The sequence below is a fragment of the Moraxella sp. RCAD0137 genome (genome assembly GCF_002894025.1).
Taxonomy (GTDB): domain Bacteria; phylum Pseudomonadota; class Gammaproteobacteria; order Pseudomonadales; family Moraxellaceae; genus Moraxella; species Moraxella porci.
The window spans coordinates 1-55182 of the sequence record NZ_LTCC01000011.1 but is presented as its reverse complement, the minus strand read 5'-3'; the positions used below and the strand labels follow the sequence as shown (position 1 = coordinate 55182).

The 55182-nt window shown below is 46.5% G+C and carries 69 protein-coding genes and 1 tRNA gene (1 of these 70 only partly in view); 50 read left to right on the top strand and 20 right to left on the bottom strand.

What is annotated here, in order from left to right:
* The 3 genes from AZ602_RS07675 to rpsU form a co-directional block, all read left to right on the top strand.
* Positions 1-3380, top strand: the end of a protein-coding gene (locus tag AZ602_RS07675; RefSeq protein WP_103034411.1) for a YadA-like family protein. 5440 nt of this gene lie to the left of the window's left edge; the window shows 3380 of its 8820 coding nt (coding positions 5441-8820); the start codon falls outside the window, past its left edge; its stop codon occupies positions 3378-3380.
* 72 nt (positions 3381-3452) lie between these two features.
* Positions 3453-4385 (top strand): OmpA family protein, encoded by a 933-nt coding sequence (locus AZ602_RS07670; protein WP_103034410.1) that lies wholly within the window; start codon positions 3453-3455, stop codon positions 4383-4385.
* A gap of 222 nt (positions 4386-4607) precedes the next feature.
* Positions 4608-4823 carry a 30S ribosomal protein S21 gene (gene rpsU / locus AZ602_RS07665; protein WP_003657016.1) on the top strand — a complete coding sequence of 72 codons (216 nt, stop codon included), beginning with the start codon at positions 4608-4610 and terminating at the stop codon, positions 4821-4823.
* A 116-nt stretch (positions 4824-4939) separates the two neighbouring features.
* On the opposite strand, the gene minE is transcribed toward rpsU, so the two are convergent.
* The 5 genes from minE to AZ602_RS07640 form a co-directional block, all read right to left on the bottom strand.
* Positions 4940-5215 (bottom strand): cell division topological specificity factor MinE, encoded by a 276-nt coding sequence (gene minE, locus AZ602_RS07660; protein ID WP_078318428.1) that lies wholly within the window; start codon positions 5213-5215, stop codon positions 4940-4942.
* Between the two features lie 2 nt (positions 5216-5217).
* A complete protein-coding gene (minD, locus tag AZ602_RS07655) occupies positions 5218-6033 on the bottom strand; it encodes a septum site-determining protein MinD (protein WP_078318429.1) in 816 nt (271 codons plus the stop codon).
* A gap of 186 nt (positions 6034-6219) precedes the next feature.
* Entirely contained in the window at positions 6220-6993 is a 774-nt protein-coding gene (minC, locus tag AZ602_RS07650) for a septum site-determining protein MinC (protein WP_103034409.1), read from the bottom strand.
* Between the two features lie 78 nt (positions 6994-7071).
* Entirely contained in the window at positions 7072-8178 is a 1107-nt protein-coding gene (locus tag AZ602_RS07645; protein WP_199174107.1) for a hypothetical protein, read from the bottom strand.
* Between the two features lie 112 nt (positions 8179-8290).
* The gene (locus AZ602_RS07640) at positions 8291-9247 is read right to left on the bottom strand and encodes an acyltransferase (RefSeq protein ID WP_103034408.1); all 957 of its coding nucleotides are present in this window, start codon (positions 9245-9247) and stop codon (positions 8291-8293) included.
* A 464-nt stretch (positions 9248-9711) separates the two neighbouring features.
* Between AZ602_RS07640 and AZ602_RS07635 the strand changes: the two genes are divergently transcribed.
* Positions 9712-10365, top strand: coding sequence for an OmpA family protein (locus AZ602_RS07635; protein WP_103034407.1), 654 nt, complete (start codon positions 9712-9714; stop codon positions 10363-10365).
* Positions 10366-10576: 211 nt separating this feature from the next.
* On the opposite strand, the gene AZ602_RS07630 is transcribed toward AZ602_RS07635, so the two are convergent.
* On the bottom strand, positions 10577-10876 hold the full coding sequence (locus tag AZ602_RS07630) for a hypothetical protein (RefSeq protein WP_103034406.1): 300 nt from the start codon (positions 10874-10876) through the stop codon (positions 10577-10579).
* 328 nt (positions 10877-11204) lie between these two features.
* On the opposite strand from AZ602_RS07630, the gene AZ602_RS07625 reads away from it, so the two are divergent.
* Complete coding sequence (locus tag AZ602_RS07625) at positions 11205-11729, top strand: cytochrome c5 family protein (RefSeq protein WP_103034405.1); 525 nt, start codon at positions 11205-11207, stop codon at positions 11727-11729.
* A gap of 211 nt (positions 11730-11940) precedes the next feature.
* Here AZ602_RS07625 and AZ602_RS07620 read toward each other — a convergent pair.
* The 6 genes from AZ602_RS07620 to gatC form a co-directional block, all read right to left on the bottom strand.
* Positions 11941-12017: transfer RNA gene (locus AZ602_RS07620), tRNA-Pro, on the bottom strand.
* Between the two features lie 236 nt (positions 12018-12253).
* Positions 12254-12742, bottom strand: coding sequence for a hypothetical protein (locus AZ602_RS07615; RefSeq protein ID WP_103034404.1), 489 nt, complete (start codon positions 12740-12742; stop codon positions 12254-12256).
* A 65-nt stretch (positions 12743-12807) separates the two neighbouring features.
* Entirely contained in the window at positions 12808-14277 is a 1470-nt protein-coding gene (gene gatB, locus AZ602_RS07610) for an Asp-tRNA(Asn)/Glu-tRNA(Gln) amidotransferase subunit GatB (RefSeq protein WP_103034403.1), read from the bottom strand.
* Positions 14278-14310: 33 nt separating this feature from the next.
* Positions 14311-15252: a class A beta-lactamase BRO-2 gene (locus AZ602_RS07605; protein ID WP_003665544.1), complete on the bottom strand. Its 942-nt coding sequence runs from the start codon at positions 15250-15252 to the stop codon at positions 14311-14313.
* 54 nt (positions 15253-15306) lie between these two features.
* Complete coding sequence (gene gatA / locus AZ602_RS07600) at positions 15307-16794, bottom strand: Asp-tRNA(Asn)/Glu-tRNA(Gln) amidotransferase subunit GatA (RefSeq protein ID WP_103034402.1); 1488 nt, start codon at positions 16792-16794, stop codon at positions 15307-15309.
* Positions 16795-16844: 50 nt separating this feature from the next.
* Positions 16845-17135, bottom strand: a complete 291-nt coding sequence (gatC, locus tag AZ602_RS07595) for an Asp-tRNA(Asn)/Glu-tRNA(Gln) amidotransferase subunit GatC (protein WP_078254917.1) — start codon at positions 17133-17135, stop codon at positions 16845-16847.
* Between the two features lie 170 nt (positions 17136-17305).
* Here gatC and AZ602_RS07590 point away from each other — a divergent pair, with 170 nt between their 5' ends.
* The 30 genes from AZ602_RS07590 to rplQ all read left to right on the top strand — a co-directional run bounded on the left by AZ602_RS07590 (position 17306) and on the right by rplQ (position 33957).
* Positions 17306-17953, top strand: coding sequence for a nucleoside triphosphate pyrophosphatase (locus tag AZ602_RS07590; RefSeq protein WP_103034401.1), 648 nt, complete (start codon positions 17306-17308; stop codon positions 17951-17953).
* Positions 17954-18052: 99 nt separating this feature from the next.
* Positions 18053-19669 carry an Rne/Rng family ribonuclease gene (locus tag AZ602_RS07585; protein ID WP_103034400.1) on the top strand — a complete coding sequence of 539 codons (1617 nt, stop codon included), beginning with the start codon at positions 18053-18055 and terminating at the stop codon, positions 19667-19669.
* Between the two features lie 556 nt (positions 19670-20225).
* Positions 20226-20537 (top strand): 30S ribosomal protein S10, encoded by a 312-nt coding sequence (gene rpsJ, locus AZ602_RS07580; RefSeq protein ID WP_003656991.1) that lies wholly within the window; start codon positions 20226-20228, stop codon positions 20535-20537.
* A 52-nt stretch (positions 20538-20589) separates the two neighbouring features.
* Complete coding sequence (gene rplC, locus AZ602_RS07575; RefSeq protein WP_078254914.1) at positions 20590-21228, top strand: 50S ribosomal protein L3; 639 nt, start codon at positions 20590-20592, stop codon at positions 21226-21228.
* An 11-nt stretch (positions 21229-21239) separates the two neighbouring features.
* The gene (gene rplD, locus AZ602_RS07570) at positions 21240-21842 is read left to right on the top strand and encodes a 50S ribosomal protein L4 (protein WP_103034399.1); all 603 of its coding nucleotides are present in this window, start codon (positions 21240-21242) and stop codon (positions 21840-21842) included.
* Positions 21839-22168, top strand: coding sequence for a 50S ribosomal protein L23 (rplW, locus tag AZ602_RS07565; RefSeq protein WP_078254912.1), 330 nt, complete (start codon positions 21839-21841; stop codon positions 22166-22168). Before rplD ends, rplW begins: the two co-directional genes overlap by 4 nt.
* An 11-nt stretch (positions 22169-22179) precedes the next feature.
* Entirely contained in the window at positions 22180-23007 is an 828-nt protein-coding gene (rplB, locus tag AZ602_RS07560; RefSeq protein WP_078254911.1) for a 50S ribosomal protein L2, read from the top strand.
* Between the two features lie 12 nt (positions 23008-23019).
* Complete coding sequence (gene rpsS / locus AZ602_RS07555) at positions 23020-23295, top strand: 30S ribosomal protein S19 (RefSeq protein WP_036364316.1); 276 nt, start codon at positions 23020-23022, stop codon at positions 23293-23295.
* A gap of 9 nt (positions 23296-23304) precedes the next feature.
* A complete protein-coding gene (gene rplV / locus AZ602_RS07550) occupies positions 23305-23634 on the top strand; it encodes a 50S ribosomal protein L22 (RefSeq protein ID WP_078318444.1) in 330 nt (109 codons plus the stop codon).
* Positions 23635-23636: 2 nt separating this feature from the next.
* Positions 23637-24359 (top strand): 30S ribosomal protein S3, encoded by a 723-nt coding sequence (rpsC, locus tag AZ602_RS07545; protein WP_078318445.1) that lies wholly within the window; start codon positions 23637-23639, stop codon positions 24357-24359.
* A 3-nt stretch (positions 24360-24362) separates the two neighbouring features.
* The gene (gene rplP, locus AZ602_RS07540; protein ID WP_064603324.1) at positions 24363-24776 is read left to right on the top strand and encodes a 50S ribosomal protein L16; all 414 of its coding nucleotides are present in this window, start codon (positions 24363-24365) and stop codon (positions 24774-24776) included.
* Positions 24776-24973 carry a 50S ribosomal protein L29 gene (rpmC, locus tag AZ602_RS07535; protein ID WP_078318446.1) on the top strand — a complete coding sequence of 66 codons (198 nt, stop codon included), beginning with the start codon at positions 24776-24778 and terminating at the stop codon, positions 24971-24973. Before rplP ends, rpmC begins: the two co-directional genes overlap by 1 nt.
* Positions 24970-25239 (top strand): 30S ribosomal protein S17, encoded by a 270-nt coding sequence (rpsQ, locus tag AZ602_RS07530; protein WP_078318447.1) that lies wholly within the window; start codon positions 24970-24972, stop codon positions 25237-25239. Before rpmC ends, rpsQ begins: the two co-directional genes overlap by 4 nt.
* Before the next feature lie 112 nt (positions 25240-25351).
* Positions 25352-25720, top strand: a complete 369-nt coding sequence (gene rplN, locus AZ602_RS07525; protein ID WP_049236821.1) for a 50S ribosomal protein L14 — start codon at positions 25352-25354, stop codon at positions 25718-25720.
* Positions 25721-25738: 18 nt separating this feature from the next.
* Positions 25739-26056, top strand: a complete 318-nt coding sequence (rplX, locus tag AZ602_RS07520; RefSeq protein ID WP_103034398.1) for a 50S ribosomal protein L24 — start codon at positions 25739-25741, stop codon at positions 26054-26056.
* A 20-nt stretch (positions 26057-26076) separates the two neighbouring features.
* Complete coding sequence (gene rplE / locus AZ602_RS07515; protein WP_078318449.1) at positions 26077-26613, top strand: 50S ribosomal protein L5; 537 nt, start codon at positions 26077-26079, stop codon at positions 26611-26613.
* Positions 26614-26624: 11 nt separating this feature from the next.
* Entirely contained in the window at positions 26625-26930 is a 306-nt protein-coding gene (rpsN, locus tag AZ602_RS07510; RefSeq protein ID WP_078318450.1) for a 30S ribosomal protein S14, read from the top strand.
* Between the two features lie 14 nt (positions 26931-26944).
* Positions 26945-27343, top strand: a complete 399-nt coding sequence (rpsH, locus tag AZ602_RS07505; RefSeq protein ID WP_103034397.1) for a 30S ribosomal protein S8 — start codon at positions 26945-26947, stop codon at positions 27341-27343.
* A 151-nt stretch (positions 27344-27494) separates the two neighbouring features.
* On the top strand, positions 27495-28028 hold the full coding sequence (gene rplF, locus AZ602_RS07500) for a 50S ribosomal protein L6 (RefSeq protein WP_078318452.1): 534 nt from the start codon (positions 27495-27497) through the stop codon (positions 28026-28028).
* An 11-nt stretch (positions 28029-28039) separates the two neighbouring features.
* The gene (rplR, locus tag AZ602_RS07495) at positions 28040-28390 is read left to right on the top strand and encodes a 50S ribosomal protein L18 (RefSeq protein WP_078318453.1); all 351 of its coding nucleotides are present in this window, start codon (positions 28040-28042) and stop codon (positions 28388-28390) included.
* A gap of 2 nt (positions 28391-28392) precedes the next feature.
* Entirely contained in the window at positions 28393-28890 is a 498-nt protein-coding gene (rpsE, locus tag AZ602_RS07490) for a 30S ribosomal protein S5 (RefSeq protein WP_078318454.1), read from the top strand.
* Between the two features lie 16 nt (positions 28891-28906).
* Positions 28907-29086, top strand: a complete 180-nt coding sequence (gene rpmD / locus AZ602_RS07485; protein WP_078318455.1) for a 50S ribosomal protein L30 — start codon at positions 28907-28909, stop codon at positions 29084-29086.
* Positions 29086-29526, top strand: coding sequence for a 50S ribosomal protein L15 (gene rplO / locus AZ602_RS07480; protein ID WP_078318456.1), 441 nt, complete (start codon positions 29086-29088; stop codon positions 29524-29526). Before rpmD ends, rplO begins: the two co-directional genes overlap by 1 nt.
* Before the next feature lie 3 nt (positions 29527-29529).
* Positions 29530-30861 carry a preprotein translocase subunit SecY gene (gene secY / locus AZ602_RS07475; protein ID WP_103034396.1) on the top strand — a complete coding sequence of 444 codons (1332 nt, stop codon included), beginning with the start codon at positions 29530-29532 and terminating at the stop codon, positions 30859-30861.
* A gap of 19 nt (positions 30862-30880) precedes the next feature.
* Entirely contained in the window at positions 30881-30997 is a 117-nt protein-coding gene (rpmJ, locus tag AZ602_RS07470; protein ID WP_049236838.1) for a 50S ribosomal protein L36, read from the top strand.
* Positions 30998-31126: 129 nt separating this feature from the next.
* Positions 31127-31483 carry a 30S ribosomal protein S13 gene (gene rpsM / locus AZ602_RS07465; RefSeq protein ID WP_078318458.1) on the top strand — a complete coding sequence of 119 codons (357 nt, stop codon included), beginning with the start codon at positions 31127-31129 and terminating at the stop codon, positions 31481-31483.
* 20 nt (positions 31484-31503) lie between these two features.
* On the top strand, positions 31504-31896 hold the full coding sequence (gene rpsK / locus AZ602_RS07460; protein ID WP_036364258.1) for a 30S ribosomal protein S11: 393 nt from the start codon (positions 31504-31506) through the stop codon (positions 31894-31896).
* A gap of 12 nt (positions 31897-31908) precedes the next feature.
* Positions 31909-32550: a 30S ribosomal protein S4 gene (gene rpsD, locus AZ602_RS07455; RefSeq protein ID WP_078318460.1), complete on the top strand. Its 642-nt coding sequence runs from the start codon at positions 31909-31911 to the stop codon at positions 32548-32550.
* A gap of 24 nt (positions 32551-32574) precedes the next feature.
* Positions 32575-33579 carry a DNA-directed RNA polymerase subunit alpha gene (gene rpoA / locus AZ602_RS07450; RefSeq protein ID WP_103034395.1) on the top strand — a complete coding sequence of 335 codons (1005 nt, stop codon included), beginning with the start codon at positions 32575-32577 and terminating at the stop codon, positions 33577-33579.
* An 18-nt stretch (positions 33580-33597) separates the two neighbouring features.
* On the top strand, positions 33598-33957 hold the full coding sequence (rplQ, locus tag AZ602_RS07445) for a 50S ribosomal protein L17 (protein ID WP_078254892.1): 360 nt from the start codon (positions 33598-33600) through the stop codon (positions 33955-33957).
* Positions 33958-34017: 60 nt separating this feature from the next.
* On the opposite strand, the gene AZ602_RS07440 is transcribed toward rplQ, so the two are convergent.
* Both AZ602_RS07440 and AZ602_RS07435 read right to left on the bottom strand, forming a co-directional pair.
* A complete protein-coding gene (locus AZ602_RS07440) occupies positions 34018-34629 on the bottom strand; it encodes a Sua5/YciO/YrdC/YwlC family protein (protein WP_103034394.1) in 612 nt (203 codons plus the stop codon).
* A 6-nt stretch (positions 34630-34635) separates the two neighbouring features.
* Positions 34636-35382, bottom strand: coding sequence for an elongation factor P hydroxylase (locus AZ602_RS07435; protein WP_103034393.1), 747 nt, complete (start codon positions 35380-35382; stop codon positions 34636-34638).
* A gap of 119 nt (positions 35383-35501) precedes the next feature.
* Between AZ602_RS07435 and AZ602_RS07430 the strand changes: the two genes are divergently transcribed.
* The 6 genes from AZ602_RS07430 to lysM all read left to right on the top strand — a co-directional run bounded on the left by AZ602_RS07430 (position 35502) and on the right by lysM (position 39653).
* Positions 35502-36044, top strand: coding sequence for a DUF177 domain-containing protein (locus tag AZ602_RS07430; RefSeq protein WP_227525199.1), 543 nt, complete (start codon positions 35502-35504; stop codon positions 36042-36044).
* A gap of 241 nt (positions 36045-36285) precedes the next feature.
* On the top strand, positions 36286-36468 hold the full coding sequence (gene rpmF, locus AZ602_RS07425; RefSeq protein ID WP_003656952.1) for a 50S ribosomal protein L32: 183 nt from the start codon (positions 36286-36288) through the stop codon (positions 36466-36468).
* 212 nt (positions 36469-36680) lie between these two features.
* Entirely contained in the window at positions 36681-37640 is a 960-nt protein-coding gene (fabD, locus tag AZ602_RS07420) for an ACP S-malonyltransferase (RefSeq protein WP_103034392.1), read from the top strand.
* Positions 37637-38365, top strand: a complete 729-nt coding sequence (gene fabG / locus AZ602_RS07415; protein ID WP_103034391.1) for a 3-oxoacyl-ACP reductase FabG — start codon at positions 37637-37639, stop codon at positions 38363-38365. Before fabD ends, fabG begins: the two co-directional genes overlap by 4 nt.
* A gap of 339 nt (positions 38366-38704) precedes the next feature.
* A complete protein-coding gene (gene acpP / locus AZ602_RS07410; protein ID WP_078318466.1) occupies positions 38705-38941 on the top strand; it encodes an acyl carrier protein in 237 nt (78 codons plus the stop codon).
* Positions 38942-39158: 217 nt separating this feature from the next.
* Complete coding sequence (gene lysM, locus AZ602_RS07405; protein WP_078318467.1) at positions 39159-39653, top strand: peptidoglycan-binding protein LysM; 495 nt, start codon at positions 39159-39161, stop codon at positions 39651-39653.
* 50 nt (positions 39654-39703) lie between these two features.
* Here lysM and queG read toward each other — a convergent pair whose 3' ends face one another.
* Together queG and AZ602_RS07395 are read right to left on the bottom strand one after the other, a co-directional pair.
* Complete coding sequence (queG, locus tag AZ602_RS07400; RefSeq protein ID WP_199174106.1) at positions 39704-40864, bottom strand: tRNA epoxyqueuosine(34) reductase QueG; 1161 nt, start codon at positions 40862-40864, stop codon at positions 39704-39706.
* Positions 40857-41225 (bottom strand): hypothetical protein, encoded by a 369-nt coding sequence (locus AZ602_RS07395; RefSeq protein WP_146025229.1) that lies wholly within the window; start codon positions 41223-41225, stop codon positions 40857-40859. Before AZ602_RS07395 ends, queG begins: the two co-directional genes overlap by 8 nt.
* A 558-nt stretch (positions 41226-41783) precedes the next feature.
* Here AZ602_RS07395 and AZ602_RS07390 point away from each other — a divergent pair.
* From AZ602_RS07390 to AZ602_RS07360, 7 genes are all read left to right on the top strand, one after another.
* Positions 41784-43622 (top strand): acetolactate synthase 3 large subunit, encoded by a 1839-nt coding sequence (locus AZ602_RS07390; protein WP_103034388.1) that lies wholly within the window; start codon positions 41784-41786, stop codon positions 43620-43622.
* Entirely contained in the window at positions 43622-44137 is a 516-nt protein-coding gene (ilvN, locus tag AZ602_RS07385; RefSeq protein WP_078254880.1) for an acetolactate synthase small subunit, read from the top strand. Before AZ602_RS07390 ends, ilvN begins: the two co-directional genes overlap by 1 nt.
* Before the next feature lie 148 nt (positions 44138-44285).
* A complete protein-coding gene (gene ilvC / locus AZ602_RS07380) occupies positions 44286-45308 on the top strand; it encodes a ketol-acid reductoisomerase (protein WP_078254878.1) in 1023 nt (340 codons plus the stop codon).
* A gap of 146 nt (positions 45309-45454) precedes the next feature.
* Positions 45455-45883 carry a hypothetical protein gene (locus tag AZ602_RS07375; protein WP_103034413.1) on the top strand — a complete coding sequence of 143 codons (429 nt, stop codon included), beginning with the start codon at positions 45455-45457 and terminating at the stop codon, positions 45881-45883.
* Positions 45884-46253: 370 nt separating this feature from the next.
* Positions 46254-46466, top strand: a complete 213-nt coding sequence (locus AZ602_RS07370; RefSeq protein ID WP_078318471.1) for a cold-shock protein — start codon at positions 46254-46256, stop codon at positions 46464-46466.
* A gap of 146 nt (positions 46467-46612) precedes the next feature.
* Positions 46613-48385, top strand: coding sequence for a DUF2157 domain-containing protein (locus AZ602_RS07365; RefSeq protein WP_103034387.1), 1773 nt, complete (start codon positions 46613-46615; stop codon positions 48383-48385).
* Positions 48382-48906, top strand: coding sequence for a GDYXXLXY domain-containing protein (locus AZ602_RS07360; protein ID WP_103034386.1), 525 nt, complete (start codon positions 48382-48384; stop codon positions 48904-48906). Before AZ602_RS07365 ends, AZ602_RS07360 begins: the two co-directional genes overlap by 4 nt.
* 11 nt (positions 48907-48917) lie before the next feature.
* Here AZ602_RS07360 and ruvC read toward each other — a convergent pair whose 3' ends face one another.
* Positions 48918-49508, bottom strand: a complete 591-nt coding sequence (gene ruvC, locus AZ602_RS07355) for a crossover junction endodeoxyribonuclease RuvC (RefSeq protein WP_078318474.1) — start codon at positions 49506-49508, stop codon at positions 48918-48920.
* Positions 49509-49634: 126 nt separating this feature from the next.
* On the opposite strand from ruvC, the gene AZ602_RS07350 reads away from it, so the two are divergent.
* A complete protein-coding gene (locus AZ602_RS07350) occupies positions 49635-50204 on the top strand; it encodes an FxsA family protein (RefSeq protein ID WP_103034385.1) in 570 nt (189 codons plus the stop codon).
* Between the two features lie 57 nt (positions 50205-50261).
* Here AZ602_RS07350 and AZ602_RS07345 read toward each other — a convergent pair whose 3' ends face one another.
* The 3 genes from AZ602_RS07345 to murD form a co-directional block, all read right to left on the bottom strand.
* Positions 50262-51656 (bottom strand): MATE family efflux transporter, encoded by a 1395-nt coding sequence (locus AZ602_RS07345; protein ID WP_103034384.1) that lies wholly within the window; start codon positions 51654-51656, stop codon positions 50262-50264.
* A 3-nt stretch (positions 51657-51659) separates the two neighbouring features.
* Positions 51660-52835 carry a putative peptidoglycan glycosyltransferase FtsW gene (locus tag AZ602_RS07340; RefSeq protein ID WP_103034412.1) on the bottom strand — a complete coding sequence of 392 codons (1176 nt, stop codon included), beginning with the start codon at positions 52833-52835 and terminating at the stop codon, positions 51660-51662.
* 175 nt (positions 52836-53010) lie between these two features.
* Positions 53011-54387 carry a UDP-N-acetylmuramoyl-L-alanine--D-glutamate ligase gene (gene murD, locus AZ602_RS07335; protein ID WP_103034383.1) on the bottom strand — a complete coding sequence of 459 codons (1377 nt, stop codon included), beginning with the start codon at positions 54385-54387 and terminating at the stop codon, positions 53011-53013.
* 239 nt (positions 54388-54626) lie between these two features.
* Between murD and glnK the strand changes: the two genes are divergently transcribed.
* Positions 54627-54965: a P-II family nitrogen regulator gene (gene glnK / locus AZ602_RS07330; RefSeq protein WP_078318478.1), complete on the top strand. Its 339-nt coding sequence runs from the start codon at positions 54627-54629 to the stop codon at positions 54963-54965.
* The last annotated feature ends 217 nt before the right edge of the window (positions 54966-55182 follow it).

Here is a 55182-nt window from a genome sequence, read left to right as displayed (position 1 = left end):
ATACGACTGTAGTTGACAATAAAGTGATCAACACCATCAGCAACCTAACGACGACACTACCAGAGCCAAGCGAGGTTGATGGCGGTAAGTCAGGTACCTTACCTGAAAATATTGTCAAAACCAATGCGGCGACAATGGGTGATGTACTAAATGCTGGCTGGAACCTAAAAAATAACGGCGCAGCTCGTGATCTAGTCACACCTTATGATACAGTAGACTTCGTTAATGGTACTGGCACGACGGCTGTTGTAGAAAATACAGATGGCAAGACAAGCACTGTTAAATACAATGTCAATGTCGATGACACGACCGTTGAGGTAGATGACAATGGCAACATTGCAGCAGTCACCAGCGACATCACTACCGATACCAACGGTGTAGCGACAGCAACAACGCCATCATCTCTAGCAACAGCAGGCGATGTGGCAGAAGCAATTAACGCTTCAGGCTTTAACATCATCGGTGCAGGTAATAATGCTGGTGGTGCGTTTGCTAACGAGCTAATCAACCCAGGCGATACTGTAACTCTAGAAGCAGGTAAAAACCTAACTGTCGCTCAAACCAACGGCAAGTTTGTGTTTGCAACTGCAGATGATGTTGAGTTTAACAATGTCACCGTAAATGATACATTGACAGTAGGTCCTGTTACCATCAACCAAGATGGTATTGATGCAGGCGATACCAAGATCACTAATGTTGCAGCAGGTACTGACGCTACAGACGCAGTGAATGTTAGCCAGTTGGAAAAAGCTCAAGCAGCGGCGACGACTAAAGTTGCAGGCGACCAAGGCGTATCAGTCACACCGACCACCAATACCGATGGCAGTACCACTTACACCGTTGCAGCCAAAACTGATGGCACGACTGTAAAAGTGGAAAATGGCAATATCACAGCAGTCACCAGCGATATTACTACTAACACTGATGGTAAGGTAAATACACCAGCAGCGCCAAATGCACTAGCAACAGCAGGTGATATCGCTAATGCGATTAATAACTCTGGTTGGAACTTGCAAGCTGAAGGCACTGCAGGCCAAGAGCTAATCAACCCAAGTGATACCGTAACCTTCAAAAAAGGTAGCGAGAACCTAACTGTTGCTCGTACGGGTAGCGACATCACTTATGATTTAGCAAAAGACATCAATATCAATAGCGTACAGTTCAATGATGGCCCGAAAATCACTAACGATGGCGACAACATCAGAGTTGGCGACAAGCTTGGTAATCCGACCAAAATCACGAATGTTGCAGCTGGCACAAACCCTAATGACGCAGTAAATGTCAGCCAGCTAAAAGCTGCTCAAACTGTCGTAGAAGGTGATCAAGGTGTTACAGTGACTGCTGGCAAACCTGATCCAGATACTGGCGCAACCACTTACACTGTGGCAGCCAAAACTGATGGCACAACTACCACGGTTGATAAGAATGGCAATATTGCAGCGATAACCAGTGATATCACCACTAACACTAGCGGTGTAGCGACGGCAACGACGCCAGCGTCACTAGTAACTGCAGGCGATGTGGCAAAAGCGATTAATGCGTCAGGCTTTACGCTTAAAACTTCTGAAATTGCTGGTGGTAAGAAAGTTGCTGGTGGTGATGAGCTGATCAACCCAGGCGACACTGTGGAAATGATTGCTGGCAAAAATATGCAAGTCACTCAGGAAATCAATGGTAAAGTCACCTACGCAACCAAAGATGAAGTTGAGTTTAATAAAGTTACTGTAGGACCAGTTACGATTAACAATGCTACAGGTATCGATGCTGGTAATACAGCCATCACCAATGTGAAAGCAGGTGTAGCAGGTACAGATGCCGTGAATGTCAGCCAGCTAAAAGCTGCTCAAACTGTCGTTGAAGGTGATCAAGGTGTTACAGTGACTGCTGGCAAACCTGATCCAGATACTGGCGCAACCACTTACACTGTAGCAGCCAAAACTGACGGTACGACTGTTAAAGTAGATGGCAATGGCAATATTGCAGCAGTGACCAGCGATATTACTATTGACTCAAATGGTAGCGTTGGACCTGTGACTGGTACCAGCTTGGTAACTGCAGGTACAGTAGCAAATGCGATTAACAACTCTGGTTGGAATTTGTTAAATAATGGTGCGCATAAAGATCTGGTTCGCCCGTCTGATAAGGTGAACTTCATCAATGGCGCAGGCACAACTGCTACCGTAACTACAGATGGTACATCTAGCACGGTTAAATATGATGTTAATGTGGACAATGACACCATCCAAATCAAAGATGGCAAGTTAACCGCAACCGTTAAGGATACCAACACGGTCACAACTGTAACTGCAGGTGATAACATCGAAGTTAAGCCAGAAACTGATCCTAATGGTAACACTACTTACACAGTAGCTACTAAGAAAGATGTGAACTTTGATAGTGTGACTGTAGGTCCAGTTGTTATCAATAAAGACGGCATCAATGCTGGTGATAAGAAAATCACCAATGTGGCAGCTGGTGATATCTCTGCTACCAGCAAAGATGCGGTCAACGGTAGCCAGTTGTACTCTGCGATTAACAATATCAATTCAAGTATCTCTGCTTCGAAAGAAGAAGTGACTTCGAATGATAAGTCGGTGACTGTGACCACTACGCAAAATGCAAAAGGTGCCAATGTCTATGTTGTATCGGTCAATGTGGATGGCACGACCATCACCAAAGATGCGACCACAGGTGCTATCAAGGCGAACACCACACCATTAACTAACACTGATGGTAAGGTAAATACACCAGCACCACCAAATGCACTAGCAACAGCAGGTGATATCGCTAATGCGATTAATAACTCTGGTTGGAAACTAGCTGCTGATGGTACAACAGGTACTGAGCTAATCAACCCAAGTGATACAGTAACCTTCAAAGCTGGCAGCAAGAACCTAACTGTTGCTCGTGATGGTGCGAACATCACTTATGATTTGGCTCGTAATATCAATGTAGATAGCGTTCAAATCGGTGCTGACGGTCCAAAAATCACGAACGATGACGACAACATCAGAGTTGGTGATAAAGACGGTAATGCCACCAAGATCACCAATGTCGCCCAAGGCGTCGATGCGACTGATGCTGTGAATGTCAGCCAGCTACAAGGCATGGCACAGCACATCAACAACCGCATCGATGGCGTGGCTGATGATGCCAACTCAGGTGTCTCATCAGCGATGGCGATGGCTGCTTTGCCACAGGCGTACATCCCAGGTAAGTCTATGCTGACCGGTGGTATCGCCAGCTACAATGGCGAAGGCGCGGTGGCAGTGGGCTTCTCGAAGCTGTCTGACAACGGCCGCTGGGTGCTAAAAGTGTCTGGCTCTGCCGACACCCAAGGCAACGCAGGCGGTGCAGTGGGTGCAGGCTTCCACTTCTAAGCCATCATCAGGATGCTTGTGCTAACGGGTGCAAGCATCCCCCGATTTATTATAGATTTTTAAGGGTATATTATGAAAAAGTTACAAGGTCTAAGCATCTTGGCAGTCTCGGTACTGGCCATCACAGGCTGTATGGGCACTAAGCAAGTTAGCCAAAATATCTCAAGCCAAGGCACCATCGCGGCCGAAGACATCTATTTTCCAGAGCTCAATAAAGCCTGGCAAAAAGACGGTCAATTCCCAAACCGTGAAAACCTATCTAAGATCCGCCCGGGCGTCGCCAAAGATGAGCTGTATCAGCTGATTGGTCGTCCGCATTTTAATGAGTCGAACCGCGCGCGTGAATGGGACTATATCTTAAAGTTCTATCAAGCCGATGACAGCGTCAAAGTGTGCCAATATAAAGTCATCTTTGATGAAAACTTCCGCGGTCAAGAATTCTACTGGCTGCCAGCTGACTGTGCGCAGTACGCCAAGCCGCCAGCGGCAGGTCAGACTATCATCGTCAATCAACCAGCGCCAGCACCATTGGCACCGATCGCCCAAGAGCGCATCAACTTGGCTGCCGATGCACTGTTCAAGTTTGACAAGTGGAAAACCGAAGACATGCTACCAGCAGGCCGTGCTAGCCTAGATGAGCTGGCCATCAAGCTACTTGAGTGGGAAAAACGCGGTGACAGCCGTGTCAGCCTAGTAGGTCACACCGATCGCCTAGGTTCGGATGAGTATAACATGGGTCTATCACAGCGCCGTGCTGAGACTGTCCGTACTTATCTGATCAGTCGTGGTGTCAATGCAGCGACCTTGACCGCAGCTGGTGCAGGTGAGCTACAGCCACTACCTGAAGTGGTCTGCTCAGATGCGATGCCGCGCGATCAGCTGATCAAGTGCCTACAGCCGAACCGCCGTGTGACTGTCGATGTGGCTGTCTATGCTCGTACCGCTGAGGGCATGCAAGAGATCCAACAAGGCCGTGATTATCAAAACTTCAATCAAGGTCAATGATCTGATCTTTTGATTGATAAACAAGACCCAAACACTGATTTGGGTCTTGTTTTTTTATTTAAGAACGCGTATAATATCCGCTGTTTTGTCTATCTGGATAAGACAGCCTGATAAGGGCGATTTTATTTCCGATCTGAGCTGATGCCTGCACCAAGACAGCAGTGCTATATACTTAATAATACAGCCAGATTGATGCCACCCGTCTTGATTATGGAGTATCCCATGCCTTCAGTTAAGGTAAAAGAAAACGAACCAGTTGATATCGCGATCCGTCGCTTTAAGCGTGCTTGCGAAAAAGCAGGCGTCCTAGCCGATGTTCGCAAAAAAGAATTCTTCGAAAAGCCAACCCAAGAGCGTAAGCGCAAAAAAGCTGCCGCCGTGAAGCGCTACAAGAAAAAAGTATATCGTGAGCAAGTGCGTCATCAACGCAAATACTGATCTGTCAGTCACTCAGTTATCCGAAGCCCCAAATCTCATTTGGGGCTTTTTATTTTAGCATTGACCATAAAAAAGCGCAAAAGCCATCGGCCTTTGCGCAGTGTATCACTGACCGATTATTTACGATCAGGCAAGCTGATATTCATCTCAAGCACATCCAGATTGTCTTCATGACGATGATTGATATTTAAATCATCGATGCTGACACCATTGACATACTTATTCACCACCGCCAAGATCTCGCGCTTCATCTGCTCGATGCGATCAGCGGTCAGGCGGGTGTTTAGGCGATCGTGACTGGCGACGATGACTTTTAGGCGATCTTTGGCGATGTCGGCACTGTTCGAGCCTGTGTTACTGCCAAATAGGGTACTCCAAAATCCTTTTTTCATTATTAACCCCCGAACAATCTTTCAAAGAAGCCTTTTTTCTTCACTTCCAGATGGCGCAGTGGCACTTCTTCGCCCAAGAATCGTGCGACGATGTCATCATAGCATTGACCAGCAGCCGAGTCGGTGAAATGAATGACAGGCTGGCCTTGGTTAGAGGCTTCTAGTACAGCATTACTTTCTGGGATGATGCCGATCAAAGGCACGCGCAAGATCTCATCGGCGATGGTATGATAGTCCATCATCTCACCTTCAGAGGCTCGCTGTGGGTTGTATCGAGTGATGACCAGATGCTCGCGCACGCTGCCGCCTTCCTCGACTTTTTTGGTGCGGCTTTGGAGGATGCCGATGATGCGATCTGAATCGCGTACTGAAGATACTTCAGGGTTGGTGACGATCAGTGCTTCGTCAGCATGATACATCGCCAGCTGCGCACCGCGCTCGATGCCTGCTGGGCTATCACAGATAATATAATCAAAGCCCATGTCTTCAGACAGCTCTTTCATCACTTGAGCCACGCCTTCATCAGTCAGCGCATCTTTATCGCGAGTCTGAGAGGCAGGCAGAATGAATAGGTTGTCATATTGTTTGTCTTTGACCAGTGCTTGTGCCAGTTTGGCATTGCCGCTGATGACATCGACGAAATCATAGACGATGCGGTTTTCGCAGCCCATGATCAGATCTAGGTTGCGCAGGCCCACATCGAAATCGATGATGACAGTTTTAAAGCCGCGCTTGGCCAGACCTGCACCGAATGATGCGCTGGTAGTGGTTTTGCCGACACCACCTTTACCTGAGGTTACTACTACGATTTTTGCCACAATGGCACTCCTTAAATAAACATGCAATTAAGCGGCCACATAGGCTGATGACCGCGTAAAATTTGCCCAAATATAGCATATCAATAGCATAGCATATTTGGGGGTTTTCATCAATTCATCTGTCAGTTTTCTGATGAGTTTGAGTGGGGCAGCATTGGGCTGATTTTTGGCCATCACCGCATTGGTCTATAGCTGAGTGAGTAGGGTAAACACCAGTCCGCGCTCTTCATCATAAGTCACCTGCACCGCTTGATCGATCATCTCGGTGGGGATGGCGTCTCTTAGACAGTAAGTGCCTGCTACAGATACCAACGAGGGATTGAATTTTTGACAAAAAATGCGCGCATCTTTATCGCCAGTTGCGCCTGCCACCAAGCGACCCAGACCGCGACCATAGATGTGCAGGCTGTTATCGGTGATGGCTTCGGCACCATCATTGACGCCGCCGATAATGGTTAGATCGCCACCCAGATGCTGTAAGCTCTGACCCGATCGCAGCATCTGTGTGTGGATGCCGCTTTTTAGATCGCGGCTGTGATCTTGGGCGGTGGTCAAGGTGGTGCCTTGTTGGGTGTTGGCGGCAGCGGCGGAGATGGCGGTATCTTTATCACTGGCATCGGTGCTTGGCGCAACGGTCACAGGTTTGCTGTCGGTGTTTGGCAGGCGTTCGATGCGCTTGCCATCGGCAGGCAAAATCGCCATGCGCAGATCGCGGGCTTGTGCATCGAGTACGCCGCTGACCACGCCGATGGGCTGCACATCCATCATCCACAGCATGTCAATCAGTGCATCCAACTCAAGCTCGACGCTGCTGTCGATGACGATGGGCAAGCCACTGGCGATGGGATTGTCGGTCAGCACTTGTTGCAATTCGCGGCGGATCAGCTGTAGATCGTCGGTTTGGAGTTTCAGGCGGCTAAAAGTGAGCATTTTGCCAAATAAAGTCACGGCTTGAGTCATGGAAGTTGCCTTGATTAATCAGTTGTTATTGCCATTTATTGTAGCATTTTTTGGCGAATGAAAAAAGCGCTAAAGCCATCACAGCGGCAGTTGCTGAGCGTGTTTCCATTGCTGAATTTTCACCTGCGCCTCAAAAGATGTCAGCACATCTTCGATCACCTCGTTGATCAGTGCCTGCACCTCAGGCGTGGTGGTGTCGATCTGTGAGACACCTTGGGCGATTGAGATCATCAGACCATCAAGGGTGTTGTCATCAAACAGATGCTGGTTGATTGCGGTGGTGACATTCTCACCGATGCTGCGCCCGATGGTGTGGATTTCAGATTCGATCAGCGTGCCTGCGATGGGAATCAGCTTTAGGTATTTGCGCAGTTGTGGCGTGTCAGTCAGTGCCTTTTCGACCGCGTGGCCGATGTCGGTAGCCAGTTTTTCACCTTGATGCGCCAGTAGCGCTGCCTGCAGTCGCGGCACCAGTTCACTGCGCAAGAGGCTTAACACAGCGCTTTGGATGTGCGCACGGTTGTTATGGATCGTCTGATGCACCAGTTTGCTGCTGTCGGCATTGGGACGATTCATCTGTGCCCGAAAATTATCGATGGCTGTTAAGATCACGCGGTCAGACAGCTCTTCTAATAGGATGTGATAATAAAATTTGCCAGAATCAACCCAGCGCTTGGGAATGACCTGAATGCCCATGCGATGCAGTCGGCGGATGATCACTGCAGCTCTGAGCAGTCTGAGCGCTCGCAGCGCAGGAAACGTGCCCAGCACCTCGTACCAATGCACAAAAGGAAAGAAAAACCAGCGATAATAAGTGCGGCGATGGATCGCCAAAGCCCAGCGCACCAAGATATCCATCACCCAAAACAGCGTAAAAAATCCACCGATGGTCGCAATGCTCAAATGATGTACCTGCTGATATGCCGCCAAGCTTGATGACAGTCCAAGCCACTCGGCGACGCGCACCGCAAAGCCGCTCATCAAGACATTATCGATCGCGATCAGCGCCAGATCGACCAATAGCAACACCAGCATGCTGATGTCATAGCCAAGCTTCGCGCGGTTCGGTGGACGGTCTGGCTCTTTATCATGACCATAAAATGGGATCACATCCTCAGGCAGATGCGCTTGCTGAGGCATGCCAAACTCATCAAGCTTGGGTGTGGTGGGTGGGTGCTGTGCCATGGTACTACCTGCAATGACAAAATTAAATTAAAAAACATCTAAGCCAACTTAAGCCAATGAATTGAGGCGATGGCAGCTGCAATGGGCGTGTAAATGGACAATCACAGATGGCCTAAGCGTCTGCAAACTCTGCCAAGCGTGCCTCGATTTTAGCATCTTTGGCTTGCCATAGCTCATCAAGCCAAGCATACAGCGCTGCTTTGATTTGCTCATCGGTGTCATACGCGCCTTGTTTTAGCGCGGCTAACAGCGTCTCATCAGGGCTAACAAAGTCAATATCCACCGATAATCGGGTCAGCTTACCCGACCACAGATCGGTATATTCTGGCGCGCCATCAGGATAGACGATGGTCATGTCTAAGATGCCATCGATCTCATGACCAAGACTGGCCAATGCCAAAGCAAAGCCACCTGCTTTGGGCTTTAGTAGGTGCTGATAAGGTGAGGCTTGTTTGGCGTGCTTGGCCTTGGTAAAACGCGTACCCTCCAGATAGTTTAGCAGCACAAAAGGCTTGCCGCTCAGCGACTGACAGGCGCGGCGTGCTTCATCGAGATCACGACCTGCCAGCGCAGGATTTTTGGCTATTTGCTCTTTGGTGTGACGCTTCATCATCGGAAAATCTAGGAAATAAAAAGTCTGACCGACGATGGGGATGTAGATGAGTTCGTGCTTGGCAAAAAACCGTGTGATCGGCAGCGAGCCTTCGCTGATGTACTGGATGATGCTGGTATCGACCCAAGATTGATGGTTGCAGATCAGCAGATATTTACCATTAGGATCCAGTGATTCTGGCAGGGTGACGCGCCAATCTTTGGTGGGCAGCACTTTATCGATCAGCAGATTGTTGGTATGGATCCAGCGGTTGGCGATGCCGATGACGGCTTTATCGGCAGCGGCAGATCCTGTAAGCATTTTGGTGATGCCAGCGCCAATCACAGGCGCGCCCATCAGCAGGCTGTTAGCGGCGATGGTGCCGGTGCTGGTCACCAAAGACAGCTTTTGGGCAAGTTTTGGCTGGGTGTGATGCAGCTTTTCAAAAAAACTCAAGGTTTTGCGTGATTTGGTCATGGCGCCCCCAAATTAAACGGAGTAAATGTTACATAATGTTTCAAAATCGCAGCAAGGCAGCGGATTTTGTACACGGTTGTACATAGTTTACCAAACTCTGCGAAAAATCGGGTAAAAATTGCCAAAATCTGTGGTGATTATGGCAATTTTTATCCTAAAGTTGAAAAAATTTGTAACAATTTGGCTGAGCTGATTGATAAATTGGTGGGTTTTGGATAAGTTTTGATCAAATTTTCCATGACAAATGGAAAAACTAGCACAAATTGACCCATTTATCGCGAAAATGTGGAACAAATAAGCAAAATTTACCCAGTTAAAATAATAAAAACATCACAGCCAAGCTACACGACTTATACAGACAAGCAAGAAATCAGGTGCATAATAACAGCAAGCAAGACAAACACAGGTATGATTCATGCCTGATTTATTAACCGTCTGATAACAACAGACAAAAGGAGTTCATTATGAAACTTAAAGCATTAGGCGTAACCGTATTGGCATCAAGTGTCGCTTTGGCAGGTTGTGCAAACACTGGCACAGGCACCGCTACCCCAAATAAAGCCGTGCTAGGCGCAGTCGCTGGCGCACTGGGCGGTGCTGCGATTTCAAAAGCTACTGGCGGTGAAAAAACTGGCCGCGATGCTGCCATCGGCGCAGCAGTGGGTGCAGCAGCAGGTGCTTACATGGAGCGCCAAGCTAAGCAAATCCAGCAACAAATGGCAGGCACAGGCGTGACTGTTAACCATGACACCACCACGGGTAACATCAACCTGACCATGCCAGGCAACATCACCTTTGCACATGATGATGCGACATTGAACAGCGCATTCTTGGGTAGCCTAAATCAATTGGCAGCCACCATGCGTCAATATGGCGAAACCACCATCGTGGTAGCAGGCCACACAGATTCAACTGGCCAAGCCGCTTATAACCAAGCATTGTCAGAGCGTCGTGCTGCTGCTGTGCGTAACTACTTGGTTAGCCAAGGTGTATCAGCCAGCCGTATCCAAATTGTCGGCTATGGCATGCGTCAACCAGTGGATACCAACGCAACTGAAGCTGGCCGCGCTAAAAACCGTCGTGTTGAGCTGACCATCTTGACGCCACAAAACATGTAATCCCTATCATCTGTGCAACGCGCAGACTGATAGAGGATACAAGATCGCCCAACTGCTTTAAGTTTGGCGGTCTTTTTTTGTGCTACGATCTTTATTTAGGCTGTGCCAAGAGTGAATAAAGTAGTGCAGAATCTGCCATAAAAAACGGACAACCTGTCGATCATCCGCTGTATGCTAAGCCATACGAAGAGGGCTGGATTGTGCCGTTTGATTATTGCGCGGTTTGGTTTGCCTGCTCGATGGCGGCATCGATTTGCTGTTGGGTTTTGTCATCGATGCTGTCGGCTTTTGGGTATTGGCCATTGACCGCTTGAGTGGCTTTCATGTCCTCAAGTGCCGCATCGGCTTTGGTTTGAGCATCATAATTTGGGCCTTCGCCAATCGGATAGACCGTGGTGTCAACTTGTGAAAAGTTGCTTTTTTTGTTCATGATTTTATCGGCAGTGGCTGTCATGGCATTGCAGCCTGTTAGGGCGATGGCAGCAGCAGCGATGCAGGCGATGGCTTTCATAAAAACTCCTTAAATTTTTTGAATAACGATCAATCAGTCATCGATATGTATAGTAAACTACGCTGATTGTGGGATGTTGGCAGTATTTTACTCTTTTGTGAGGGTTTTTCATTAGGTGTTTTGTAATTGCTTTTTAAATGACTAAGAAAATCTTAAATGACTGAGCAAATCGATGGGTTTGTTGAATGCATAAAAGATGTATTTTAAATGAATAATTTATGCACTTTTGTGCGTGCTTATGTTAAAATAAGTGTCAGGCATTATTAAGATGCATCATTTTGGCGACCCAAAGACGAAGATGGGCTCTATCGAATATTATGGAGGGGTTATGAAATTAATCGATCAAACCAAACAGCTGGTACTACCTGCTTGCATCGCCATCGTGCTTGCGGCATGTGGCAGCGAAGAGCCAGCAGCGACTACGACCACCCAAGCTGCCGCACCTGCTGCCACTGCCACCACCCAAAGCACTGCCGAGGCCACTCAGCCAGACACGGCTGCCCAAAGCCCACAACCAGCAGCGACCACAGCAGAGCCAGTAACAGCTGCCAGCGTCAGCCAAGACAGTGAAGCGGCGGCATCAGCGGCTGCACCTGTCGAGGCGCTGTCCATCGAAGAGGGTAAGCAGCGCTATGAGGCGACTTGTAAGGTCTGCCATGATGCAGGTCTGCTCGATGCGCCTAAGCTTAGCGCCAAAGAAGAATGGCAAAAACGCTTGGCCGCCAAAGGACTTGAGACGCTACAAGCCAACTCCGCCAAAGGCTTTAATAAGATGCCAGCCCAAGCGGTCGGTGATGTCAGTGAGGCTGAAGTTTATGCTGCGGTGAATTACATCATCCAAACCACTCAGTAATGCATAAAAAAACCGACTTAACAAAAGGCTTGTCTGTGGATAGGCCTTTTATTTTTGGTTGTGTAAATCTCATAAAACCGATACCAACCACGATGCCAGCATTTGTTAGCATTTAACGGGGTTGTATGAGGTTATACAGGCAATCAAAAGCGCTGTAAGCCTTGAAAAATAAAGGGTGCTGCACTCAATGCAACACCCTGAAATTAATGTTTGGTCGGAATGATAGGATTTGAACCTACGACCCCTTGCACCCCATGCAAGTGCGCTACCAAGCTGCGCTACATTCCGTAAGCCCTATATTGTAGCGGATTTTGCTGATTTGGCAAGTGGTTTTTTTGTGGGTTTGGGTAAAATGGCATTTGGCCAAAAAAGTTGTGGGCGGTTGATTTTATACGTGAATGGTTATAGATAAAAAACAACGGACTGCCGATGGGATATTGCATAGCGAAGTATTTGGATGATTTTTAGGACAATGTCATCTTGCTGAAATTCAGAATGCTCCAACGCCTGAATGACGGCTGTCATCACATACCTGCGATAATCTCCATAAATGCCCAAAATAGCAAGAAAATAATGTTGATCAAAATAATTAAAAATATGATACCGGCATTGGCTTGATACTTGAAATATATTTTGGATTGTTGATTAATCCAAAATATATTACTAATTAACATGACCAAACAATAAATAGGTGTCAAGCGGATGATGTCATCAAATGCTGTCTGCCGTGAATCAAATAAATGCAAATAAGAATTTTGGGGAATGATAAAAAATACAGACAAGCTAATCAATAATGGAATGATATACCCAACAATCAAGCGATGGCGTGTATTGGCTCTGGATAGTATTAAGCTTGTAATAAAAAAGATGGCACAGCAGACAAAAAAATCCCAAGAAATTGCCCAGCCTATCCAATAGCCATGACCTAAACTATAAAGACTATACTGCAGATGTATATGATACAAAATAAATAACACAGCACTGCTAGCCATCCATAATATAATCAATTCCATCAATTATCGCCTTTATTTGTTCGTATTAATAAGCCCCAAACACACGGTATTTGGGGCTTAGTTGATTAACCAATCAGCTTTTTCATCAGTTCATTGACTTGGGCTGGGTTTGCCTTGCCACGAGACGCTTTCATCACTTGACCGACCAAGCCGTTAAAGGCTTTTTCTTTACCGCCTTTATATTCATCCACCATCGCTTGATTATTTGCCAAGACTTCTTTGATGATGGCTTCGATGGCGCCGGTGTCGGTTTCTTGCTTGAGTCCGTGCTCCGCAATGATGTCATCGGCTGATTTGTCAGATTCCCACAGATAGCCGAACACTTCTTTGGCGATTTTGCCACTGATGGTGTTATCGGTGATGCGAGCAATCATCCCTGCCAGACGCTCGGCACTGATTGGGGATTGATTGATTGTCAGCTCGTTTTTATTGAGTGCGCCTGACAGCTCGCCCATCACCCAGTTGGCGGCGATTTTGGCGTGCTGATTGCCAGTGATGGCAATGACTTCCAAGAAATAATCGGACAATTCACGGCTGCCATTTAATACATTGGCATCATAGGTAGATAGTCCAAATTCATTCACGAAACGCTCTTTACGTACGCTTGGCAGCTCTGGCATATCGGCTTTGACTTTTGCCAAAGTCTCATCACTAATCACCACGGGCAATAGGTCAGGGCAAGGGAAATAGCGGTAGTCATTGGCTTCTTCTTTGGTACGCATCGCACGGGTTTCATCACGCTCAGGGTCGTATAGGCGAGTGGCTTGCACAACTTTACCGCCGTCTTCGATGACATCGATTTGGCGTTCGATTTCTGATTTGATAGCACGCTCGATGAAGCGGAATGAGTTTAGGTTTTTAAGCTCACAGCGTGTACCAAATGGCGTATTTGGCTTGTGTACTGAGATATTGATATCAGCACGGAACGAGCCTTCTGCCATGATGGCATCACTGATGCCTAGCCAAGTGACCAATTCATGAATGGTCTTGACATAAGCGACCGCCTCGCCAACCGAACGCATATCAGGCTCAGAGACGATTTCAATAAGCGGTGTGCCAGCACGGTTTAGATCCACGCCCGTCATGGCTGGCACAGCGTCATGCACCGATTTGCCCGCATCTTCTTCTAGGTGAGCACGGGTGATGCCGATGCGTTTGGTGTATTCGTCCTTTTGTCCTGCGTTGACTAGGATGTCAATATAGCCTTTGCCGACGATGGGATTTGCCATTTGGGTGGTTTGGTAGCCCTTTGGCAAATCAGGGTAAAAGTAGTTTTTGCGGTCAAAGGTATTGTACATACCCAGCTCAGCATTAACGCCTAGACCGAATTTGAGCGCACGCTCAATCACGCCTTCATTGAGCACGGGCAAAGCCCCCGGAAAACCCAAATCCACGATGGTGGCTTGGGTGTTCGGCTCTTGCCCAAAGGTGGTGGGGGCGTTTGAAAAGATTTTGCTGTCGGTGTTTAATTGGCAATGGATTTCAATACCAATCACGACTTCATAGCCGTCAATTAGGGGGGCTTGTTGGGTCATAAATTTTCCTATTCACTATAAAAATTTAATGGATTATAAAAATGGATAAATTTCTTTACCAATTTGTGCCATTATTTCATCTTTTTGATTTTTAAAACCAAGGGATTTACCATCATGGGGCTGGGTGATAAATAGGCTGATAAAATAAGGTTTATTATTTTCATTCCAAATCACAGCAATGATATTTTTTGATTCACTACCTGTGCCTGTTTTGTCGCCAATTCGCCAATTTTTTGGTAAATATTTTCTCAATAAATTATCAGCAACTTTATCGTTGATAAGCCAAGTTATCAACTGTTCTTTGCTTTGATTGGATAGGATATTGCCTACAATCAGTGCTTTTAGGCTTTTTGTGTAAGGAATTGGTTTTGCGGTATCACTGGTTTCACCATAATGTGAGCGATTTAATAAAGGTTCATTATTTGCCAGCACCATATCCGCCCCAATCTCTTTCAAAAATTGATTGAATGCAGTCAAACCCCCAATTTTATCCAACAAGATATTAGCAGAACCATTATCACTCAGTGTTATGGTAGCTTCGCACAATTCACTAATAGAAATTGGTTTATTCTCATCAAAGTATTTTTTACAGACAGGAGAATATTCTATCAAATCGCTTTCTTTAATGATGATTTTTTCGTTTAAATCCAATTTTTCTTTATCTACAAGTAATAATATATGACTTGCAATAAAGGCTTTAATGGTACTATTAACAGGAAAATATTCATTACCACGATGACTGGATAGTTCACCATTGTCAGCAATAATCGTCATACCAATTTTGGCATTAAATTTATTTTCCCAAATTGGCAATATCTCTTTTAATTTATTTTGTAATAAATTTGGATTGTTTGTTATCTTGTCATCGGGCAAATAATCATCAGACAAATTCGTTTTACATCCAGTTAATAAATTGCCAGAAAAAATAATAGGTAGTGCCAATAAGGTTTTTTGTAAAAAATGACGGCGTTGCATCATTATCCCCTTTTATTGTTTAGGATAAATTTATCATTTATCCCAAGTTCAAAATCACTTCACTAAATCCGCCATCTCTTGATGAAACTCGGTATTCGCCTGATAAATATGAGCGGTTTTTAATAGTTCGCTTTCCGCCCAATGCTTGCCAATGAGTTGTAAGCCTACAGGCAAACCGTTCGCTTGTCCCACAGGGTGCGATAGGGCGGGCAGACCTGCCAAGTTTACACCAATGGTATATACGTCAAGCAAATAAATGCTGGCAGGGTCAAGGCTTTCGCCCAATTTATAGGCAACCGTTGGGGCGGTGGGGCTGGCGATGATGTCGCATTTTTCAAACGCCTTTTTAAAGTCGTCCACGATGAGACGGCGAACCTTTTGGGCTTTGGTATAATAAGCGTCAAAATACCCTGCCGATAGGGCATAAGTCCCCATGATGATACGGCGTTGCACTTCTGCCCCAAAGCCTTCGGAGCGTGAACGGGTGTATAGGTCGTGCAAATCTTTGGGATTTTCACAGCGATAGCCAAAACGCACGCCGTCATAACGAGATAGGTTTGAGCTGGCTTCGGCAGGGGCAAGCAGATAATAAGTAGCAAGCGTTACCGCAGGGTCGGTGATGTCCACTTTCACGATTTCTGCTCCTAGCTCTTCGTATTTGGCTAGGGCGGTACGAATGGATTTTTCTACTTCGCTATCAAGACCTGCCCCAAAATATGCCTTTGCCACGCCAATTCTTAAGCCTGCCAAGGGTTTTTCTTGGCTAAGTTTGTTTTGGGCGTCGTGGATGGCGGTGATATAGTCAGGTGTATCAGTTTTGATGCTGGTGGCGTCTTTGGGGTCGTAGCCTGACATCGGTTGTAATAAATACGCACAATCTAGAGCAGATTTACCAAACGTACCTGCTTGGTCAAGGCTTGAGGCATAGGCAATCATGCCATAGCGAGAGACACGTCCATAGGTTGGCTTGATACCTGTAATCCCACAAAATGAAGCGGGCTGACGAATTGAGCCACCCGTATCAGAGCCTGTCGCCACAGGTACAAAGCCTGCTGCCACCGCTGCTGCCGACCCGCCTGACGACCCCCCTGGTACACGCCCCAAATCCCAAGGATTATGCACCGCTCCATAGTAGGATTTTTCGTTGTCCGAACCCATGGCAAATTCATCCATATTAAGCTTGCCAAGGCTTACCATGCCTGCCTTTTGGATATTTTCTACAATGGTGGCATTATAAGGCGAGACAAAGTTATAAAGCATTTTTGAGCCACAAGTGGTCAGTACCCCTTGAGTGCAAAAAATGTCTTTGTGTGCCATCGGAACGCCAAGCAAAGGACGGCTGTCGCCTTTGGCACGCAAGTCATCGGCAAGTTTGGCTTGCTTGCGAGCCAAATCGGCAGTTACGGTAATAAAGCTGTTAATTTCTTTATCAAAACTGTCAATGCGACTGAGTAGGTGGTCGGTGAGTTCAAGGCTAGAAAAGTCTTTGTTGGCAAGCCCTGTAATTATTTCTTGTACAGATAAAGTATGTAAATTTGACATAATAAACTACTTAAAAAATAAAGATAAATAAAATTAAGATAAAGAATGGATTATTCAATCACTTGTGGCACAAGGTATAAGCCATCTGCCGTGCTTGGTGCAACGGATTGATTGGCGGTGCGGTCAATGTCGGTGGTCGGCACATCGGCACGCAGGGTTTGGCTAGATTCGTGAATATTGGCAAGTGGGGCGACGCCGTCGGTATTGACCGAGCTTAAGATATCCATCATCGCTAGGATTTTGCTGATGTCTTTGGCGTAGTCGGCTGCTAGGTTGTCATCCACTTTTAGGCGTGCCAAATTGGCAACCGATAGGATGTCGTCCGAAGTAAGTTGGCTCATGGTTTTTCCTTGAGATAAAAATAAGAAAAAAATCAGCACCATTGTACCATAGCTTGCCATGAGTACAAAGTGATGGATAGAAATCTGCGCTGATGACGATTTGATTTGACCAAGTCTATGAAAAGGTGGATAATTGCCACACTTTTATCACCGACACTGGATTAACCCGCATGAACACAGCCACACGCCCAGCCATCATCCTAGCATCGACATCACCACGCCGTAGAGAGCTGCTTAGCCAAGCAGGGATTGAGTTTATGACGGTGGGTGTGGATATCGATGAATCGTGGCTGGCAGGCGAGACGGCAGATGCCTATATTCGCCGTATGGTGATGACCAAAGCTGATGCGGTGATGGCGGATGCGACTTTGCCAAGCGAGTGTATTGTCATCACTGCCGATACCATTGGTGTACTTGATGACGGTGAAGTCTTGACCAAACCTGTGGATCAGGCGGATGCCTATCGGATGTGGGATCGATTGTCGGATACGACGCATGAGATCTGGACGGCGGTGTGCTTGACACGATTATCACAGGGCGAACGCATAGATCGGCAGTATTTGTGCGAGCGTACCGAAGTTGAGTTTATCAAGCTTAGCGATACTGATAAAGCCAGCTATTGGCAGACAGGCGAGCCGCAGGATAAGGCAGGTGCATATGCCATCCAAGGCGGTGCAGCAGCATGGGTGAGTGCGATTCGTGGCAGCTATACCAATGTGGTTGGGTTGCCATTGGCACAAGTAGTTCAAAAAATCAAAGCAATGCAAGGCTTAGCTGTCGCCAATGATAGATCGATTAGCCATCATAATAAGCCCTAAGTCAGCCTTAATTTGCGTTCACCTTGCATAAATCGGCAATATCGCTTACTATAATCGATAGCGATAAAGAATTTGAAAATTATAAAAATTGAGTAAAAAATGTCAGAAGAGTTATTGATTAATTATACGCCGATGGAATCTCGGGTGGCGGTCTTGACTGATGGTGTGACGAGCGAAATACTGATCGAACGCCACCAAAAATTGGGCTTAGTGGGCAATATTTATCTAGGTACGGTGGTGCGAGTGCTACCAGGGATGCAGGCGGCGTTTGTGGATATTGGTCAGTCACGGACGGCATTTTTGCACGCCAATGATATGCAAAAACCCAAACGCATGAATGACAGCCCCGATGAGATTATCCAAACGCCGATCACACGCCTAGCCATTGCACACAGTCCAGCACAAAGCGGTGAGCTTGAGCAAGGACATAGTGCTGTCACTGATGTCAAATCACTGACCATTCCCAAAAAACCCACGCCAAGCACTGATTTGATCCAATATCGTCTCAGGGAAGGCGACCGTATTTTGGTACAAGTCATCAAAGATGAGCTTGGCACCAAGGGTGCGCGTTTGACCACCAATATCTCATTACCATCTCGCTATCTTGTGTATTTACCGACCAGTGATGAATATGTCGGTGTGTCAATCCGCATCGAAGAAAGTGACGAACGCACACGCCTAAAGAACGAATTGACCAAGTTATTACAATCGGCGAATCTCAAAGGCGGACTGATTGCCCGCACTGCCGCCGAAAAGGTGAGTGAGATTAAGCTTGAAGAAGATATCTATTATTTGGTGCAGTTGTGGCGGACGATTTTGACACGACAAGCTGCCGCCAAGCTACACTCAAACAAAAAATCTGAGCTGATCTATCAAGAGCTGTCCTTGCCATTTCGCTGTATCCGTGATTTGGTCAACGAAAAAACCACCAAGGTGCTGATCGACCACGAAGCGATCTATCATGAAGTGGCACATTTTGCCCGTGAATTTGTCCCATCGATTGCACCGATGGTCACGCATTATGCAGGCGAAGTGCCATTATTTGACTTATATCGTGTCGAAGAAGATGTCCAAAATGCCCTAAAACGCCGTGTTGATCTCAAATCTGGTGGCTATCTGATTATCGATCAAACCGAAGCGATGACCACCATTGATGTCAATACAGGCTCATATGTCGGCGCACGTTCGCTCGAAGATACAGTCTATAAGACCAATCTAGAAGCCACACAAGTCATCGCAAGGCAGATTCGCCTAAGAAACTTGGGCGGGATTATTATTCTAGATTTCATTGATATGCTCGAAGAAGCACACCGAGCAGATGTCTTGGCAAGCTTGCAAGAACAGCTGTCATATGACTATGCCAAAACCAATATCACGCAGGTTAGTGAGCTTGGATTGGTTGAGATGACACGCAAGCGCACCCGAGAGTCGCTACCACAACAGCTGTGCGAGCCATGCCCCGTCTGTGAAGGCAAGGGCTATATCAAGACCGCAGAGACTGTCTGCTTTGAGATATTTCGTGAGATCATGCGTTATGCACGCACCTTTAATGCCCCACGCCAGTTTACTGTCATCGCCCACGGTGCAGTGATTGAGCTGATGCTATCAAGTGAAGCCAACACCGTCGCTGATTTGGAATATTTGATTGGTAAACCCATCCGTTTTGAGATAGAGCCATTATATCAACAAGAGCAATATAACATCGCATTAGATTGATTTTATTTATTAAAAAAATATTTTTTTATAAATAATTTTAATGGGAAAATGCCAATTTTACCCAATATTTATCAAAAAATTAACATAGTAAAAATTAATAAATCGTATAACAATGACAAAAATAATGGTCAAAAATTGTACAATAGACACGCTTTGTTAGTCTTTTGTAAAATCATTCAAAAACTTGGCAAAAATTGCACAAAAAGCCAATAAATACCTTGCATTGTGCCAATTTTCGTGTATAATACACGCCATCATTGTATTGCGTTGCGCTTTTGATGGCACACATTGCCAAATAAATCAAAAGTTTACTTCATGAATGAACCAAAGTTCAACAGTTGAGGAAGTACCAAGTCAACGCCACAGCCGAAGCATCGTTTTTGGCACTATTGAACAAAACACCCCTGCTACCAGCATTCTTATGCAAGGTTGGCAGGGATAGGATTATTTTGTTTTCAGCTTTTCGAGAACAAATTTTAACGGTTTAACTGAAGTCTAAAACGCAATAAACGCATAGATGGAAGTTTATAAAGCACTTAATTAGGAGCTTGTTGGCATGGCTAACCAGAGAATCCGTATCCGACTAAAATCGTTCGACCATCGTCTGATTGACCAGTCGGCACAAGAGATTGTCGATACTGCAAAGCGTACAGGTGCACAAGTTTGCGGTCCTGTACCGTTGCCGACTCGTATTGAGCGGTTCAACGTATTGACATCACCACACGTCAACAAAGACGCTCGTGACCAGTACGAAATTCGCACCCATAAGCGTATGATCGACATCGTGCAACCAACTGACAAAACTGTCGATGCACTGATGAAGCTAGATCTAGCTGCTGGTGTTGATGTTCAGATCGCTTTGGGCTAATGAACATAAGTCTGGTTTGAACTATTAACTTTTAATATAAATGAGGTCTAAAATGGCGATTGGTTTAGTCGGTAAAAAATGCGGCATGACCCGAGTCTTCACTGAAGCAGGCGTTTCAATCCCTGTGACAGTAGTTGAGGTTGATGCCAACCGCATCTCGCAAATCAAAACAGTAGACACCGATGGCTATAACGCGATTCAGATCACCACAGGTGAGCGTCGTGACAGCCGCGTAACTGCTGCTCAAAAAGGACACTTCGCAAAAGCTGGCGTAGCCGCTGGTCGTGGTGTTTGGGAATTCCGCGCAGAAGAAGCTGACCTAGAAGGTCGCGAAGTTGGCGGCAATATCCTAGCTGATATCTTTGAAGTTGGTCAGTTGGTTGATGTGACTGGTCAAAGCAAGGGTAAAGGTTTCCAAGGTGGTGTGAAGCGTCACAACTTCCGCACCCAAGACGCAACTCACGGTAACTCTGTTTCTCACCGTGTATTGGGTTCTACAGGTCAAAACCAAACCCCAGGTCGCGTTTTCAAAGGCAAAAAAATGCCAGGTCAAATGGGTAACAAGCGTGTTACTGTTCAAGGCTTGGAAATTGTTTCAGTTGACGCCGAAAAAGGTGTACTAGTCATCAAGGGTGCTGTTCCAGGTGCCAACGGTGGCGATGTTATCGTACGTCCGTCAGTTAAAGCCTAAGGGGATTAAACGTGAATTTAAAAACTGTTACAGGTGCAGCGGTTGAGCTTTCTGAGGTCGCATTCGGCCGTGAGTTCAATGAAGCCTTGGTACACCAAGTAGTTACCGCTTATTTGGCTGGTGCTCGTCAAGGTACTCGTGCACAAAAAACTCGTGGCGAAGTTTCTGGCGGTGGCAAAAAGCCATGGCGTCAAAAAGGTACTGGCCGTGCACGCGCTGGTTCTATCCGTAGCCCTATCTGGGTTGGCGGTGGTCGTGCATTCGCTGCTAAGCCACAAGACTGGTCGCAAAAAGTGAACCGTAAAATGTACCGTGGTGCAATGCAATGCATCCTAGCTGAGCTAGTGCGTCAAGAGCGTTTGGTATTGGTTGATGACATCACTGTTTCTTCACCAAAAACCAAAGAATTGGTTGCTAAATTGGCTGACCTAAACGCACCGCGTGCATTGATCGTAACTCACGAAGTTGACGAAAACTTGTACCTAGCTGCACGCAATATCCCATATGTGAATGTATTGGGTACTCGTGAAGTTGATCCAGTAAGCTTGGTTTCTTTTGACAAAGTAATTATGACTGTTGAAGCAGCCAAACAATTTGAGGAGACACTTGCATGAGCAACGCAAGACTATATCAGGTACTAAAAGCACCTGTATTTTCAGAAAAATCTCAACGCCTAGGCGATACCCTTGGTGTGCAGGTTTTCAAAGTTGATGGCAAAGCTACCAAAAAAGAAATCAAACAAGCTGTTGAGCTAATGTTTGAAGGTGTTGAAGTTGTTAAAGTAAACACGCTAAACATCAAAGGCAAAACTAAGCGTTTTGGCCGTGTTGTTGGTAAGCGTAACGACATCAAAAAAGCGTATGTAACCCTAAAAGCTGGTTCAGACGTACAAATCGGTGCTGGTGAAGAAATCACTAGTGAAACAGCGACTAACGAATAAGGATTAACAAAATGCCTATCGTAAAAGCAAAACCTACATCACCAGGTCGCCGCTTTGTTGAAAAAGTAGTGCATCCACACCTTTACAAAGGTCGTCCATATGCACCGCTTGTTGAATCAAAAGCTAAAACTGGTGGTCGTAACAACAACGGTCGTATTACTACTCGCCACATCGGTGGTGGTCATAAGCAACACTATCGTCTAGTTGACTTCAAACGCAACAAAGATGGTATCCCAGCTGTTGTTGAGCGTATCGAATACGATCCAAACCGTACCGCGCACATCGCACTACTTAAGTATGCTGACGGTGAGCGTCGCTACATCATCGCGCCAAAGAAATTGAGCGTAGGTGATCAAGTAGTATCAGGTGAAGCAGCACCAATCCGTCCAGGTAACTGCTTGCCACTTAAAAATATTCCTGTTGGTACCGTGATCCACAACATCGAACTAAAAATCGGCAAAGGCGCGCAAATCGCTCGTTCAGCTGGTGCAGCAGTTCAGTTGCTAGGTCGTGATGGTGCTTATGTGATCGTTCGTTTGCGTTCAGGTGAAACTCGCCGTATCCACGCTAACTGCCGTGCGGTTATCGGTGAAGTATCAAACACTGAAAACAACCTAAAATCACTAGGTAAAGCAGGTGCAGCGCGCTGGCGTGGTGTTCGTCCTACCGTTCGTGGTACTGCGATGAACCCAATTGACCACCCACACGGTGGTGGTGAAGGCCGTAACTTCGGTAAGCACCCAACCAGCCCATGGGGTCAGAAAGCTAAGGGTCTTAAGACTCGTTCTAACAAGCGTACTGACAGTATGATCATCCGTCGCCGTCGTGCCAAGAAATAAAGGAAAAGTTTCATGCCTCGTTCATTGAAAAAAGGTCCATTTATCGATGCGCATTTGTTTGCCAAGGTTGAAGATGCTCTAGAAAGCAACAACCGCAAACCGATCAAAACTTGGTCACGTCGCTCGATGATTCTACCACAAATGGTAGGTCTAACCATCTCAGTTCACAACGGCCGCACTCATGTGCCAGTTATCGTGAACGAACAAATGGTTGGTCACAAACTAGGTGAATTCGCTCCGACCCGTTCATATCGCGGTCATGGCGTTGATAAGAAATCTAAGAGATAAGGTGCTACCATGGAAGTAACTGCAAAATTACGTGGTGCCGCCATTTCGGCACAAAAAGTAAGATTGGTTGCGGACGAAGTTCGTGGTAAATCAATCGAGCGTGCTTTAGACATTCTTACCTTCAGCAACAAAAAAGGTGCTAAATTGGTTAAGAAATGCCTTGAATCAGCGATCGCAAACGCTGAGCACAACAATGGTCTTGACATCGACAAGCTTCGTGTTAGCACCATCTATGTTGATGAAGGCATCACTTTGAAGCGTATTATGCCCCGTGCCAAGGGTCGTGCTGATCGCATCAGCAAACGCACTTGCCATATCACTGTTAAAGTAGGGGAATAATCATGGGTCAAAAAGTACATCCAATTGGTATCCGTCTAGGCGTGATCAAAAAGCACAACGCTAACTGGTATGCAAGTCCAAAGCAGTACTCTGAGTATCTGCTAAACGACTTCCAAGTTCGTGCTTTCCTACGCAAAAAACTTGAAGGTGCAATGGTAAGTCACATCAATATCGAGCGTCCGACTGGTGCAGCAAAAATCACCATTCACAGTGCTCGTCCTGGTGTCATCATTGGTAAAAAAGGCGAAGACATCGAAAGCCTACAAAAAGAGCTAACCAAGTTGATGGGCGTACCTGCACAGGTTAACATCCAAGAGATCACTTCACCAGACCTAGACGCTCGTCTAGTAGCTGAAGGTATCTCAAGCCAGCTTGAGCGTCGTGTGATGTTCCGCCGTGCGATGAAGCGCGCTGTCCAAAACAGCATGCGTGCTGGCGCACAAGGTATCAAAGTTGAGCTATCTGGTCGTCTAGGCGGTGCTGAGATCGCTCGTACTGAGTGGTATCGTGAAGGTCGTGTGCCACTACACACACTTCGTGCCGATATCGATTATGCATCAGTTCGTGCAGAAACCACTTACGGCACTATCGGTGTGAAAGTCTGGATCTTCCGTGGTGAAATCCTAGACGGTATGAACAGTGCTTACAACCCAGTGGTTGAAGACAAAGCACGCGCTCCAAAACGCCGTGGCCGTACTAACCGCCGCAACACAGACAGAGGTTAAGATATGTTACAACCAAAACGTACCAAGTTTCGCAAAATGCATAAAGGTCGTAACACTGGCCTAGCCCAGCGTGGTAACACCGTCGCTTTTGGTGAAATTGGTCTAAAATCTATCGGTCGTGGTCGTATGACTGCTCGTCAAATCGAAGCTGCTCGTCGTACCATCACTCGTCGCATTAAGCGTGGCGGTAAAATCTGGATCCGTGTATTCCCAGACAAGCCAATTACCGAAAAACCATTGGAAGTTCGTATGGGTAAAGGTAAAGGTCCTGTTGAGTACTGGGTAGCAGAAATCAAGCCAGGGAAAATGCTATATGAAATCCAAGGTGTAAGCGAAGAGCTAGCTCGTGAAGCGCTAACGCTAGCGGCTGCTAAGCTTCCATTTAAGACCACCATTGTTAAACGGACGATTATGTAATGAAAACCAACGAATTACGCGAAAAATCAGTAGATGAGTTGGCTCAATTGCTTGACGAAAAGCAACTTGACGCATTTCGTCTGCGCATGGCAAAAGCAACGGGTCAGCTTGGCAACACTCACGAAATCAAAGCAAATCGTCGTACGATCGCTAAGATTTTGACTTTGATCAACGAAAAACAAAGAGGTGATGCATGAGCGAGAACACCACTCAAGAAGTTGGCGTTGTAACTGGTAAAGTGATCAGCAACAAGATGGATAAATCTATCGTGGTGTTGGTTGAGCGCCAAATCCGTCACCCAATGTATGGCAAGCAAGTTCGCCGTTCTACGAAGCTAAAAGCTCACGACGAGAACAATGTATGCCAAGAAGGTGATATTGTACGCATCAAAGAAACCCGTCCATTCTCAAAGACCAAAACTTGGACTTTGGTGGATGTGGTTGAAACTGCTGTAAAAATTTAAGTTAGTTGCAATTTAAGCCATTTGCGAGTATAATATGCATCCTTTAGATGTATATCCGTCTGCAAGGACGGCAAATGGCTTTTATTGCTTTATTTATTATTGGAGTAATGCGATGATTCAGACTGAAACAATGCTGGAAGTTGCAGATAACAGTGGTGCAAGACGTGTTCAGTGCATTAAAGTACTGGGCGGCTCACATCGTCGTTATGCATCTGTTGGCGACATCATCAAAGTAACAGTGAAAGAAGCGATTCCGCGTGGCCGTGTTAAAAAAGGTGACGTGATGAATGCGGTTGTAGTTCGTACCAAAAAAGGCGTGCGTCGCCCAGATGGTTCAGTGCTTCGTTTCGACGACAATGCTGCTGTATTGTTGAACAATAACAAAGCGCCGATCGCTACTCGTATTTTTGGACCTGTTACTCGTGAACTGCGCGGTGAACAATTTATGAAAATTGTATCACTAGCACCAGAAGTACTGTAATTGTATTAGAGGCTTATTATGGCAAAGTTACGTAAAGGCGACACCGTGGTTGTGATTGCTGGCAAAGACAAAGGCAAGCAAGGCACAATTTTGGCGGTGAAAGCAGACCGTGTAAAAGTTGAAGGCGTTAATATTGTAACCAAACACCAAAAACCTAACCAAATGCTAGGTAAAGAAGGTGGCATCATTAAGCAAGAAGCTTTCCTACACATTTCAAATGTTGCGATTTATAACGCAAACACCCAAAAAGCAGATCGTGTTGCTTACCAAGTGAACAGTGATGGCAAAAAAGAGCGCATCTATCGTTCAACTGGTGAAGTAGTGGCGACTGCATAAGAGACTAAGGGTATATAGTAATGGCAAGATTAAAATCATTATACAATGACAAGCTAAAGCAGCAAATCAAAGACGAGCTGGGCTTAGAAAATGTCATGCAAGTGCCAAAAATCACCAAAATCACTCTAAACATGGGTGTTGGTGGTGCAGCACAGGATAAAAAACTACTAGAAGGTGCTTTGGCAGACATGACCGCGATCGCTGGTCAAAAACCTGTTGTGACTAAAGCACGCAAATCAGTTGCTGGCTTTAAAATTCGTGAAGAATGGCCGATTGGCTGTAAAGTTACTTTGCGCGGCGAGCAAATGTACGAATTCTTAGATCGCTTAATTGCCATTGCAATTCCGCGTATTCGTGACTTCCGTGGTTTCTCTGCCAAAGCATTTGATGGTCGTGGTAACTATTCACTAGGTATTAAAGAGCAGATCGTTTTTCCTGAAGTTGATTTTGATAAAATCGATCGCATTCGTGGTTTGGATGTTACCATCACCACTACCGCAGCAGACGATGATCAAGGTCGTGCATTGCTAAAAGCATTCGGCTTCCCATTCAGATAAGGTAAAACGTTATGGCTAAAAAGAGCATGATTAATCGCGAACTAAAGCGCGAAAAAACCGTTGCTAAGTATGCAGAAAAGCGTGCACAGCTTAAGGCGATCATCAGCGATGTTAACGCAAGTGAAGAAGAGCGCCTAGATGCTATGTTGGCTCTACAAGCATTGCCACGCAACTCATCACCAGTGCGTTTGCGCAATCGTTGTGGTGTGACTGGTCGTCCACACGGCTATTTCCGTAAATTTGGTCTATCACGCAACATGCTGCGTCTATATGTAATGCAAGGCGATGTGCCTGGCGTTCGTAAAGCCAGCTGGTAATAAGGAGTTACGCTATGAGTATGCAAGATCCAGTTGCCGACATGCTAACTCGCATTCGCAACGCACAATCAAGAAATAAACCATCTGTACAAATGCCAGCATCAAAGCTACGCAAATCAATCGCTGACTTGTTGGTTGCTGAGGGCTATCTAACTTCAGCTGAAGTAGCTGAAGCTGAAAACGGCAAAAAAGTATTGACCATCGAATTGAAGTACTACCAAGGTAAAGGCGTTATCGAGCAATTGAAACGCTATAGCCGTCCTGGTCTTCGTCAATACCGTGGTAAAGATGAGCTACCAAGCGTCAAAAAGGGCCTTGGTGTTGCCATCATCTCTACCAGTAAAGGCATCATGAGCGACCGTGCTGCTCGTGCTGCAGGTATCGGTGGTGAGGTAATTGCACTAGTTGCTTAATGCGCTGCGCAATACTTACAAAAAAATTACATCTAGGCTTTACTCATTAGCTCAGATGTGTTAAACTAGCAGGCTTTAATGCCTGTTAGTTTTTTTGTGGCCATCCAACACTGTGTTGGATGGTGTAATTTTAATTTGAAGGAAAATTCCTATGTCTCGTGTGGCTAAAGCCCCAGTAACGCTACCAGCGGGTACCAGCGTTACTTTGAACGATCGGCAGGTTGAAGTCAAAGGCAAAAACGGTACATTGTCTTTGAGCCTGCATGAATTGGTCGAGCTAAAACAAGAAGATGGTGTTGTAACACTATCTCCAGTTGCTGATACCAAAGAAGCGTGGATGCACACTGGTACAGTCCGTGCACTACTAAACAATATGGTGAAAGGTGTGAGCGAAGGCTTCGAGCGTCGCCTACAACTGATCGGTGTTGGTTATCGTGCACAAGTTGCAGGTAACAAAGTAAACCTAAGCCTTGGTTTTTCTCACCCAATCGAGTACACCCTACCTGAAGGTGTCACAGCAGAAAGCCCAAGCCAAACTGAAATCGTACTAAAATCAAGCGATAAACAAAAACTTGGCCAAGCAGCTGCTAAAATTCGTAGCTTCCGTCCACCAGAGCCATATAAAGGCAAAGGTGTTCGCTATAGCGATGAAGTGGTTCTTCGTAAAGAAGCTAAGAAAAAGTAAGGTAGGTAAATATGTTTGATAAAAAATCAGCACGCCTACGCCGTGCCAAAAAAACTCGTGCACACATCCGTCACTTGGGTGTGAATCGTTTGACTGTGACTCGTACACCGCGCCACATCTATGCACAAATCATCTCACCAACTGGTGGCGTGGTTGTCGCTCAAGCTTCTACTTTAGATTCAACTTTGCGTTCTGGCGCAACGGGTAATGTTGAAGCAGCCAAAGCTGTTGGTGCGCTTATCGCAGAACGCGCAAAAGCTGCTGGTATCACTAAAGTTGCATTTGACCGCAGTGGTTTTAAATATCATGGCCGCGTAAAAGCACTAGCTGACGCTGCTCGCGAAAACGGATTGGAGTTCTAATCATGGCAAAAGTTGAACAAACTGACGGTTTGGTAGAAAAATTGGTTGCCGTTGACCGTGTAGCAAAAGTTGTTAAAGGTGGTCGCATTTTCTCTTTCACAGCATTGACTGTTGTGGGTGATGGTAACGGCCGTGTTGGCTTTGGCCGCGGTAAAGCGCGTGAAGTGCCAGCTGCAATCCAAAAAGCCCTAGAAGCTGCTAAGCGCAATATGATCACAGTGGACTTGGATGGCACCACCATTCAACACCCAATTAATGCGCGTCACGGTGCATCTAAAGTATACATGCAACCTGCATCAGAAGGTACCGGTGTTATTGCTGGTGGTGCGATGCGTGCAGTGCTTGAAGTTGCCGGTGTACAAAATGTATTGGCAAAGTGCTACGGCTCTACCAATGCTGCAAACGTTGTACAAGCGACTTTTAAAGGTCTGCGTGACATGACTTCTCCAGAACAAGTTGCTGCTAAGCGCGGTAAATCTGTTGAAGAAATTTTGGGCTAAGCATAGGTGAGTTACGATGAAAAAAATGAAAGTTACTCAAATTAAGTCGAGCGCCCATCGCTTGGCAAGCCATAAAGCTTGTCTTAAAGGCCTGGGACTTCGTCGCATCGGTCATACTGTAGAAGTGGAAGATACCCCATCTACTCGCGGTATGGTAAATCGTGTAATTTACATGGTTAAAGTGGAGGAAGCGTAATGGGTCTTAAACTTAACGAATTATCACCAGCAGTTGGTGCTAAGAAAAAAGCACTACGCCGTGGCCGTGGTATCGGCTCTGGCATCGGTAAAACTGGTGGCCGTGGTATCAAAGGTCAAACTTCTCGTTCTGGCTCAAGCATTCCTGCAGGTTTTGAAGGCGGTCAAATGCCAATTTACCGCCGTCTGCCAAAATTTGGTTTCACCTCTAAGATTGCAATGACGACAGCTGAAGTACGCCTGTCTGAACTGAACAAAATCGAAGGCGATGTGGTTTCTGTAGAAACCTTGAAAGCTGCGAACATCATTCGTGGTGATATGAAGCGTGCTCGCATCATTCTATCAGGTGAAGTGACTCGTGCATTGACCTTTAAAGGCGTAAAAGTAACTAAAGGTGCAAAACAAGCAATCGAAGCTGCTGGTGGCAGCGTCGAGGAGTAATTTATGTCTAAGCAGTCAGCATCTCGATCTGGCATCCCTTTAAATCCATTTGCCTTCATTCGTAAGTATGATGAGCTTTGGACTCGCATGATGTTTTTGCTGGGGGCGCTGATTGTTTATCGACTTGGTTCTCACATACCTGTACCAGGTATGAATCCAGTTTCTCTAGCCAACTTTTTCCAGAGTAATAGCAATACCTTTTTGGGTATGTTTAACATGTTCTCTGGTGGCTCATTGGAGCGAATGTCTATCATGGCGCTGGGCATTATGCCATACATTTCTGCATCGATTGTCGTGCAGATGATGTCAGCAATCATCCCATCGCTTGAGGCATTAAAGAAAGAAGGTGAGTCTGGACGCCGAACTCTGAATAAATACACGCGTCAAGGCACGTTGGCTTTGGCTTTTGTGCAGGCAGTGGGTATGTCAACAGGTCTGATTGCAGGCGGTTTGACACTGACGACAGGATTAAGTTTTTATATTCCTGCGGTAACCTCGCTGGTTGCAGGTTCGATGTTTTTGATGTGGCTGGGTGAGCAAATCACTGAACGCGGCGTTGGTAATGGCATTTCTATGTTGATTTTGGCCAGCATCATCGCCAGCGCGCCAGGGATGATTTCACAAGCTTTCAGCCAAAACATGAATCTGATTGTTATGTTGTTATTTGCTGTTTTGGGCATCGCTGTAACTGCGGCCATTGTCTTTATTGAGCGAGCTCAGCGCCGAGTGCCTGTGAATTACGCTCAAAAGCAGCAACAAGGTCGAAAGGTCTATATGCAACAACAATCGCACCTGCCACTAAAAATCAATATGGCTGGTGTCATTCCTGCGATTTTTGCCAGCTCTTTGCTATTGGTGCCTGCAAGCTTGGGTCAGTGGACGACAGTGAATGAAAATCCAACTTTGACTCAGCAAATTATTCAGAACATTACTCTGGTGCTGCAACCAGGACAGCCTCTGTATCTACTGCTTTTTGGCGTGATGATCATCTTTTTCTGTTATTTTTATACAGCGTTGATGTTTAATCCAAAAGAAGTTGCAGAAAATCTTAAACGCAGTGGCGCATATATTCCCGGGATTCGACCTGGCCAGCAGACCAAGCGATATTTAGACTTTGTTTTGAACCGACTGACTTTTATTGGTGCGATGTACATGACCATCATTTGCTTAATGCCAATGGTGATTCAAACATGGTTTAATGTGCCAATTCCGTTGGGCGGTGCATCTTTATTGATTATGGTTGTTGTCTTGATGGACTTTATTGCTCAATTACAAGCGCATCTGATGACCCATCAGTATCATAATCAAACATTAATCAAATCATCACAACCGTGATGAATCGTAGGAGCGTGACATGAAAGTTCAAGCATCTGTCAAAAAAATCTGTGGTAGCTGCAAAATCGTTCGCCGTAAAGGTAAAGTTCTTGTGATTTGCAGTGCTGAACCACGCCACAAGCAGCGTCAAGGTTAATTTTACAAATTAATACTTGATATTTGGTAGCGGATAATGTATTATCCGCTTCTTGCCATGCTATCATTTTTGATAGCAGTTAAAACACTTAGCAAATGCATACGCATTTGTGCTAATGGAGAGAAATCAATGGCTCGTATTGCCGGTGTAAACATTCCGGACAACAAACATGCTGTGATTTCGCTAACTTACATTTTTGGTGTTGGCCGTACTACTGCTAAGCAAATCCTTGCTAAAGTCGGTATCGCTGAAACCACCAAAATTGGTTCGTTAGATGATTCACAACTTGATGCTGTCCGTGCAGAAGTTGCAAACTACACAGTTGAAGGTGACCTTCGTCGTGAAGTTTCAATGAACATCAAGCGTTTGGTCGATCTTGGTTGCTATCGCGGTCTTCGCCACCGTCGTGGTCTGCCAGTCAATGGTCAACGCACTAAAACTAACGCGCGTACCCGTAAAGGTCCACGCAAAGCAATTAAAAAGTAACTAACTTAGGAAGCTAAAAGATGGCAAAAGACACTCGTAGCCGCAAAAAAGTGGCTCGTCGTTCGGTATCTGAAGGTATCGCCCACATTCATGCGTCTTTTAATAACACCATTGTAACGATTACTGATCGTCAAGGTAATGCATTGGCTTGGGCCACTTCTGGTGGACAAGGCTTCCGCGGTTCACGCAAATCTACACCATTTGCTGCACAGGTTGCAGCTGAAGTGGCTGGTAAAGCTGCTCAAGAAACTTATGGTGTGAAGAATGTTGATGTCTTGGTGAAAGGTCCAGGACCAGGTCGTGAGTCTGCGGTTCGTGCATTAGGTGCATTGGGTTATAAAATTAACAGCATCAGCGATGTCACCCCAATTCCACACAACGGCTGCCGCCCACCTAAGAAGCGCCGCGTTTAAGGAGATCGACTTATGGCCCGTTATATTGGTCCAAAACTAAAACTATCACGTCGTGAAGGCACTGATCTTCAATTGAAATCAGGCGTAAAACCTTTTGATGTGAAAACAAAAAAAGCAGGTCGTGTACCTGGTCAGCATGGCAACAGCCAGAACAAAACTTCTGAATACGCATCACAGCTTCGCGAAAAACAAAAAGTTAAGCGCATGTATGGTGTTCTAGAGCGTCAGTTCTCTAACTACTATAAAGAAGCTGCTCGTCAGCGCGGTGCAACTGGTGAAAACCTACTAGTAACTCTAGAGCGTCGTCTTGACAATGTGGTTTATCGTATGGGCTTTGGCGCTACTCGTGCAGAAGCGCGTCAATTGGTTAGCCACCGTGCGATCATGCTTAAAAAAGCTGGCCGTGATGAGTTTGTTCGTGTAAACATTCCATCAATCCAAGTTCAAGACGGTGATGTGATTGCTGTTCACGAAAAATCAAAAGAACAACTTCGTATCAAAAACGCAGTTGAACTTGCGACCCAACGCGGTATTCCTGCATGGTTGGAAGTTGATCACAGCAAACTACAAGGCACTTTCAAATCTGCGCCAGAGCGCAGCGAATTGCCAGCTGAAATCAACGAAAACTTGATTGTTGAGCTATATTCTAAATAATCCGAACTAATTCGAGGTGACACTATGACAAATGCAACTGAGTTTCTTACACCGAGCGCCATCAATGTGGATACGGTTAATGAAACGACTGCAAAGGTCACGCTCGAGCCGTTAGAACGCGGTTTTGGGCATACCTTGGGTAATGCTCTGCGCCGCATTCTACTTTCTTCATTATCTGGCGCTGCAGTGATTGAAGCTGAGATTGAGGGTGTGGACCATGAGTATTCTACCCTTGAAGGCTTGCAAGAAGATGTATTGGATCTTCTGCTAAACCTAAAATCTTTGGCCATTATTTTGCACGACCAAAATGAAGCTTATTTGACTTTGGATAAAAAGGGTGCTGGCGTTGTCACTGCTGCCGACCTTGAACTGCCACACAATGTTGAAATCGCCAATCCAAATTTGGTGCTAGGTACATTGAGTGAGCGTGGCCACTTGAAGATGCGTCTTCGCGTGGTAACAGGCCGCGGCTATGAACCTGCTAATCAGCGTCGTGAAGATGCCAACTCTAAGATCATTGGTCGCTTGAAGCTTGATGCAAGTTTCAGCCCAATCATCCGAGTGGCCTATGATGTCGAAAATGCGCGTGTAGAACAACGCACTGATCTTGATAAGCTAATTATCGAGCTTGAGACCAACGGCACGATTGATCCAGAAGAAGCCATTCGTAAAGCTGCGACTATTCTACAACAGCAAATCGCTATCTTTGTAGATCTAGAAGCAGAAGAAGCGCCTGAGCCTATCAAAGAAAAAGAAGAGATCGACCCTGTACTACTTCGTCCAGTGGATGATCTTGAGCTAACGGTTCGTTCGGCTAACTGTTTGAAAGCTGAAAACATTTATTACATCGGTGATTTGGTACAGCGTTCAGAAACTGAACTGCTTAAGACACCAAATCTAGGTAAGAAATCATTGACCGAGATCAAAGATGTATTGGCATCTAAGAATCTTGAGCTTGGTATGCGTCTGGACAACTGGCCACCAAGCGATTTGCGTGTCGATGATCGTTTTTCTTATCGTAGCCGCTAATTTTAAGGATACTTGACCATGCGACATCGTAAAAGCGGAGTCAAGCTGGGTCGCACCAGCAGCCATCGTAAGGCTATGTTCCAGAACATGACTAACTCATTGTTCGAGCATGAGCTAATCAAAACCACTTTGCCAAAAGCAAAAGAGCTTCGCCGCGTTGCTGAGCCACTAATCACTTTGGCTAAAGAAGACAGCGTTGCAAATCGTCGTCTAGCATTCAGCCGTATGCGTAACAAAGATATGGTTGGTAAACTATTTGCCGAGCTTGGTCCTCGCTACCAAACTCGTCCAGGTGGTTACCTGCGTATCATCAAGTGCGGTTTCCGTGATGGTGACAATGCACCTATGGCATATGTAGAGCTCGTTGATCGTCCATAATCAACGCCCTGATGCAAAAAACCCTGATTATTTAATCAGGGTTTTGTTTTGTCTATGATTTTAAAAGTCAATTTGTGCGTCACCTTGGTTTAGCACAATGACAGATCCATCAGTGAGATTGACCAGTGTCGGTTCGCTTTGCATAATTTCTCCGCCATTTATATAACCATCCACCAGATTTTCTACTGCCATTTCAACTTCATAACTACTGCTATAGCTGAGCGGCTCATCATCAATGATGATAGGTAAACTGACAAATGCTTCGCCAAGCTTTTCTACTAAGGCTCGTTCGATGGCTGTGGCTGCTTGTCGTACGGTGATGGTTTTGCTTTTGTCATCAATGAATTTTTTGGGCGTAAGCTTTGTGGGCGCTAAAGCAAAATCAATGCCAGTGCCAAGCTTTGACTTCATAATACGATGAGCAAAATTATCAATGTCGGCATATTGGGCGATGTGGCTTAAATCTTGGCAGATGAGCACGGCGTGTGTTGCTGTTTGATAATTGCCCATGCGTGCCGCTTGCAGATACGCATCTTTGGCGCTAAGGCTCATGGCAAGTTGATACCCGTGCTGACTGGGATAGACGATGAGTTCATCGTTTGTGAAAGCTGTGATGATTTGGCTTAAGATGCGCTCTTGTGGGTTGTCGGGATGTAGGTAATAGGTGATCATGCTGCCTCACTTGATGGGTTGATAAAATGTTGGGTGGCTGAGCGTCAAAAATACCCACAGTAGCCTGCGCGCATCTCTGGGCAAGGTATTGGGTGTGTGTAAATAACTTAGTGCCTTGGCATAGACATCTTGGGCAAAGGTGCTTTTGGAAGTATCAAAATCGGCATTGAGATTATCCTGTGAGACATAAAAATAGCGATCAAGTGCCAGACTTAACAGACATTCGATGGCCTGTGGCTTGATTTCTACCTGCTCAAATACTGCTTGCGTTTGCTCATTTCTGCCATCAGCTTCGTACCAATAGCCAAAGTCATTCAGTGTACGTCTGTGTTTACCCGCTACACACCAATGGCTAATCTCATGCAAGGCACTTTGAAAAAACCCATGTGCAAATTCGATGCGAGCAACATCGTGCGTATCAGCTGGGAAATATTCAGGTTCGCCATCACCCCGCACGAGCCGTGTCGGGATCTGATCAAGCTGATCATTATTAAATAAATCATCAAATAGCTCAATCAGCCACTTTGTCAGCGTAGCATCATTGCTGACATCTGCCTTGATGGCTTGCCAAGTTTGATAATATCTTTGCCATGCATCATCGCTGATTTGTGCAAATAATAGATGGCCATCGCCAATCGGCGCACTTTGCTCATGAAACTTACGCCACAGCTGTTGAATGGCTTCGGCGTGCTTGGCATCACTGGCGGCGGTGTTGTTATCAATATCGGGCGAGAGTCTGTTAAAATCTATCATCAGAATCGAATCTTAAAATGACTATTATAATCGCTTTAGGCATTTTGGTTAAGAAATTTTACTTTTGAAATCATTAAAAATATGCCATAATGCCAACCTACCCCAAGATTTTAATGATTATGACACAGACGCACAAACACCCAGATAATCAAACCCTACCCAATAACATCTTGCTTGAAAAATGGGCGGACATTGGCTTTCATTGGCAGGGGGCCATCGGCATTGATGAGTTGCCACGACTAAGCGAACAGACTGTCGGTGGTGGCAGCTTGCACGCACTTGTTGATTTGGCAAAACAAGATGGCGTATTGTGGCTATCGTATCAAGTGACAGGTGGTGTTAGCGTCGGCTGTCAGCGTTGCCTTGAGCCATTAAGCATTGATTTGTCTGGCGAGTATCGATTGGCATTATTAAACGATGAGAGCGAAATCGGCTTAATTGATGGTGCTGAATATGTGCTGATTGATGAGCTTGGTGAATCAGCTCGCAGATTATTGCCCATCAAAGATTTGCTAGAAGATGAGTTGATGTTGGCATTGCCATTATCGCCGCGCCACGAGGATTGTGATATGCTGGTGGAGAGTGCTGGTGATGAAATCGAAGAAGAAGTACAAGAAAATCCATTCGCTGCTTTGGCGGCATTAAAAGGTAAATTATCTTAATATCAATCACTTAGCAAAATTTATATCGTGTTAGGCAGAATTTTGATGAAAAGTTTTGTAAATTTTTGCGATTAGGCTTTGAAATTTGCAAGATTTTTGCGTATAATACAGCGTTTATTGTGCATAGGTCTATGATGGACGGCGATTGATGCTTAATCGCATTGACACAAATTGACAAAGACGCACGAACCGTTTATTTCTTGATGGGCAAAACTGCCCACTGACTTAATTAGGAGCTATCATGGCAGTTCAACAAAACCGCAAGAGCCGCTCACGCCGTGACATGCGTCGTTCACACGACCATATCGCTATTGCTGAGCTAAGCATCGATTCTACTACTGGCGAAAAACACCTTCGCCACCACGCGACCAAAGACGGTTTCTACCGTGGTCGTCAGCTATTCAAGGTTAGCCAAGATAGCTAAGCATCACCGATGTGATGAGTAAGCCAAGCCGACATTGCAAGTCAATGGGCTTGGCTTTTTATTTATATCCATCAGCTGATGCTATAGATTTGCAAATATCGCAGCAAACTTGACATTTGGGTAAACAAATGTATTTTTTTGTGTTAAAATTAGCACAGTTTTTATTATTCCAATGAAGCCAAGTGTTTTTGGCTATATTTTATAGGTGAATTATGACACAAGACATCACCACGGTTGCCAAACGATTGGCGGTGGTTTTCCCTGGTCAAGGCTCGCAGACGGTTGGTATGATGAATGAGCTGGCTGAGAATTTTGAGAGCGTGCGTCAGGCGTTTGATGAGGCAAGTTCGGCACTGGGTTTTGATTTGTGGGAAGTGACTCAGGATGAGAGCCGACTCAATAAGACGGAATATACGCAGCCAGCACTACTTGTATCGAGTGTGGCGATTTGGCAGATTATTGAGCCGATGCTTGCCAAGCAATCATTAAAGCCGCTTTATTTGGCGGGGCATTCGCTAGGCGAGTACAGTGCGCTGGTGGCATCTGGTGTACTTAGTCTGGGTGATGCTGCCAAGCTTGTCCATGAGCGTGGCAAGCTGATGACGGATGCAGTTCAGGGTATGGATACGCAGATGGCAGCTGTACTGGGTCTGGAGGATGAGCAAGTGGCAAGCCTGTGCGAGGAAGTCAGTGGCTCAGCTGGTGTGGTGAATGCCGCCAATTTTAACAGTTCAGGTCAAGTGGTGGTTGCAGGTACGGCTGTTGGCGTTGCAGGTGTGTTGTCAGCTGTTGAAGCACTTGGCAAAAAAGCCGTGCCGCTCAAGGTCTCTGTACCGTCACACTGTGAACTGATGAATCCTGCCAGTGATGCTTTGGCAGAGCTATTGGATAAAACACAGTTTCATACTGCCAAAATCGCCGTCATCCAAAATCGCCATGCCAAAGTGCATACGGATGTCGCGGATATCAAGCTTGCTTTGACCGAACAACTGTCAATGCCAGTACAATGGTCAAAAACCATGCAAAAGCTTGCCGACCAAGGGGTTGAGCTGATCATTGAATGTGGCCCAGGTAATGTCTTATCAAACCTTGCTAAGCGTCAAGCTACCCCAATCACGGCTTTGCCAACCGATAAATTGGCTCGTTTAGAAAAATTGGAGAATCTTGTATGAGTCGTAAAATCGTTCTAGTCACAGGTGCTAGCCGTGGTATCGGCAAGGCAATCGCACAGCGTTTCGCTGACGAAGGGCATTTTGTCATCGGTACAGCCACCAGCGAAAAAGGCGCTGATGCCATCGCAGAATACTTGAGCGAATCAGGCGGTATCAGCCGTGTGCTCGATGTATGCAGTGATGAAGATGTGGATAAGCTGTTTGAAGAGATTGACAGTGTCTATGGCGGTATCAATGTACTGGTGAATAACGCCGGCATCACCAAAGATGGTCTATTGATGCGTATGAAAGATGAAGACTGGGCAAGTGTCATTGATACCAACCTAACTTCTATCTATCGCATGAGCCGTCGTGCAGTGCGTGGCATGATGAAGGCTCGTCATGGCCGTATCATCAATATTACTTCTGTCGTCGGTCAAATGGGTAATGCTGGTCAAACCAACTATGCAGCCACCAAAGCAGGTGCTGAAGGGTTTAGCCGTGCATTGGCTCGTGAAATCGGTTCTCGTGGTGTGACAGTGAACTGTGTTGCACCTGGCTTTGTGGAAACTGACATGACCGAAGAGTTGGATGAGCGTCTGCTCAACTCTATGCTTGATGCTGTACCAATGGGTCGTATGGCGCAGCCAGAAGAAATCGCCGCTGCGGTGTCATTCTTAGCCAGTGATGATGCCAGCTATATCACGGGGACGGTGTTAGCGGTCAATGGCGGGATGTATATGTAGGTTATCTTTGTGGCTGTGTTTATTGCGTTGTTAGGCTCACTTGATGTATCACTTATACACCTGTGTTCGCCTGCCTGGCACTAGTCCCGATTAGTGTGACGATTTTACAACCGATTGTACATTTTCGTTCGCTTGCCTAGCATAAAGCCAATCATTTTATATACAAATAAATAAAAGCATTGACAAAGAACTCGTTTGCCATTATCATTGAAAAAAGTGTACATATGTATTCATAAATGCTTGCACTTTTTTGGCAAATGTTTTATGATACAAGTTAAGTTTCATACGAGCCAATTTTCAGCGTGGTGCTGATGGCTCTTTTATTCAAAGGAAATTCTCATGAGCGATATCGAAGCTAAAGTAAAAGACGCAGTAGCTGAGCAACTAGGCCTAAGCGTTGATGAAATCAAAAATGACGCATCATTTATGGACGACCTAGGTGCAGACTCACTAGACCTAGTTGAGCTGGTGATGGCATTCGAAAGCAGTTTTGGCATCACCATTCCTGATGAAGATTCTGCAGAACTAACCACAGTTCAAAAAGCCATCGATTATGTATCTGCAAAAGTTGCTTAATTGATCAACTAAAAGACCGCTTATTCATCGAATGAGCGGTTTTTTGTTTTTCTGATGACTCATTTACAAGCCATATCATCAGTGAGCGATAATGATACACAAGGTTACATAGTTACTAACATCAGTATGCAATTGTGTTGCAATTCTTCGTTAAGATGGATTTACCAGTCAATAGATTGGCAATCATTTTTTTATGGATTATAATTTGGAGTCACACATGGGTATTTTTAGCTTTGCCAAAGACATCGGCGATAAGATTTTTAACCGCAACAAAAAAGACGCGACTGAGCAAGCTGCACCGAGCGCAGCGCCAGCAGCAGCTGAGCCAACCGCTCAAGAGATCGCCAATTTGCTATTGGCTCGTATCCAAGCTCAAAATGTCAACATCTCTGGCCTAAAAGTCAATTATAACGGCGACACCGACACCGTGACGCTATCAGGCACCGCTAAGACCCAAGAAGACCGTGAGCGCGCGCGTCTGGCAGTGGGCAATGTGCAGTATGTTGAGACTGTCGTTGATGACATCGAAGTAGAAACACCTGCCGAAGAATCGCGTTTTTATACCGTTAAATCAGGTGATACACTCTCAAAAATTGCCAAAGAAATGTACGGCAATGCCAATGACTATATGAAAATCTTTGATGCCAACAAGCCAATGCTGAGCCATCCAGATAAGATTTATGCAGGTCAAGTATTGCGTATTCCTGCTTAATTTGGCACGATAAACGCTCAATCCCCAGGCCGGTGGTTTGGGGATTTTTTTTATTCAAGCTCACAAATCGCCCAATAAATATGCTCATCAAGCATCGCATCCATACCTAGCCGTGAACGCAGCGCCTTGATGGTGCCTGCTTTGGTGGCATCATCAGGCTGGCTATTACCAAGGGCGATGGCAGTGTTACGCAGTAGATTTAGATAGCCGGTACGCCGAAGTGGTGAGCCTTCGGTCTTTTGTAGAAACTCATCTTCATCCCATGCCCATACCTCAATGAGGCTTATTTCATCTAGCCCATGACGGGGTGCATAATCATCGACAGTGGCAAGCTTGGCATAGCGATTCCACGGGCAAATCAGCTGGCAGTCATCACAGCCAAAGATGCGATTGCCAATGGCTTTGCGGTATTTGACATCAATACTGCCTTTGTGCTCGATCGTCAGATAAGAAATGCACGCACCGGCATCGAGCGTGTAGGGTGCGATGATGGCTTTGGTCGGGCAAATATCCATACAAGCGGTGCAGCTGCCACAGTGTACTTTGACAGGATGACTCTCGGTCTTGCCAACCAAGTCAAGGCTAATAAACAGCTCGCCCAAATTAAAAAACGAGCCGGCTTGCCGATTGATCAGCAATGTGTGCTTACCTGTCCAACCAAGCCCTGCAGCATCAGCAATCGGACGCTCAAAAATCGGCGCTGAGTCACTAAATGGCCGAAACACAAAAGGCTTGTCAGCGTCAATGGATAAATGTGTCCAGTTGGGCAGTTCAGATTCGATGGCACGCGCCAGTTTTTTGAGCTGTTGGCGGACAGTTTTGTGGTAATCTCGTCCCCGAGCATAGCGAGCGATGATGGCGTGATTTGGTCTGTTATCATCATCGATGCGTCGTGGCTTTGGCAGGGTGTGTAGATAATCCATACGCACGCTGATGATGGTTTTGGCACCATCAACAAGCTTATGTGGATTGGCTCTTAATTCGTGATTATCCTGCATAAAATCCAGCGTGCCGTATAGCCCTTGGTCTAGCCATGCTTTGAGCGCTTCAGTCTGCTCGGCAAATAGCGGATGATGCACACTCAAAAAACCACAATCGGCAAAGCCAAGCTCGTATGCCTTGGCACGAATCCAGTTCTTGACCGCATCGACATCAGGCAGGGTAGTGCTGTCTATGTGTGATGGCTGTGATGGGGGTGATGGCTTAGTCATGGCAATGCTCGCGCACAGCATCTTGGATGTCGGTGATCTTAGCTTGGATGGCTTCAGCACTCATTGGGCGTCGCCTACCTTGCTCATCCACCTCAACGATGTTGCCGCCTGATTGGAGTGTTTGTAGGTTGATGCTCAAATAGCGACAAGCGTCTGATGCAGTACGAAGGGGCGGGTGCAGATAATACACAGGCACCGTCTGAAATTTTCGATCGATTGGCGGCATTTGACTGAACAGTGCTTCACCGTGTTGGCCTGTGCTTTTATAAAACACACCGCTGTTTGCCATCGATAATTGATCAAAAACACCAACAACCAACGCCACCAACACACCTTTGATACCAACATGCCGCCTTATCATCTGTCGCTTTTTACCCATGTTTACCACGCTTGCTGCAATCAGCACGCCAATCAACCATAACCACTTTGCCCATCAACCCGAGCATTTGGCCGTCATTTTAGCATTAGACCATCATAAAAAGCACGCAGCAATCAAGGATTTTTGGGAGAAATGATGATCAGAAGGGTGGTAAAGGCCATTTGTTGAACAAAATTAGTAAAATGATTAAAAAAATGGCTTGGCAAGCGCGGGTTTTTGGGGTAATATAGTTGGCATTGTTTTGATGACGCTTATAAAGCATACCAAAAGTTATAAGCATTATCATGAGTCGGCGTAGCTATTTATCAGGTGCTGCGTTTGTGCGATTGGTGCCATCGGATTACCGTTCGATGACGCAAGATTGTACATTGCAATAGGACTTATCGGTCTGCAAGACACAAGAAATTATCCCATTCCTTTCTTGTTGGCATTGTCACGATGCCCTTGCTTTGAAGTTCATCCTGAATTGACAGTCTGTTACTGACCATGCTACGCCATTTCGTCTGTATATTGCCGTTGATTGGCAAAAGGATGTAACTGATGACGCAACAAACCACCCAAGCCCCGAACATGACGGGACACACCCAGACCAAAGACGCAGCAGCACATTTCCGTGAAGCCCAAGAGAAGCTGGCTCGTGGCGAGACAGCCATGATGTCAGGTGGCGAGCTGCTTGTGCAAGCCTTGATTGATGAAGGCGTTGAGTATATTTTTGGTTATCCAGGCGGTGCGGTACTGCACATTTATGATGCTCTATTCAAACAAGATCAAATCGAACATGTCCTAGTCCGTCATGAGCAGGCAGCAGGTCATATGGCGGATGCCTATAGCCGTACCACAGGTAAGACTGGTGTGGTGCTGGCCACTTCAGGTCCTGGTGCGACCAATACCGTGACTGCGATTGCCACTGCTTATATGGACTCCATTCCGATGGTAATCTTGGCAGGTCAGGTACCGACCACACTGATCGGTGATGACGCATTCCAAGAGTGTGACATGGTGGGCATCTCTCGCCCAATCGTCAAGCACAGTTTCCAAGTGCGTAGTGCCGAAGAAATCCCTGAAATCATCAAAAAAGCTTTCTACATCGCAGGCTCAGGTCGTCCAGGTCCTGTCGTGGTTGATATTCCAAAAGATATGACCAATCCAAGCGATAAATTTGCTTATCATATGCCTGAGTCTATCTCGATGCGTTCATATCAGCCGACGCACAAAGGGCATGGCGGTCAAATCAAAAAAGCCATCGAGACACTCTTGGCGGCAAAACGCCCAGTATTGTACTCAGGCGGTGGTGTGATTTTGGGTAATGCCAGTGAAGAGCTGCGCCAAATTGCTGATTTGCTCAAACTCCCTGTGACCAATACCTTGATGGGCTTGGGTGCGTATCCAGGCTCAGGTGAGCAATTCATCGGTATGCTGGGTATGCACGGTACTTATGAAGCCAACATGACCATGCACCATGCGGATGTGATTTTGGCGATTGGTGCACGCTTTGATGACCGTGTTACCAATAATGTCAAAAAATTCTGCCCAAATGCAACCGTCATCCATATTGATGTCGATCCTGCCAGCATCTCAAAAACCATCACCGCACATATTCCTATCGTTGGTGATGTCAAGCTTGTACTGACTGAGATGCTCTCACAGCTCAAAGAAACTGACAAACGCATCGATGAGCACGCGCTCAATGACTGGTGGCAACAAATCAACGAATGGCGTAAGCGTCATGGACTGCGTTATGATGCTGATGACATGGAAGCCGAAATCCATGCCATCAAGCCACAGCACGTGGTCGAGACATTGTACAAACTCACCAAAGGTCAAGCCATCATCACCTCAGATGTCGGTCAGCACCAGATGTTTGCTGCACTGTACTATAAATATGATGAACCACGCCAATGGCTGAACTCAGGCGGTCTAGGCACGATGGGTGTCGGCTTGCCGTATGCAATGGCAGCCAAGCTTGCTCGTCCCGAAAAGACTGTCGTCTGTATCACGGGTGAAGGCTCGATTCAGATGAATATCCAAGAGCTATCAACCTGCTTACAGTACAATCTACCTGTAAAAATCCTAAACCTAAACAACGCTCAACTGGGCATGGTCAAGCAGTGGCAAGATATGCTATACGAAGCACGCCATGCACAGTCGTATATGAAGTCGTTGCCTGATTTTGTGAAGCTTGCCGAAAGCTATGGTCATAAAGGCGTAAAAATCACCAATCCTGCGACAATGGAAGAAGAGCTGGCAGCGGCGTTGGCGATGGAAGATAAGCTGGTATTCATCGATGTGTATGTGGATAAGAGCGAACACGTCTATCCGATGCAAGTGGCAGGTCAGTCAATGCGTGATATGTGGCTATCAAAAGGGGAGCGTACCTAATGTCAAATCAAGTCCATAAACATCTGATTTCTGTATTGATGGAAAACGAAGCAGGGTCGCTATCTCGTGTGGTTGGTCTGTTTTCACAGCGTGGCTACAACATTGATACGCTCAATGTCGCCGCAACCGATGATCCGACGATTTCTCGTTTGACGCTGACGACCATCACCACCAATGATAAGATTGAGCAAATCACCAAGCAGCTACATAAGCTCATTGAAGTGGTCAAGGTGCAAAATCTGTCTGAAATCAGTGGCGGTAGCCAAATCGAGCGTGAGCTGATGCTGATCAAAGTGCGTGCCACAGGCTCACACCGCGAAGAAGTCAAGCGTACGGCGGATATTTTCCGTGCCCAAATCGTCGATGTTACCCCAAATCTGTACACCATCTTGATCACTGGTGATGCTGGCAAGCTTGACGGCTTTATCGATGTCATCGGCCGTGATCGTATCCTAGAAGTGGTACGCTCTGGCGTGATCGGTATCGCGCGTGGTGAGAAGACATTGAGTTTGTGATTGTGGTGCCGTAAAAATCACCAATGATGCTTTTGGGATCAAGCTTTGATTTCGACAGCTTGCCAAGCCAAACCAAAAACTAATTAACTTTAACCAACTCGTTTTAGATTTTAGATTTGAAAACGATTTTTAACAAAAGGAAACTCTTATGAGCCTAAATATCTATTATGACAAAGACTGTGATTTGTCAATCATCCAAAGCAAAAAAGTTGCCATCATCGGCTACGGTTCTCAAGGTCATGCACACGCATTGAACCTAAAAGACTCAGGCGTTGATGTGACTGTCGGTCTGCGTGCTGGTTCTGCTTCTTGGAAAAAAGCTGAAAACGCTGGCCTAAAAGTTGCTGAAACTGCGGACGCGGTCGCTGGTGCGGATGTGGTCATGATTTTGACCCCAGACGAATTCCAACGCCAACTTTATAAAGAAGTTATCGAGCCAAACATCAAGCAAGGTGCAACTTTGGCATTTGCTCATGGCTTTGCGATCCACTACAACCAAGTTGAGCCACGCAGCGATCTAGACGTCATCATGGTTGCACCAAAAGCACCAGGTCACACTGTACGCTCTGAGTTCACCAAAGGCGGTGGTATTCCTGATCTGATCGCGGTATGGCGTGATGCATCAGGCTCAGCCAAGCAGCTTGCGCTATCTTATGCAGCAGGCGTGGGCGGCGGCCGTTCTGGTATCATCGAAACCACTTTTAAAGATGAGACCGAAACTGACCTATTTGGTGAGCAAGCGGTTCTATGCGGTGGCGCAGTTGAGCTTGTGAAGATGGGCTTTGAAACCCTAGTAGAAGCAGGCTATGCACCAGAGATGGCATACTTTGAATGCTTGCATGAGCTTAAGCTGATTGTTGATTTGATGTACGAAGGCGGTATCGCCGACATGAACTACTCAATCTCTAACAACGCTGAGTACGGTGAGTATGTGACTGGTCCAGAAGTCATCAACGAAGAATCACGCAAAGCCATGCGTAATGCTCTAAAACGCATCCAAGATGGCGAATACGCGAAGATGTTCATCGCTGAAGGCATGACTAACTACCCATCAATGACTGCTCGTCGCCGCAACAATGCAGCACACCCAATCGAAACTACAGGTGCTAAGCTACGTGCGATGATGCCTTGGATTGGCGGTAACAAAATCATTGATAAAGAGAAAAACTGATTTACTAGCCAAATAATGTCTTGTAATCAAGCGTTATTTGGCTCGATACAGTTTTATGGTCGCAAGTCTGTGCTTGCGGCCATTTTATTGGCTATGATTTTATGGTCAAAACCGCTATAATGGCGCTTTTGATCAATAAGCGTATTATGTTCAGCCAATTTTCCGATCTTAAAGAGATTCTACCCACCGTTTATGTCTGCACAAGTTTGTTCGTGGCGCTGTGCGTCATCATCGAAGCTACTTTGCTTGAAAAAAATGGTGGCAAAATGCCTGTCGGCCGCCTGTTTATGGTGGTCAGCATATTTTCGACTGCTTGGACGCTGGTGAGTGGTTTGGCGTGGTTTTTTCTTGAGCTTGAGCTGTTTGGTTCTGTTGTGGCCTTTGTTTATCCGCTGTATAGCATCTTAGGCCTATTGTATTCAGCGCGGCTAATGCGCGGCGTCGATCTGCCTGATGATCCAGCACAAATTGCATTACCCATCAAATATTTGCACTATTGTCGCTCATTTGGCATTGTCTATTTTGCGCTGTGTTTGGTAGCGGTTTTTGAGCTTTTTGGGCGCATTCAAATTTAGACTGTCATAAAGTTGATGATACATATTTGATATTTTTTATAAGATTTTTAAAAATTTTAAAAAAAATTTCACCTTTTTGGGTGAGAATCTGTTATACTGCTTGGCATGGTATTTGTGTACCGCTCAGTTAATTTGATGCCGATGATTTTGTCGTTTGAGGTTGTCATTATCAAAAAGACTTTGAAGTGTAACTGCAGAAAAACGCAGTGGTATCAAGCGTTCTTTAGTAAAGACCAGTAAGTTTCTTATTTGGATGAGTGAAGAAGTTAGGGCAATGTGTCCGTGATCCCGATCGTTATTGTAAGTTTTGCATGAATAGCATAAGTTCGCGTATTTTACGCTTTTCATCATCCAAATTAGGAAAATTGTTATGTCAAATAAAGTACAAGGCACTGTTAAGTGGTTCAATGAATCTAAAGGTTTTGGCTTCATCGCTCAAGACAATGGCGGCCAAGATGTGTTCGCACATTACAGCGCGATCAAAGGTTCTGGCTTTAAAACTCTAGCTGAAGGCCAAAAAGTATCGTTCATCCTAGGCGAAGGTCAAAAAGGCCCACAAGCTGAAGAAATCGAAGCGATCTAAACAGTCATCAAAAAGATCCAATAAGTGATCTGACTTTAGATAGCATAAAATGTCGTCCAATTGGGCGGCATTTTTTATTTTCGCCGTTTGAAAGTTCTTGTTGGCTTTGTTATGATTAAAATAATCTGCCGCTGTGAGTATTTGTTATGATTTATCAGCCCAAACGCCAATTTGTCAACTTGCCTGATGCGCTGACATCTGCACCGATGGCGATGCAGTGGGTCGTGTTCGGTCTTATAATGATCGCAGCGTCATTGATTTATCTGACAGCGGCGAATTGGCGGCTTTTGCCTGATGAAGTGAAACTTATCATCAACCCGCTTGTGATGATGCTGTGTGCTGTGATGAGTATGCGTGCATCAGCGATGTGGATGAGTGCGCTACATACGATGTCAGCCTTGATGGCAGGCTTATCGCTTGCGGTGATTGGGCAGGTGTATCAGACGGGTGCTGATAGTATGTGGTTATTTGTACTGTGGTCGCTGCTGATCGCGCCATGGCTGTATCGGGTGAATGATGCATCGTTTGTGCTATTGATGGTGGTGTCGCAAGTGGCGCTGTGGCTGACGGTCGATCAGATGGCGTGGGATGAGCGCTGGTATCCTGCTTGGGCGATGGTATTATTGCTTGGCGTATGGCGAGTGTTTGGGCGGTGTCGTCTGTCGTGGCTTGTGGCGCTTTGGCTATCGGTGCTTGCGGTTTATGCGGCGACCATTGATTGGTTTGAGCTGTCTGTGGCACAGGTGTTTTGTACACTGATGGTGATTATCTCGCCGTGGCTATTTGCGCTGTGGGCAAAAGTCAGACTGCCGATGCGGCAGATGGCGAGCATTGCCATCAGTGTGGTTGGCGGGGCGATGGCAGTATTTTGTGCTGTAGTGACTGGCTTTGAGATCGAGTCCCTGCTTGTGATCAGTATCTTGGCTCATGTATGGTTTGGGCTGCTTGCCTATGCTATTTATCGACACTTTGGGCGTAAGCTTACCCAAGTTCAAACAGCATTGCTGGGCGTTGGCGGCTGGCTGACGAGCTTGTTCGCCTTATTATGGCTCGTGGCGGATGTGCTGATGGGCTTTGATTCGGTGTGGGTGACGACGGCGTATGCGATTTTTATTTTGATGATTGGCATGATGATGCTCACTAAAGCTGAGCAGTGGGCTTATACGCGCCATTTGGGCTATGCGCTGGTGGCGGTTGGGGTTGGTCTTAGCATCTATGCCATCATGGAGCGGTGGGATCTTGACAGTCTGTGGCCATTGATCGCGCTGCAGAGTGTGGTTCTGGGGTCATTATGGCGTGTGCGCGTGCATTGGCTGTATCTGCTGATGCATGCATTGTTTTTGTATGGGCTGCTTGTCATCCAAAGCTTTGATGTGATGACGGCAAACGATCAGCCGACGCTGATGACTTATGGGCTGTATGCCCTTGGGTTTTTGCCTGCTGTGTGGGTGGATCGTCAAGCATGGCTGGATCATGCTCATCCGGATGTGCGTGCGGTAGGGCTATGGGTGATGGCGCTTGCGGTGGGCTGGTCGCTGTATTTTGGGATGCTTGACGGTGACCTAAGAGGTGTGTCCGTGCCGTTGGCGATGCTGATGGCAAGTATGCCGCTATTGATCGGCTTGGGGCTTCGCTTATCGACACTGCCGATGGCGACGACCCTACTGCTGATGCCGCTAGGTCTGATGGCAGGTTTTGGGCTAGCAGGGTTGCTTGCGGTGATTTTGGTACTGGCGATGGCGGTGGCGCGGCGAGACTATGTCAGTTATGGATTGGCGGTTTGTGTGGGGATCGGCTTATTATGGCTGATCTATTATCAGCTGTCATTGGTGTTTTTGGTGAAATTCATCACAATTTTCATCACAGGATGTGTGATGATCATAATGGGTGTGTCATTGGATAAAAGGGCGGTGCGATGAAAAAATTTATCCCGATAATCATTGCGTGTATCACTGTGATGCTGCTTGGCGCGCTGATCGTACGACATGAGACACAATTGGCAGCAGGCACACCAATGTACGCCAAACTCGCCCCTATCGATCCCAGATCCCTCATCCAAGGCGACTATATGCAATTAGGCTATGCACTGGTTGGTATTAATGATGTGGACGCAGAATCAATCGATGATCATGAGCATGGTAAGCGGCGGCAGGCGTGGGTAATGCTTGATGATGCCAATCGCATCGTCTCGGCTGATTGGCAAGCCTCAAATACGCACAGCACGCCACTAATGCTGACATTTCACCATTGGCAATGGCATCCTGCAACCGACAGTTTTTTGTTTGCCGAAGGCTTGGGCGAGTGCTATGGTGAGGCAAGCTATGCCAAGCTGTCCGTCGCTGATGATGGCCAAGCGATGCTGGTGGATCTGGTGGATGAGAATTTGCAAGTCTTAAACTGCCAAGATGGCATTTCATGGTGGCAAGGCGCTCAAGATTGATCTCATTGATCTTAACGCTGTTTTAATTTTAATAGATCTTCTTCGTGCAATCGCCAGCGGCCCTTTTTCTTGCTGCTCGTGCGACTACCGAGTGCGGCTGCGCCCAGTAGCTTATTCATCGAATGCGAGGCGTGTGCGTGGCAGATGGCACATGCCAAGCCATCGGCGGCATCGGCTTGAGGGATGACTTCTAGGGATAAAATGCGGCACACCATGGCAGTGACCTGTTCTTTGTCGGCGGCGCCATAGCCACAGACCGCTTGCTTGATCTGACGCGCGGTGTATTCGCTGACTTGTAAATCCAGTGCAGTCAGCGCCGCGATGGCAGCACCGCGAGCCTGCCCAAGCTTTAGTGCTGAATCGGGATTTGAGGCCATAAAGACCTGTTCGATGGCAGCTTGCATCGGCTTATCGCTGTATTTTTGGTAATGGGTGACAATGCGCGACACGCCTGCAAAGATCTGTGCGATGCGCTCGGTGATGTCGGTTGAGTTGGTGCGAATGGTGCCAGCATCCAAAAAGCTCAATTTGTCATTGTCTGTGCTGATGATGCCATAGCCTGTCATGCGCGAGCCTGGGTCGATGCCGATGATGAGAGTCATAAAGGTGTCAATAATCCAAAACTGTCGTTGAAATCATAAAAGAGGCTTGAAAACTTGCCAATCGTCCTAATTTACTGGTAGTATAGCGTATTTTATCTGTTTATTGAATCTTTTAAGGAGATGGGCATGGGTGCATTAGTAGGCATTGCCTTGATTTGGTTTATCATCGAAATGCTGATTTGGTATCTTGCCGCTCAGTTTGTCAGTGGTTGGTATGTGTTTTTTTGGTTCATCATTGCAGCAGTGATTGGCATCATGATGATTCGAAAGGCAGCGGGCACCCTAAACCCGATGGCTCAGCAAATGAAAGCCATCCAAAAAGGCGTCATCCCAAACCCAGCCAATCAACCTGCTGAGGCGACCATCACCAAGTCCATCGCGCTGGGCTTTTCAGGCCTGCTGTTTTTGTTGCCAGGTCTGCTGACGGATCTGGTGGCGCTGCTGCTGTTATTGCCAGTTGTCCAAAATAAACTCACCGTCGCAGCCAAAGATTATGCCCTAAAAAATCAAGACAAAATGATGCAGATCATGGCCAAGCAAATGGGCGGCCAAAGTCCTTTTGGGGGCATGGGCGGCAGTCCATTTGGAAAAAATGGTCCATTTGGCAAAACAGGCGGTTTTGGCACGACAGTTGATGGCGAGGCCAAGCCTGTCAATCCAGACATCAAGCGCATCAAGTCAGCCAATGATGACTGATACCAAAGTCTAATTTTAATAAAGCCCTGATCGATGATTGGGGCTTTTTGATTGAAATTATAAAATACGCACGCGCATCTGAGTGATGACTTTTTGGCTGTGCATCTCCAGATACCACAGCGAAAATACCGCCGCCAGCCCCAGCGAGACGATCAGCGCCGCCCAAAAGCCATAGATGCCCATGTCTTGATGAAATGCCAGCCAATAGCCTGGAATCAAGCCACAGCCCCAAAAAGCGACGATGTGAATCAGCATCGGCACAGTCGTCACCTTATAGCCGCGCAAACAAAATCCTGCCACGCATTGTACCGCATCGACCAACTGAAACGCTGCTGCATATAAGATGATGCTGCCTGCCAATGCAATCACTACCGCATCATTGGTGTACATCATCGCCAAAGGATAGCGCAAAAGCACCAAAAAGACAGCCGTACCCAGCGAAATCAGCATGGCAAAGCTAATGCCAACGCCACTGATATAGCGCGCGCGATGGTATTCTTCACGCCCAAGGCTAAAGCCGACGCGCACGGTAGCAGCGCTGCCCAGACTTTGGGGAATCATATAAATCAGGCTGGTCAAGCTGATGACCACCTGCTGCGCTGCAACATAGTCCTCGGTGTTGCCATCCAATTTGGCCACCAAAAACATGATGCAGGTAAATAAACTGACCTCAATAAAAAATGACAAGCCAATCGGTACCCCAAGCTTGGTGATCTCTAAGAAAGCTTTGGGATTGGGCAAATCAAAGCGATCCATCAAGCCAAAGGCCTGCAAGGTGCGATCTTTGGCGATGAGCAGCCACAATACCAGTGCATTGATCCAAAACACTACCGCCGTCGCCAAGCCGCAGCCGGCACCGCCCAAAGCAGGCATGCCAAATTTGCCGTACACAAAAATCCAATTTAAAGGAATGTTAATAAAAAAGCACAGCCAACTGACCCACATGATGACCTTGGGCTTATTTAGGCTTGAGGCATAAGCATGTAGCGCTCGATGTAGCATCGCAGCTGGCATGGCAAAGCCAATGAACCACAGATAATTTTCGGCGATGGCAAAGGTGTCTTCGCTGACATCGAGCCATAGACGAAACGGAGCGATCGCAAGCCAAGTTGCCACCATACCCAGCACGCCGACGATCAGCCCGTACCACAGACCCTGGCGACCCATCTCACCAACTTGAACGCTGTGTTTGGCACCATACAGCTGTGAGATCATTGGGTTTAAGGCGGTCATCAAGCCTGTCAGCGTCACATAAATGGTGATAAAGACGCTGCTGCCCAGTGCCACTGCCGCCAAGTCACCCTTGCCAGCACCGCCTGCCATGACTGTATCGATGAAGCTTGTACCGACTTGTGCCAGTTGTGACAGCAGCATCGGCAGCCCCAGATGGATCAGTGATGACAGCTCTTTTTTGTAGGTGGGCCAGCCAAAGCGGCGAATGTCTAATAGCATGCTTTAGTATTTGTCGTTTTGGCGTTGGGCGTGGATCTCAAGGCTTTCTTTATCGACGCGCAGGATAAAACCAATCATCATCAAAAGCACCACCATCGATGAACCGCCAAAGCTAAAAAATGGCATGGTCAAGCCTTTGGTGGGTGCCAATCCCATGGTCATGCCAGCGTTGATGATTACTTGACCGAACATCACCACCGCAAAGCCAAACACAGTGTAGCTTAGGCGCAGTTGGCGACGCTTGAGTGCGCGTAAGCTGATGACCATGATGCTAAAAATGATCAGTGCTTGCAATAACAGCACCAAAAACACCCCCAAAAAGCCAAACTCTTCACCTGTGATGGCCAATAAAAAGTCCGTGTGCGCCTCAGGCAGATGAGAGAGTTTTTGGACGCTATCACCATAGCCGACGCCAGTAACTTCACCGCGCCCATAAGCAATCAAGCTGCGCGCCAACTGAAAATCCGACCCTTGGATGTCATCAAAGGCATTGGTAAATGACAAGATGCGCTCACGGCGATACGGCTCAAGCCATGCTGCGATGCCGATGAGTAGTGATGCCAACAGTGCAAACCACGCGTATTGTCGACCAGGTGCGCCACTAATAAACACCATCACCCCAAGCGTCGCCAAAAGTACGATCACCGAACCAAAGTCAGGCTGTAGCAGCAATAAGCCGCCGATGGGCAAAAACCACACCAACAACCGCACACCAGTAAACACATTACTGCGCAGCTCAGCCGATCGACGCACCACATAGTCAGCGGTGACAAAGACCATCACCGCCTTGGCAAGCTCAGCCGCCTGAAAATTAACAAACCCAAGATTTAGCCATCGCCGAGAGCCATTGATCACTTCGCCAGCCACCGCAGTCAAAATCAGCAGTCCAAGCAAGATCGCCCACATCAAAAGCACCACATTCATGTGCTGGCGATGATAATACAGCTTAAGAGGAATCTGATAAATCGCAAACGCCAAAATGCCACCGATGGCAACATAGCTCAGCTGACTCCAAAAAAATCTTAAAGGCGCAAGATCGCGCGACACTGCAAATGGTATCGATGCTGAAGCAATCATCAAAAGACTGATGCAGATGACCAGAGCTAAGCTGATCAGTAGAACTTTTCTGGGATTGATGGCATCAAAAAATCTCAGAAATTTTTCAGAAAATTGGGGCATGGTGTTGGCTGTCACAAGGTATTAAATGAGGTGAAAATATGCTTAAACTGTCTATTATAACGGATTTTTGGGCAAATGATGCGATTTTGTGCCAACAATTTTTATCGCGGTATCGATCTGTGTTCATAAAACGATAACCAAAAAAAGCCTCGAGGTGATCGAGGCTTGGTCAAAGTCAGCTTAACGCATGCACAAGCTTTACGAAGTGATCACCGCGCTCGCTGTAGTTTTTAAATTGATCCATGCTAGCACAAGCAGGTGACAACAAAACGACTTTGGCGCTGCTTTGACTGGCGCGTGCCACTGCCGCATCCAGCGTCCCTACCGACTCGATGATCTTAGCCAAGCGCTCATTGCCTGCCAATAGCCCTTGTTCGATGAGATTGGCATCTTGCCCGATCAAATATACTGCACCTGCCCAGCGCGCCACTGGATCGGATAATTCGCTAAAGTCTTGGCCTTTGCCCAGACCACCCAAAATCAGCGCAATCGAGTGTTCGCCATAGACTGTGCCAAGGCCATCGATGGCAGCCAAAGTCGAACCGATGTTGGTGCCTTTTGAGTCATTAAAATAAGCCTTGCCTGCCACCTCATCGACATATTCACAGCGATGCGCTAGACCCTTAAAGTTTTGTAGTGCAATGAGCATCGATGGCATATCTATACCAGCGGCCATGCCCAAAGCCAGTGCTGATAAGGCATTGAGCAGGTTATGCTTACCTTTAATCTTAAGCGTTTGGGTGTCGATGAGCTTATCGGCGCCATAATACAGTGCCAAGCCATCGCCAGCATCATGCAGATGAAATTCGTCCTTGGCAGCAAGCGAGCTGTCGGTGTGGATAATTTGTGCATCAGCAGGCAGGGCAGCTAAGCAGGCGCGCGCCAGTGCAGGATCATCTTGGCAAATCACAGCAGTCTGACAGCCCTCAAAAATGCGCAGTTTTTGATTCAGATAGTCTTGCATGCCATCATGGCGATCCAGATGATCGGCAGAGAGGTTTAGGATGGTCGCAGCTTTGGCAGACAGATGGCTGATGTGTTCAAGTTGAAAGCTGGACAACTCAAGCACCGCCAATGCCATGTTATCGATTGTTAATAAGTCTAAAGCAGGGGTGCCGATATTGCCGCCAACGCCAACACAAATGCCTGCTTGTTTTGCCATCTCACCGACCAAGGTGGTGACGGTGCTTTTGGCATTGGAGCCTGTGATGGCAATGATCGGTGTCTGGGTCGCATTTTTGGCGTCGCGCTTGGCCAAGGCATCAATAAACAGCTGCACATCACTGATCACGGGGATGCCAGCTGCTTTGGCGGCTTGGACGGCTGGGGTGCGCGGATCAATGCCAGGACTGATGACGATGACATCTGATGACAATAACACCGCAGGATCGATGGCGCCAAAATGCTGCAGCGCCTCGGCAGGCAGCTGATCGGCCAATGCAGGCGCGGCTTGGGCATCGGTGATGGCAACGGTGTGTCCTTGTTCACACAAATAACGAACAGCAGACAGGCCTGAACTGCCCAGACCGATGACGGCATATTTTTTTGACATGGCTTTTCCTTACTCTTTGGTGTCAGCAACCTATGATAACAGATGTGGCTATTGTAGCAGGTTTGGCAGATGGGCGATAGGTCTAGGCTGTGGGATCGCAGCAAGTTGTGGCACGCCGCCGCACTGAGGATCAGATTTTGTTAAAATACGGTTGTTAATTATTTGCTTGGGCTATATAATACTTTGAGTTGTATGAGAATTTGGCTGACCCCAACCCATTTTTTGCCAAAGGAAAATTTATGAAACTGATTTCTGCAATCATCAAGCCATTTAAGCTCGACGAGGTACGCGAGGCGCTCTCGGAAATTGGCGTCAATGGCATCACCATCACCGAAGTTAAGGGATTTGGTCGTCAAAAGGGGCATACCGAGATGTACCGCGGTGCCGAATATGTGGTCGATTTTCTTCCAAAAATCAAAATCGAGATCGCCTGTAGTGATGAGATGGCCAATAGCATCATTGAAGTGATCATCAAGGCTGCCAATACAGGCAAAATCGGCGACGGTAAGATCTTTGTGACGCCACTTGAGCAAGTGATCCGTATCCGTACTGGCGAATTTGATGAAAGTGCGCTGTAATGAGTGCATTGCTAATATCGCCAATCTGACAAACTGCGTTAAGCTAAGCTTGCGCTGTGATCTATAAATTTATACCAAAAAAATACACCGCAGAATTGAACCGCACCCCAAAAGTTAGACAACCTTTGGGGTGTTTTTATGACCAAATACACAATGGACTTTAAACTTGAAGTCATTGATCATTATTTAACAGAGCATAGTTACCACAGCACAGCCA

What these genes read in the sequence shown, in the direction of transcription:
- AZ602_RS07670 (WP_103034410.1), top strand. Translation starts at nt 3,453, where the DNA reads ATGAAAAAGTTACAAGGTCTAAGCATCTTGGCAGTCTCGGTACTGGCC.
- rpsU (WP_003657016.1), top strand. Translation starts at nt 4,608, where the DNA reads ATGCCTTCAGTTAAGGTAAAAGAAAACGAACCAGTTGATATCGCGATC.
- minE (WP_078318428.1), bottom strand. Translation starts at nt 5,215, where the DNA reads ATGAAAAAAGGATTTTGGAGTACCCTATTTGGCAGTAACACAGGCTCG.
- minC (WP_103034409.1), bottom strand. Translation starts at nt 6,993, where the DNA reads ATGACTCAAGCCGTGACTTTATTTGGCAAAATGCTCACTTTTAGCCGC.
- AZ602_RS07645 (WP_199174107.1), bottom strand. Translation starts at nt 8,178, where the DNA reads ATGGCACAGCACCCACCCACCACACCCAAGCTTGATGAGTTTGGCATG.
- AZ602_RS07640 (WP_103034408.1), bottom strand. Translation starts at nt 9,247, where the DNA reads ATGACCAAATCACGCAAAACCTTGAGTTTTTTTGAAAAGCTGCATCAC.
- AZ602_RS07635 (WP_103034407.1), top strand. Translation starts at nt 9,712, where the DNA reads ATGAAACTTAAAGCATTAGGCGTAACCGTATTGGCATCAAGTGTCGCT.
- AZ602_RS07630 (WP_103034406.1), bottom strand. Translation starts at nt 10,876, where the DNA reads ATGAAAGCCATCGCCTGCATCGCTGCTGCTGCCATCGCCCTAACAGGC.
- AZ602_RS07625 (WP_103034405.1), top strand. Translation starts at nt 11,205, where the DNA reads ATGAAATTAATCGATCAAACCAAACAGCTGGTACTACCTGCTTGCATC.
- AZ602_RS07615 (WP_103034404.1), bottom strand. Translation starts at nt 12,742, where the DNA reads ATGGAATTGATTATATTATGGATGGCTAGCAGTGCTGTGTTATTTATT.
- gatB (WP_103034403.1), bottom strand. Translation starts at nt 14,277, where the DNA reads ATGACCCAACAAGCCCCCCTAATTGACGGCTATGAAGTCGTGATTGGT.
- AZ602_RS07605 (WP_003665544.1), bottom strand. Translation starts at nt 15,252, where the DNA reads ATGCAACGCCGTCATTTTTTACAAAAAACCTTATTGGCACTACCTATT.
- gatA (WP_103034402.1), bottom strand. Translation starts at nt 16,794, where the DNA reads ATGTCAAATTTACATACTTTATCTGTACAAGAAATAATTACAGGGCTT.
- gatC (WP_078254917.1), bottom strand. Translation starts at nt 17,135, where the DNA reads ATGAGCCAACTTACTTCGGACGACATCCTATCGGTTGCCAATTTGGCA.
- AZ602_RS07590 (WP_103034401.1), top strand. Translation starts at nt 17,306, where the DNA reads ATGAACACAGCCACACGCCCAGCCATCATCCTAGCATCGACATCACCA.
- AZ602_RS07585 (WP_103034400.1), top strand. Translation starts at nt 18,053, where the DNA reads ATGTCAGAAGAGTTATTGATTAATTATACGCCGATGGAATCTCGGGTG.
- rpsJ (WP_003656991.1), top strand. Translation starts at nt 20,226, where the DNA reads ATGGCTAACCAGAGAATCCGTATCCGACTAAAATCGTTCGACCATCGT.
- rplC (WP_078254914.1), top strand. Translation starts at nt 20,590, where the DNA reads ATGGCGATTGGTTTAGTCGGTAAAAAATGCGGCATGACCCGAGTCTTC.
- rplW (WP_078254912.1), top strand. Translation starts at nt 21,839, where the DNA reads ATGAGCAACGCAAGACTATATCAGGTACTAAAAGCACCTGTATTTTCA.
- rplB (WP_078254911.1), top strand. Translation starts at nt 22,180, where the DNA reads ATGCCTATCGTAAAAGCAAAACCTACATCACCAGGTCGCCGCTTTGTT.
- rpsS (WP_036364316.1), top strand. Translation starts at nt 23,020, where the DNA reads ATGCCTCGTTCATTGAAAAAAGGTCCATTTATCGATGCGCATTTGTTT.
- rplV (WP_078318444.1), top strand. Translation starts at nt 23,305, where the DNA reads ATGGAAGTAACTGCAAAATTACGTGGTGCCGCCATTTCGGCACAAAAA.
- rpsC (WP_078318445.1), top strand. Translation starts at nt 23,637, where the DNA reads ATGGGTCAAAAAGTACATCCAATTGGTATCCGTCTAGGCGTGATCAAA.
- rplP (WP_064603324.1), top strand. Translation starts at nt 24,363, where the DNA reads ATGTTACAACCAAAACGTACCAAGTTTCGCAAAATGCATAAAGGTCGT.
- rpmC (WP_078318446.1), top strand. Translation starts at nt 24,776, where the DNA reads ATGAAAACCAACGAATTACGCGAAAAATCAGTAGATGAGTTGGCTCAA.
- rpsQ (WP_078318447.1), top strand. Translation starts at nt 24,970, where the DNA reads ATGAGCGAGAACACCACTCAAGAAGTTGGCGTTGTAACTGGTAAAGTG.
- rplN (WP_049236821.1), top strand. Translation starts at nt 25,352, where the DNA reads ATGATTCAGACTGAAACAATGCTGGAAGTTGCAGATAACAGTGGTGCA.
- rplX (WP_103034398.1), top strand. Translation starts at nt 25,739, where the DNA reads ATGGCAAAGTTACGTAAAGGCGACACCGTGGTTGTGATTGCTGGCAAA.
- rplE (WP_078318449.1), top strand. Translation starts at nt 26,077, where the DNA reads ATGGCAAGATTAAAATCATTATACAATGACAAGCTAAAGCAGCAAATC.
- rpsN (WP_078318450.1), top strand. Translation starts at nt 26,625, where the DNA reads ATGGCTAAAAAGAGCATGATTAATCGCGAACTAAAGCGCGAAAAAACC.
- rpsH (WP_103034397.1), top strand. Translation starts at nt 26,945, where the DNA reads ATGAGTATGCAAGATCCAGTTGCCGACATGCTAACTCGCATTCGCAAC.
- rplF (WP_078318452.1), top strand. Translation starts at nt 27,495, where the DNA reads ATGTCTCGTGTGGCTAAAGCCCCAGTAACGCTACCAGCGGGTACCAGC.
- rplR (WP_078318453.1), top strand. Translation starts at nt 28,040, where the DNA reads ATGTTTGATAAAAAATCAGCACGCCTACGCCGTGCCAAAAAAACTCGT.
- rpsE (WP_078318454.1), top strand. Translation starts at nt 28,393, where the DNA reads ATGGCAAAAGTTGAACAAACTGACGGTTTGGTAGAAAAATTGGTTGCC.
- rpmD (WP_078318455.1), top strand. Translation starts at nt 28,907, where the DNA reads ATGAAAAAAATGAAAGTTACTCAAATTAAGTCGAGCGCCCATCGCTTG.
- rplO (WP_078318456.1), top strand. Translation starts at nt 29,086, where the DNA reads ATGGGTCTTAAACTTAACGAATTATCACCAGCAGTTGGTGCTAAGAAA.
- secY (WP_103034396.1), top strand. Translation starts at nt 29,530, where the DNA reads ATGTCTAAGCAGTCAGCATCTCGATCTGGCATCCCTTTAAATCCATTT.
- rpmJ (WP_049236838.1), top strand. Translation starts at nt 30,881, where the DNA reads ATGAAAGTTCAAGCATCTGTCAAAAAAATCTGTGGTAGCTGCAAAATC.
- rpsM (WP_078318458.1), top strand. Translation starts at nt 31,127, where the DNA reads ATGGCTCGTATTGCCGGTGTAAACATTCCGGACAACAAACATGCTGTG.
- rpsK (WP_036364258.1), top strand. Translation starts at nt 31,504, where the DNA reads ATGGCAAAAGACACTCGTAGCCGCAAAAAAGTGGCTCGTCGTTCGGTA.
- rpsD (WP_078318460.1), top strand. Translation starts at nt 31,909, where the DNA reads ATGGCCCGTTATATTGGTCCAAAACTAAAACTATCACGTCGTGAAGGC.
- rpoA (WP_103034395.1), top strand. Translation starts at nt 32,575, where the DNA reads ATGACAAATGCAACTGAGTTTCTTACACCGAGCGCCATCAATGTGGAT.
- rplQ (WP_078254892.1), top strand. Translation starts at nt 33,598, where the DNA reads ATGCGACATCGTAAAAGCGGAGTCAAGCTGGGTCGCACCAGCAGCCAT.
- AZ602_RS07440 (WP_103034394.1), bottom strand. Translation starts at nt 34,629, where the DNA reads ATGATCACCTATTACCTACATCCCGACAACCCACAAGAGCGCATCTTA.
- AZ602_RS07435 (WP_103034393.1), bottom strand. Translation starts at nt 35,382, where the DNA reads ATGATAGATTTTAACAGACTCTCGCCCGATATTGATAACAACACCGCC.
- AZ602_RS07430 (WP_227525199.1), top strand. Translation starts at nt 35,502, where the DNA reads ATGACACAGACGCACAAACACCCAGATAATCAAACCCTACCCAATAAC.
- rpmF (WP_003656952.1), top strand. Translation starts at nt 36,286, where the DNA reads ATGGCAGTTCAACAAAACCGCAAGAGCCGCTCACGCCGTGACATGCGT.
- fabD (WP_103034392.1), top strand. Translation starts at nt 36,681, where the DNA reads ATGACACAAGACATCACCACGGTTGCCAAACGATTGGCGGTGGTTTTC.
- fabG (WP_103034391.1), top strand. Translation starts at nt 37,637, where the DNA reads ATGAGTCGTAAAATCGTTCTAGTCACAGGTGCTAGCCGTGGTATCGGC.
- acpP (WP_078318466.1), top strand. Translation starts at nt 38,705, where the DNA reads ATGAGCGATATCGAAGCTAAAGTAAAAGACGCAGTAGCTGAGCAACTA.
- lysM (WP_078318467.1), top strand. Translation starts at nt 39,159, where the DNA reads ATGGGTATTTTTAGCTTTGCCAAAGACATCGGCGATAAGATTTTTAAC.
- queG (WP_199174106.1), bottom strand. Translation starts at nt 40,864, where the DNA reads ATGACTAAGCCATCACCCCCATCACAGCCATCACACATAGACAGCACT.
- AZ602_RS07395 (WP_146025229.1), bottom strand. Translation starts at nt 41,225, where the DNA reads ATGATAAGGCGGCATGTTGGTATCAAAGGTGTGTTGGTGGCGTTGGTT.
- AZ602_RS07390 (WP_103034388.1), top strand. Translation starts at nt 41,784, where the DNA reads ATGACGCAACAAACCACCCAAGCCCCGAACATGACGGGACACACCCAG.
- ilvN (WP_078254880.1), top strand. Translation starts at nt 43,622, where the DNA reads ATGTCAAATCAAGTCCATAAACATCTGATTTCTGTATTGATGGAAAAC.
- ilvC (WP_078254878.1), top strand. Translation starts at nt 44,286, where the DNA reads ATGAGCCTAAATATCTATTATGACAAAGACTGTGATTTGTCAATCATC.
- AZ602_RS07375 (WP_103034413.1), top strand. Translation starts at nt 45,455, where the DNA reads ATGTTCAGCCAATTTTCCGATCTTAAAGAGATTCTACCCACCGTTTAT.
- AZ602_RS07370 (WP_078318471.1), top strand. Translation starts at nt 46,254, where the DNA reads ATGTCAAATAAAGTACAAGGCACTGTTAAGTGGTTCAATGAATCTAAA.
- AZ602_RS07365 (WP_103034387.1), top strand. Translation starts at nt 46,613, where the DNA reads ATGATTTATCAGCCCAAACGCCAATTTGTCAACTTGCCTGATGCGCTG.
- AZ602_RS07360 (WP_103034386.1), top strand. Translation starts at nt 48,382, where the DNA reads ATGAAAAAATTTATCCCGATAATCATTGCGTGTATCACTGTGATGCTG.
- ruvC (WP_078318474.1), bottom strand. Translation starts at nt 49,508, where the DNA reads ATGACTCTCATCATCGGCATCGACCCAGGCTCGCGCATGACAGGCTAT.
- AZ602_RS07350 (WP_103034385.1), top strand. Translation starts at nt 49,635, where the DNA reads ATGGGTGCATTAGTAGGCATTGCCTTGATTTGGTTTATCATCGAAATG.
- AZ602_RS07345 (WP_103034384.1), bottom strand. Translation starts at nt 51,656, where the DNA reads ATGCTATTAGACATTCGCCGCTTTGGCTGGCCCACCTACAAAAAAGAG.
- AZ602_RS07340 (WP_103034412.1), bottom strand. Translation starts at nt 52,835, where the DNA reads ATGCCCCAATTTTCTGAAAAATTTCTGAGATTTTTTGATGCCATCAAT.
- murD (WP_103034383.1), bottom strand. Translation starts at nt 54,387, where the DNA reads ATGTCAAAAAAATATGCCGTCATCGGTCTGGGCAGTTCAGGCCTGTCT.
- glnK (WP_078318478.1), top strand. Translation starts at nt 54,627, where the DNA reads ATGAAACTGATTTCTGCAATCATCAAGCCATTTAAGCTCGACGAGGTA.